The sequence below is a fragment of the Embleya sp. NPDC055664 genome (assembly GCF_053618075.1).
This window is the reverse complement of record NZ_JBSHGZ010000022.1, coordinates 113,623-167,030: the sequence shown is the minus strand read 5'-3', so window position 1 is coordinate 167,030 and position 53,408 is coordinate 113,623. Positions and strand designations below refer to the sequence as shown.

Here is a 53,408-nt window from a genome sequence, read left to right as displayed (position 1 = left end):
CGCCCCTCTCGGTGGTATCCCCACCCCTTTATTAACTCGCGGGCGGGGGGGGGGGGGGCGCCCCCCCCCCCGCCCCGGGGGGGGGGGGGGGGGGGGGGGGGCCCCCCCCCCCCCCACGCCGCCGAGCGCAACGCCCCCGCGGCACCGAGCCGCCCGGCCGACACCGAGCCGGCACCGAACTGTTCGAACAACAGCAACCACAAGCCCTGCTGGGAATACCAGACCTGGTACTGGACCTACGACAACTGCAACAAGGCGGGCACCGCGGCGGTGAACGCCGACCGCGGCAAGTTCGACAACCACGTGTGCGTGTTGACCGGCAATGGCGTGGGCGTCGGCCTCTGGCTGCACAAGTTGCACGACTGATCGTCCGCCGGACCCCACCCACCCCGAGGCCGTCCACCTCGGGTCCGGGTCCGGTACGCGGCCCGGCCGGCGGCAACGCACGGAACGCTCCGGCCGGGCGCCGCCCCACTCCCCCCCACCCGCACGCCCCACCCACCTACCGCACCCACCTCGCGACACGTACGGTAATCGAACGTGTACATACCGTTCGTTCCCGGTTTCGGCCCGTAAGGTCGCGAGGGTGATGCCTCTGGATCGCCGAAGCGTGCTTCGACGTCTCGCCGGAGCGGCCGCGCTCGGCGCGGCCGTGAGCGGCTGCGGCGACGACTCCCACCCTTCGGCGACCCGCTCCCCCGCCGCCGCACCCGGCGGCAACACCCCGACTCCGACCGGGCCTTCCGGCCCCATCGCCCGCACCGGCGCCGCTCCCGAACCGCCGCCGCTGCCCGCCGACCTGCCGTTCCACGTCGCCTCCGGCCCCGCCGATCGGCCCAACGTGGCGCTGACCTTCCACGGTCAGGGCAGTGCGGAGAGCGCCGACTCGCTGCTCGGCCTCCTGGAGGCGGCCGGGGCGCGTGGGACGGTCCTGGCCGTGGGGTCGTGGCTGGACGAACAACCGCGCATGGCCGGGCGGGTGTTGGCCGGTGGGCACGAACTGGGTAACCACACGATGAACCACGGCGACATCTCCGCGATGTCGGCCGAACGCACCTACGCCGAGATCACCGACTGCGCCGACCGGCTCAGGCGGCTCACCGGCTCGATCGGACGCTGGTTCCGGCCCTCCCGGGCCGAGGACTGTACGCCCGTCGTCTCCGCCCAGGCCCGGCGCGCCGGATATGCCCATTGCCTGGGCTACGACCTGGACTCACTGGATTTCACCGACCCCGGCCCCACCGCCGTCACGCGCACCGTGCTCGACGGGGTGCGACCAGGCTCGGTGGTCAGCCTGCACTTCGGACACCCGGGCACCGTAGCCGCGATGCCCGCCATCCTCGACGGCCTACGCACCCGCGGACTGCGGGCGGTCACGATGTCGGAGCTCGTCACCTGATGACCACTCACCTCTCCCCCACCCGCCGCCGCCCCGGCCGCATCGCGCTGTTCCTGGCCGGCTGCTGTCTGGTCGCCTCCGCCGCGTGCGGGTCGTCGACGGACACCCCGGCGAAGCCCGCCCCGATCAAGACCTCCGCCGCGCCGGTGGAGGCCGCCCCGGTCCCCGCGCAGCCGGCCCCCGAACCGGCCAACCTCCTGCCCGGCATGCCGCCACCGCTGGACCCGCACGACCTGTACGCCGCCGACCGCCCCGGCATGCTCGCCGACGCGGTCAAGGGTTTCCCGTCGCGGGTGTACGTACCCAACACCGAGTCGAACACGGTGAGCGTGATCGACCCGGCCACCTACAAGGTGATCGAGACGATCAAGGTCGGGCACCAGCCGCAACACGTGGTGCCCTCCTGGGACTTGAAGACGTTGTGGGTCAACAACGACCTCGGCGACACGCTCACCCCGCTCGATCCGGCCACCGGCAAGGTCGGCGCGCCGGTGCCGGTGGACGACCCGTACAACCTCTACTTCACCCCGGACGGCAAGTACGCGGTCGTGATGGCTTCGATGGACCGCCAGTTGGTCTTCCGCGACGCGCACACGATGGCCGTGGTCAAGGCGGAGCCGAGCCAGTGCGCGGGCGTCAACCACGCGGACTTCTCCCCCGACGGCAAGTACTTCATCGTCTCCTGCGAGTTCTCCGGCGAACTGCTCAAGGTCGACACCGCCGAGATGAAGGTGGTGGCCAAGCAGAAGATCCCGCTGTCGGGCTCGATGCCGCAGGACGTCAAGATCTCCCCCGACGGCAAGACCTGGTACATCGCCGACATGATGGCCGACGGCGTGTGGGTGCTCGACGGCGACACCTTCAACACCCCGACCCGGCTGCGCACCGGCAAGGGCGCGCACGGCCTGTACCCCAGCCGCGATTCGAAGAGCCTGTACATCTCCAACCGGGGCGAGGGCTCGATCTCGGTGCTCGACTTCGCCACCGGCGCGCTGACCGCCAAGTGGGAACTCCCCGGCGGCGGCAGCCCGGACATGGGCGGGGTGTCCGCCGACGGCAAGGTGTTGTGGCTCAGCGGGCGCTACAACAAGGAGGTGTACGCGATCGACACCACCGACGGGAAACTGCTCGCCCGGATCCCGGTCGGCGTGGGCCCGCACGGCCTGTGCGTCTACCCGCAGCCGGGCCGCTACTCGCTCGGCCACACCGGCGTCTTCCGCTGACCGCCGGGGGGCGGCGAGGAGTGCCCGTACCTCGCCGCCCCCGGGTCAGTCCCGACCGCGCACGTCGCCCAGCCCCGGCCACCGCTCGGCGAGATCCGTCTCCCCCGGGGGCAACCCCAGTTGGTCCAGCACCCGCATCACGATGTGGTCGACGATGTCGGCGACGCTGCCCGGGTTGTCGTAGAACGCCGGCATCGGCGGCACGATCCGCGCACCCATCCGGGCCAGGGCGAGCATGTTCTCCAAATGAATCTCGCTCAGCGGCGTCTCCCGGGGCACCAGGACCAGCGGTCGGCGCTCCTTGAGCGTGACGTCGGCCGCGCGGGTGATCAGATTGTCGGCGAAGCCGTGCCGGATCGCCGCGAGCGTCTTCATGCTGCACGGGACCACGACCATGCCCGACACCGGATACGACCCGGACGAGACGGTCGCCCCCAACTCGCCGAACCGGTGCGTGGCATCGGCGAGTTCGACGACCTTGCGAACCGGGTACGGGGTCTCCACCCCGATCGTGGTGCGGCCCCAGGGGCTGAGTACGAGATGGGTCTCCACCTGCGGCAACTCACGCAATACCTCCAGAAGGCGAACGGCGATCGGCGCGCCGGTGGCGCCGGTGATCCCGACGACGAGGCGGGTGGGGGCAACGGTCGACACGGCGGGCTCCCGAGAAGTCGAAGGGCTGGTCACAGGGGCAGGACTCCCTTCCAGCGCCGACGCAGCGCCTCACGGGTCGCCTCGTCGAAGCGGTTCGCCGCCGGGAATCGGTCCTTCCAGGCGAAGGGTTTGCACGCGTCGATCAGCACGACGCCCATCGACAGATCCCCCGCCTCCCGCCGCTCCGGCGCCAGGCGCGGGTCGATCGCGGTGGTCGGGGCGCGCAGCACCTGGATCGACTCCGTCGGGTCGACCCGGGTGAACATCGCCCACAACACGTGATTGATGTCGGTGATGTCGATGTCCTCGTCGACCACCACGAAGTAGCGCTCCATGCCGCCGGTGCGCTTGCGGCCCAGCGCGGCGAACAGCGCGTGCATCGCGTCGCCCGCACCGGTCTGCTCGATCGAGACGACCATCATCAACTGCCGGGCGTACGCCCACACACCCTTGACGTTCTGCACCCCGGACGCCTCCAGGTGCTCCCACGTCACCGAGGCCGAGTAGAGCGGTACAGCCTGGTCGCCGGCAGGCACCGTCGGCAACATCGGCGGCGCACCGAGGATGATCGGATCGTCGCGGTGCAGGATCCGGGTCACCCGCACCACGGTCTCCCGACCCGAGTGCGTGTAGTAGCCGGTCCACTCGCCGAAGGGGCCCTCCAGGACCGACTCCTCCTCGACCGGCGGCAGTTCGCCCTCGATCACGATCTCCGCGTGCGCCGGGACGGGCAGTTCGCTCCCCGGCGGCAGCAGCACCTCCACGCCGCGCCCGCGCAACCCGCCGGCCAGGTCGTACTCGGACATCCCGGCGGGCGCCGCCATCGCCGCCGCGGTGGACAGGATCGGGTCCTGGCCCACCACCACGGCGATCGGACAGGTCTGCCCTCGCGCCCAGTACTTGCGCGCGATGGCCAGGGCATGCCGGTTGCCCAGCATCCACAGGGACAGCCGATCCCGACCCTGGACGCAAGCCCGATAGGTGCCGATGTTGACCCAGCCGGTGTCCGGGTCGCGGGTGATCACCATGCACGCGGTGCCGATGTAGCGACCACCGTCGCCGTCGTGCCATTGCGGCGTGGGGAAGACGCCGAGGTCGACGTCGTCGCCGACCAGTACGTTCTCCAGGACCGCACCGGTCTCCACCCGCACCGGCGGGATCGGCTCCAGCCGCCCGGCCAGGTCCTTCCAGGCCCGGACGATGTCCAGCTTCGGAGTGTCCGGCGCCAGCCCCAGGGCTACCGCGGTCCGCGCCGCCGTGCCCATGAAGTTGGTGAACACCCGGTACCCAGGCGGGAATCCCGGGATGTTGTCGAACAGCAGCGCGGGCCCCTCGCGCTCCGCCATCAGCTCGGTGATCCCGCCGATGTCCGCGTCCCGGTCCGCGCCGTCCACGCGGCGGACCTCGTCGGAGCCGAGGGTTTCGGTCAGATGCTCGATGTAGTGCCGCAGATCCGTGAAAGCGCTCATGGGACGAGGATCCGAAGCGGCCGAGGGCGGCGGCAACGAGCCTGCTCGCGGATGCCGGATTTCGCCGAGGATAGACTTCGGATGTGTGGAATACCTCGATTTGCAGCTGATCCATGCACTGAGAATCGACGGACGGGCACCGCTGCGCCGGATCGCCTCGGTGCTCGACGCCTCCGATCAGATGGTCGCCCGGCACTACGCGCGGCTGCGCGAGACGGCCGGGCTGCGCGTGGTCGGGCGGCTCAATCCCCGCCCGGTGGGACAGACCGTGTGGCTGCTGCGGCTGCGGTGCGTGCCCAGCGCAGCGCTCGGGCTGGCCCGGGCGTTGGCCGAGCGGGAGGACACCCGCTGGGTCCGGCTGGCCTCGGGCGGTACGGAGATCATCTGCCACCTGGTGGCGGCCGGCGCCGACGACGCGGACCGCGACGCGTTGCTCCTGGACCGGATCCCGGCCGCGCGGCGGGTGCTCTCGATCAACGCGCATCGGTTGTTGCGCATGTTCAAAGGCGGCCCCTCCTCCTGGGACGGCCCCGCGTGGGTACTCGGCCGACCGGCCCTGGACCGGGCTCAGCGGGACGCGCTCGCCTCCGGGTTCCCGCCGCCGACCACGTGGACGGCGCCGGTGGAGCTGAGCGAGTTCGACCACGCCCTGGTCGCCGCGCTGGGCCGGGACGGGCGCGCGTCGCACGCCGCGCTCGCCGTCGAGGTCCGCCGGCACGAGTCCACGGTGCGCCGCCGGATCGCGCAGCTGCGTGGGGCCGGCGCGTTGTTCTTCGACCTGGAGGTGGACGAGCGCCCGCTGGGCAATCCGACGGCGACCACGATGTGGATGTCGGTCCGGCCCGCGTATCTGGCGGCCACCGGCGCCGCGCTCGCCGAGCACCCCGAGGTGGCCTACGCGGCGGCGACCACGGGCCGCACCAACCTGTACGCCACCGTGCTGTGCGCCGGCGACGAGGCACTGTACGACTACCTCGCCGACCGGATCGGCGCGCTCCCGGGCATCGACGCGGTGGAGACGGCGCCGGTCATCCGCACGGTCAAGCGGGTGGGGGCGGTGGGGCGGGGCGGGCGGTGAACGCGGGGCCGGAGAGCGCCGAACACGGCTGACGGGGAGCGCCGGGTTCGGCGCTCCCCGTCAGCCGGTGCCGGTTTCCCCGGCTACTGCTTCGCGCCCACCGCGTCGATCGGTTCGACGCGCAGGAGCCGTCGGGTGATCGGGGCGACCGACAGCGGTGCCAGAAGCAGGGCGGCGGCGCTGATTCCCAGCAGCAGCGGGACCGGCACGTAGGGGGTGCTCTCGCCGAACGCGCCCTTGCCGAACGGGACGAGGGTGATCATCGCGATGGTCAGGCCGAGCGCGAGCCCGATCACCCCGACCAGGGCGGCCTCGCCGCGGACGACCGCGCGAACCTGGGTGCGGGTGCTGCCGATCATCCGCATCAGACCGAGTTCGCGGCGCCGGGCGACGGTGGACACGATCATCGTGTTGACCGCGGCGATGGTCGCGAAGCCCGCGAGGATGACCAGCATCACCTGGTTGGTCCACTTGTTGGTCTCGCGGTCCTGGTCGCGTTCCGCGGCGTAGCCGGCCCGGTCGGAGATCCGGGTGTCGGGGTGGGCCCGCGCGACCTTGGCGAGTGCGGCATCCACGGCGGCCGGGTCGGCCCGGTCGGCGAGGCGTACCAGCAGGCGGGTGTCCAGGGCGGCGTCGACGTGGTGTTCCACGGTGGCGCGCGGGAGGGTGACGGCGGCGGTACCGAGGCCGCGGTCGTAGGTGGCGACCAGGGTCGGCTTGATCCGGGTGCCGTCGCCGAGCCGGATCTCGATCGGCTTGCCGAGCCGGGCCTTGACCGTGTCGGCGGTGAGCCGGTCCATCGCCACCGCACCGCCGGGCGGCTGCGCGGCGCCGGGGCGCAGCGCGTCGGTGCTGCCGGCACGTACCCCCAGGTCGAGCACGCGGGCCAGGTCGGTGTCGGTGCCGCCGATGCCCTGGGTCGAATACTTCTGCAGGTCGTCGGAGCCGGCCATGACCACGTTGGTGGCCAGTACGGAGGTCACCGCGGCGACCCCGGGCACGCGGGCGATCTCGGTGGTGGTGCCGGCCGGGAATCCGGGTCCGCCGATCACCCGGTCGGCGGTCAGCGCGGCCTTGGACTGCTTCTCGCTGTAGTGGTCCTGCGCGGCGAACATGAACATCAGCGTGGTCGCGAAGGCGACGGTGAGGGTGATCGGGGTGATCGCCGAGGCGAGTCGGCGCGAGTTGGTGCGGGCGTTGTCGAAGGCGAGCCGGCCGGGGGCGCCGAACAGGCGCAGGAGGAATCCGGTCGCGTACACGAACAGGTGGGCGATCAGCGGGCCGAGCAGTCCGACGCCGAGCATGAACAGCATGATCACGCCGCCCGCCGCGCCGACCGCCTGGTCGCCGGTGGCCTTCATGGCGATGCCGGAGAGTACGCCGCCGCCGGCCAGCGCAACGAGGCCCAGGACCAGCCGGACCCAGCCGACCCGGGCCCGCTCGACTCCCGCCTCGCCCAGCGCCTCGGTCGGCTTGGTCCGCGCACTGGCGCGCGCCGCCATCAGGCCGGCGAGCAGCGCGGAGAGCAGGCCCGCGCCGACCGCGACCAGCATCGGGACCGGGCCGACGGCGAGGGTGACGCCGTCCTCGATCATGCCGCGGCCGACCATGGTGTCGAACCACCAGCGGGCGAGCAGCGTCCCGGGGAGCACGCCGGCCAGGCCGGCGAGCAGGGAGACCATCGCGGTCTCGGTGGCGATCATCCGGCGGATCTGCCAGGGGGTGGCGCCGACCGCGCGCAGCAGCGCGAAGTCGCGGCGCCGCTGGGCCACGGACAGCGAGGTGGAGCCGGCCACGACGAAGACCGCGACCGCGGCGACGATGCCGCCGAAGGACGCGCCGACGCCGATGAGCAGTTCCTTGGTGTCGCCCAGGCCGGGGTGTTCCACCTCGCCGCGCCCGTCGCCGGTGCGGACCTCGGCGCCGGTGCCCTTGAGCACCTTGCGCAACTCGCCGGCGACCTTGCCGGTCGAGGTGTGGTCGGCGAGCAGTACGCCGAACGCGGTCACCTTGCCGGGGTTGCCCGCCAGGCGCGCGGCCTCGGTGTCGGCGACGTAGAGCCGGGCGTCGGTGCCGGGGAGTACGGCCGACACGCGCAGCGGGACCTCGCCGGCGGGCGTGGTCACCCGGACCGTGCCGCCGGTGGTCGCGCCGGCGCCGATCCGGTGCGCGGCCTCGGTGGTCAGTACCGCTTCGCCGGGCCGCGGCGCGGCGCCGTCGTGCGGGGTGCCGGCCAGGCGGGCGGCGGACCAGGGGTGCGCGTCGAGTACGGCGGTGGGGGTCTGCGCGGGGAAGGTCAGGTCGGGCAGGACCGCGGCGACACCGGGTACGGCCGCGATCCGGGCGGCGAGCGCGGCGTCGACGCGGGCCCGCTCGGGCAGCGCGACCTTCACGTTCTCCTTGTCCTCGCCGCTGCCGAAGGTCTTGCTCGTGGTGGTCGGCCCGGCGACCACGATGGGGGTGTCGGCGTAGCGGCCGGCCGGTACGTGGGCGCGGATTCCGCTCTCCAGGAAGATCCCGCACATCGTGACGAGCATGGCGGCGAACAGCAGGGCGACGAAGGAGCCGGCGAACGAGGCGGGCCGAAAGCGTACGGAGGTGCGGGCGAGCCCGTTGGGACGGCCCATCAGGCGGCCCGCCCCTGGGCGCGGGCGGGCTGGGACAGGCCGACCATCCGGGCCGCGACCGCCTCGGGGGTGGGCGCGTGGAGGTGGCCGGCGAGGTTGCCCTCGGCCAGGAAGACGACCCGGTCCGCGTAGGAGGCGGCGACCGGGTCGTGGGTGACCATCACGACGGTGGCGCCGGTGTCGTCGACGGCCCGACGCAGCAGCGCCAGCACCTCGGCGGCGGTCGTGGTGTCGAGCGCGCCGGTCGGCTCGTCGGCGAACAGCACGTCGGGCCGGGTGACCAGCGCGCGGGCGATGGCGACGCGCTGCTGCTGGCCGCCGGACAGCTGCGCGGGTCGGCGGCCCGCGTGCTCGTGCAGTCCGACCATGCCCAACACCTCGGCGGCCCGGCCGCGTTCCGGCCGCTGTCCCGCGAGGCGCAGCGGGAGCAGTACGTTCTTCTCCACCGTCAGCGACGGCAGCAGGTTGAACGCCTGGAACACGAAGCCGAGCCGGGTCCGGCGCAGCCGGGTGAGCTGGTTCTCGTTCATCGCGGTGAGGTCGTCGTCCCCCAGCAGCACCCGCCCCGAGTCGGGCTTGTCGAGCCCGGCGGCGCAGTGCAGGAACGTGCTCTTCCCGGATCCGGAGGGGCCCATGACGGCGGTGAACGTGCCCCGGGGGATGTCGAGGTCGACCCCGCGCAGCGCATGCACCGCCTCGGCACCGCGCCCGTACGCCTTGGCGACGGCTTCGAGCCGGACGGCGGAGGTGTGGGTGCGGGGGGTGTGCAACGGGTGCGGCGGCGCACCGAACGTGTCGTGGTCCGGGCGGGGAGGTACGACGGGTCCCGTCCGCGCCCGCCGGTCGCCTCGCTTGCCTCGCCCGAACATGGTGCCTCCCACAAAGAAACGAACATCGGATTCGATACCCACGACGCTACGGAGACCAGGAGCCCCGGAACATGGGGAAGGCGGGCCGAACGGGGGTGGGCCTGCCCCCACCCCCGAGGGCCCGTGAGCTGTACCAACCCGCCCCAACCCCGGCACCAGGGCCATGGCCCGCTCCACACGGGGCCGGCGCCCCCGGGGGCCGGACCGCAACCGCACCCGGCTCGCTTCGGGGGGTTCGACATCGGCGGCGACGTCAAGGCGGCGCGCGGCGCGTACGACAAGTTGCGGGCCGCCGCCGCGTGACGAACGCTCGACCCGGTTGGGCTCGCCCGCACGAACGGCGAGGGCCCCATCGCCGATTCGGCGATGGGGCCCTCCACTACGTACCGCGGCTCACGTACCGCGCGATCAGTGCACCAGCACCGGCACCGCGATCTCGTCCGCGTCCGCGTCCGTCTCCCCGTCCTTGCCGCCCGACGCGACCGGCTTGCTGTCGCCGTGCCCGACGGTGATGAACGTGAACGCGATCGCCGACGCCAGCGCCAGGATCCCGACCGCCCACCAGATCGCGGTGGCGAAGCCGTGCACCATGGCCTGCATCTTCAGCTGCTCCAGGCCGCCGGAGCCGACCGCGTGCGAGGCCACGTAGGACGTGGTCGCGCTGGCCGCGATGGTGTTCAGCAGCGCCGTACCGATCGCGCCGCCGACCTGCTGCGAGGTGTTGACCATGGCCGAGGCGACGCCCGCGTCCCGAGGCTGCACACCGTAGGTGGCCAGGCTCATCGCCGGCATGAACGCGGTACCCATGCCCAGGCCGAGCAGGATCTGCGCGGGCAGGATCAGCCCGGCGTAGGAGCTGCCGACCTCGATCTGGGTGAGCATCAGCATGCCGATGCCCGCGGTCAGGAAGCCCGGACCCATCAGCAGTCGGGCCGGAACCCGGGTCATCAGGCGCGCGCCGATCTGGGTGGAGCCGGTGATCATGCCCGCGATCATCGGCAGGAACGCCAGGCCGGTCTTGACCGGCGAGAAGCCCTTGACGATCTGGAGGTAGTAGGTGAGGAACAGGAACATGCCGAACATCGCGATGATCGCGAGGCCGAGCGAGAGGTAGATGCCGGCCCGGTTGCGCTCGGCGACCACCCGCAGCGGCAGCAGCGGGGCCTTGACCCGCGCCTCCACCGCGACGAACGCCAGGAGCAGCACCGCGGCGGCGACGAACAGGCCGATCGTGCTGCTCGCGGCCCAGCCGTGGCTCTCGGCGCGGGTGAAGGCGTAGACCAGGGTGCCAAGGCCGAGCGAGGACAGCAGCACGCCGGGGATGTCCAGCGGCGAACGGTTGCGGGCGCCGGCGGGCTCGCGGATGACCATGACCGCACCGGTCGCGGCGACCACGGCGAACGGGATGTTGACGAAGAACGTCCAACGCCAGTTCATGTATTCGGTGAGCACGCCGCCCAGGATCAGGCCGACCGCACCACCACCACCGGCGATCGCGCCGAAGATGCCGAACGCCTTGGCACGTTCCTTGGCGTCGGTGAACATCACCGCGAGCAGGGACAGTGCGGACGGGGCGAGCAGCGCACCGAAGATGCCCTGAAGCGCGCGGGCGCCCAGGAGCAGGCCGGTGTTCTGGGCTATGCCGCCCAGCGCGGAGGCCGCGGCGAAGCCGATCAGGCCGACGATGAAGGTACGGCGCCGACCCCACAGGTCGGCGATCCGGCCGCCGAACAGCAGCAGGCCGCCGAAGGCGAGGGCGTAAGCGGTGATCACCCATTGTTTGTTGCCGTCGGAGATGCCCAGGTCGGTCTGGGCGGACGGCAGCGCGATGTTCACGATCGTGCCGTCGAGGACGACCATCAGCTGGGCGATCGCGATGAAGATGAGCGCTTTCCAGCGCCTGGAATCGGGGGCGGCGGACACGGCCGGAGCGGTTTGAGACATGGAAGTACTCACTCTTGGGGGGTGTGACGCGACGGTGGGCGTCGCGGAATGGACGGTGCGCGCGCCCTCGCTCGCGCGGAGGAGGCGAGCGGCAGGTGCGAGGTTCGTTATCGGTACGCGCTCACGCGACAGGTCGCTGTCGGTACGCGCTCACGAGGAGAGGTCGTCGGTACGCGGCCGCGGGGCGGACACGAGGCGGTCGGGGACACGCGGAAGTCGCTGGGGCACGTCAGGACCGGGTCGGCCGGGCCTCGCCCTCCTTCTTCAGGTGGTCCAGGTCTCGGATCGTCACGACGGCGCCGGAGAGCGGAGTGGGGTCCGATACGCGCAGGCCGTCGAGCAGCACGTCGAGGTGCCGATGCGCGAAGGCGTCGTTCGCCACGCAGCCGCCCATCCCGGGCAGCGGTCGGGTGAGTTGGGTGATCGCGACCAGCAGGTCGCCCGAGCCGATGTCGGCGCGCAGCAGGCCCTCGACGCGAGCTCGTGCCATCAACGACTCGACCAGGTCCTCCAGGCGGTTCCGGGCCGCGATCAGCTCGGGGTGCGCCTTGTCCACGGTGTCGGACATCAGCGTGCACAGCGCCCCGATCCGTTCCTCCGTCGCGGCGTGCGCGAAGCGTCGCAGGGCCGCGAAGGCCCGCGACTCCTCGGCCGCGGCGCGCTCGCCGTGCTCGGTGATGCGCTCCAGGACGGAGAGGATCACCCGGTGGGCGAGTTCGCCGCGGTCGGCGAAGTGGCGGTACAGGGTCGCGTTGCCGACCCCCGCGCGCCGCGCGACCTCGTCGAACGGCACCTCGGCGCCGTGTTCGACGTACATCTCGCGGGCCGCGGCGATGATCCGCTCGCGATTGCGTCGGGCATCGGCACGAAGCTTCGGACCCCGATCCTCGACGACGTCGATGATGGTGACGCGGTCGGTGAGTGTGCTGCCCATGATCCGGCTCCTTCCCTTGTCTGCCGTTACCCGACGGGTAACCGGGGAGTGATTCCCCGATTGTCGATCCGCTCGGTTAAACGGACAGGAAGTCCCCGGATATTTCGAGAGGCTCTGTAACCTGCGTCACACCATCTCGATCGCGCCTACGATCCCTCCCCCATCGGTCTCCTACCAGGCAAAAGACTCCGGGGAAGGCCCCGGGCCGGGAAAGATCCGGTCGAGTTCGGCCAGGGTGTCGGCGTCCAGTTCGACCCGCAGCGCGCGCAGCGCCGACTCCAGCTGGCCGAGCGTACGGGGGCCGACGATCGGCGCGGTCACCTCGGGGCGGGTGAGCAGCCAGGCCAGGGCGACGTCGCCCGGCGGGACGCCGATCTTGGCACACAGGTTCTCGTACGCCTGCACCTGGTCGCGTCGCTCCGCCAGCTGTGCGGTGACCCGGCCGGCGCCGCGGCGGTGTCGGTCGCCGTCGCGCTCCGCGGCCAGGACGCCGCCGAGCAGGCCGCCCTGGAGCGGCGACCACGGCAGAACGCCGATCCCGTACGCCCGCGCGGCCGGCAGCACCTCGGCCTCGGCAGCGCGCTGGGCCAGGTTGTACAGGCACTGCTCGCTGACCAGGCCGAGCGTGGGCCGCCGGGCGGCGGCCTCCTGAGCCTGCGCAAGATGCCAGCCGGCGAAGTTGGACGAGCCGACGTAGAGCACCTTGCCCTGAGCGACCAGCAGGTCCATCGCCTGCCACAATTCCTCCCACGGCACCCGGCGGTCGATGTGGTGCATCTGGTAGAGGTCGATGTGGTCGGTGCCCAGCCGGCGCAGGCTGTCCTCGCAGGCGCGGCGGATGTGCCGGGCGTTCAGGCCGCCGGAGTTGGGCCACTCGCCCCACGAGCCGTAGACCTTCGTGGCCAGCACGACGCGGTCGCGGTGGTCGCCCCGGGCCAGCCAGCGGCCGACGATCTCCTCGGTCGCGCCGCGGGCACCGGTGCCGGCGACCTGGTCGCGGCCGTACACGTCGGCGGTGTCGAAGAGGTTGATACCGGCGTCGAGCGCGGCGTCCATGATCCGGCCGCTCTCGTCCTCGTCGGTGGCCGGACCGAAGTTCATCGTGCCGAGGGCGAGCCGGCCGACGGTCAGCCCGGTACGCCCGAGCTGCGTGTAGGGCATTTCGGGCGTGGCGGCGGAGGTCGTGGTGGAGGTCATGTCCTTGTCGCTGCCCAGGCGCGGACGGGGGCAACCACCCCTTCGGTCAGCGGCCGGCCGCCAGTCGGCGGGTGTGTTCCTCCCAGGCCGCGGTCAGTCGGTCGACGGCGGTTTCCAGGGTGTCGGCCGACTCGGCGAAGGACAGCCGTACGCCGTGGTGATGGCGGCCGTCCACACACGCGGCGGCGCCGGGGGCGACCAGGACGCCGTAGCGTGCGGCCAGGTGTACGAAGGTCGTACTGTCCGCGACCGGCAACTCGGCCCACATCGACAGGCCGGCGCGCGGCGCGGTCACCCGCCAGGCGGGCAACTGCTCGGCCACCAGAGCGAGCAGCAGGTCGCGGCGCTCGGCCAGAGTCCGGCGCAGCCCCTCCTGCCAGCCGGCGTCGGCGGCGCGCAGCAGCCGGGCGGCCACCACCTGCGCGGGCACACTCGGCGCCACGGCGGCGGTCGCGGCGGTCTGCGCGAGGTAACCGCGCAGCGCGTCCGGCACCCGAAGCCACCCGATCCCCAACCCGGCCCAGAACATCTTCGACATCGACCCGACGGCGATCACCGCGTCATCGGCGGCGGCGAGGGGGGCGAGGCGGTCGGCGCGGGGTGCGGGGACGTCGGCGGAAGGCGTGGTGCGGTTGTCGGGAGGTGCGGGGAGGTCCAGGGCGGCTTCGGAGAGGTTTTCGAGGAGGATCGCGTTTCTCGTGTGGGCCGGCGCGAGCAGCGCTCGGCGGCGGGGGGCGGACAGCGGGGCGCCGGTCGGGTCGTGGGCTGGGGAGGCGACCAGGATCAGCGGTGCGTGCAGGCGGGCGGCGGCTCGGTCGACGGCGGATACGTCCAGGCCGCCGGGGTCCACGCCGATGCCGATCGGGCGGCCCCCGGCGGCGGTGACGGAGGCCGCGAAGCCGGGTGTGGTCGGGCAGCCGGTGAGTACGGGGCGGCCGGGCGAGACCAGCGCCGCGATCACCAGGGACCACGCGTGTCGCGCGCCGGCGGTCACGATCACCTGCTCGGCGGTGGTCGGCAGGTCCAGGTGCGCGGTCAGGTGCGCGGCCAGGGCCTCGCGCAACTCGGGCAGGCCGCCGGGATACCGCCCGTGGCCGTCCCGACCGGACAGCGCGATCGTGTCGTCCACCGGCGGCAGGTGGCCGGTGCCGGCCGGTACGGAGCGGGACAGGTCCACCACCTCGTCGTCGGCGACCAGGCGGCGGACGGGCGCGGCGACGGTGGGCCGGCTCCATCCGGGCCGGCGTTCGACAAAGGTGCCGGCGCCCTGGCGACGGGACACCAGGCCGGCCTCGGCCAGCGTCTCGTAGGCGCGCACCACGGTGCCGCGGCCGACCCCGAGGGCGTCCGCGAGCGGGCGTTCGGCGGGCAACCGGGTGCCGGCCCCGGCCACGCCGCGCTCGATCGCCTCGGCCAGCGCCTCGGTGATCCGCCGGTGGCGCGGTCCGGTACGGGAGCGCCAGTCGTCGAGGGCGATCCGCACCCACCATTCGGGATCCTGGTCCATTCGGTCAGATTGGCACTGTCTCGGGCACCCGACAACGGGCACGCTGGTCGGCACAGCGGGCGGCCCGTGGGTGGCCCGGCCTGTGCCGGCCGACCCGTGCCCCTGCCCCGGCCCCCGCTCCCGGCTTCCGACGAAAGGCCCCGCCGTTGTCCCCCACCCCCACCCTCGCCCGGCGATTCTGGGAGGCGATCGAACCCGTGCACGCGGTCGCCTACTTCGCGCCCGAACCGGCCGCGGCAGCCCGTGCGCTCGGCCTGATCGGCTGGTGGATGGGCTACTTCGCGGGCCGCCTGGCCCCGCTCGGCCCGGTCCGCGCGCCCGAGGCGAGCGCGCTGTGCTTCGCCTTCGCGCCCGCCCGCGTGGCCCGGGCACTGCCCGACGCGTGGGCGTACACCACGCCCGAGAAGGTGCTCGACACCCGGCTCGGCGCGGTGGAGACGGCGCTGTCCCGGGTGTTGCCGCCGGTGGGCGCGCGGCACCTGGAACAGCTGACCGAACTCCTGGAGACCGCCGTCGAGGGCTGCGGCCACGAGGGCCGGGCACTGGCCGCCGCGTGGTCGGGCGTACCGCGTCCCGACGGCGTGCTCGGCCGGTTGTGGCTGGCGAGCACCGTGCTGCGCGAACACCGCGGCGACGGCCACGTGATCGCGGTCGCGCACGCCGGCCTCACCGGCCTCGAAGCCGGGCTGACCCACGCCGCCACCGGCAACGTCCCGCGCGAGCTGCTGCAGAGCACCCGGGGCTGGACCGACGCGCAATGGGAGACGGCCCGGCGGCGCCTGGTCGCCAAGGGCCTGCTCGACCGCGACTCCCGACTCACCCGAAGCGGCGGCACGCTGCGTCGCGACCTCGAACACGCCACCGACCGCCTGGCCGCCGACCCGGTCACCCGGCTCGGCGCGGCCGGCGTCGAGGAGGCGATCCGACTGGCCACACCGCTGGCCCGGCACCTGGTGGACCGCGGCGTGATCCCCGTACCCAACCCGATCGGAGCACCCCGTCCATGAGCGCCACTGTCATCGAGCCGACCCTGCGCGTGGCCCGCGACGGCGCGATCACCACGTTGACCATCGACCGCCCGGACAAGCTCAACGCGCTCGACTACGCCACCATCGACGCGCTCACCGCCGCGCTGGACGCGGTGGAGGCCGACGACACGCAGCGAGCCGTCGTCCTGACCGGCGCCGGCGAGCGGGCGTTCAGCGCCGGCGCCGACATCACCGACCTCGCGGGCAGCATCGCCGGCGGCGTGGATCGTGCGCTGCGCGAGATCGTCCGCCGGGGCCAGGGGCTGACCCGGCGCATCGAGGAGTTCCCCAAGCCGATCATCGCGGCGGTCAACGGCCTTGCCTACGGCGGAGGTTGCGAGGTCACCGAGGCCGCGCCGCTGGCCCTGGCCGCGGCGCACGCCACGTTCGCCAAGCCGGAGATCGGCCTCGGTTTTCCGCCGCCGTTCGGCGGTTCGCAGCGGCTGCCCCGACACATCGGCCGCAAACGCGGCCTGGAGCTGATCCTGACCGGCGACCCGATCGACGCGGCCCGCGCCGCCGAACTCGGCCTGGTCAACCGGGTGGTGCCGGCCGCCGACCTGCTCGACGAGGCCAACGCCCTGGCCGAGCGGATCGTCCGCCACTCGGCGAGCGCGGTACACGCGTGCCTGGCGGCGGTCACCCGGGGAATCGGCCTGCCGATCGACGAGGGCCTGGCGGTCGAGGCGTCCTGGTTCGCGGTCACCGTGCCGACGGAGGGCGTCGCGAACGGCCTGGCCCGCTTTCGCGACCGCCGCCGCCGGTGAACCCGCGGCCCGTGAACCCGCCGCCCGTCGCCCGCCGCACGCCGAAACGCGGTGTCCGAATGCCGCCGGCATCGCCCGTGCCGGCGACGCAGGCTTGAGGCATGACCACCACTACGAACCCCGCGCCGACCTTCGTCGTCCAGCCGATTCCCGCCGACCTCCTCGCCGACGTGCGCGCCACCGGGCTGGACGTCTCCGGCAATCCCATCGAGACCCACATCGCGAAGAGCGGCCATCCGCTGCGCTGTTGCCTGCGCGAGGCCGAGCCCGGCGAGGAGTTGATCCTGTTCGGCTACGAACCCCCGCTGCCGACAAGCCCGTACCGCGAGATCGGCCCCGTCTTCGCACACGCCGCGCCCTGCGCCGGCCCGGCCGACACCGGCTACCCGGCCCAGTGGCGCTCGCGTCCCCAGGTCTTCCGCGCCTACGACGAGCACGGCCGGATCCACCCCGCCACGCGCGTGTACGAGGGCGACGCGCCGGAACCGGTCCTGGCCGAGATGCTGGCCGACCCCGAGGTGGTCCTGATCCACAGCCGCAACATCGGCTACGGCTGCTACATGTTCGGCGTGACCCGCACGGACGGCTGACCGGCCGATCGGAGCCGGCGAGTATGGGGGCGCCGCCGCGGTCGCCGAGGACGGGGCGGTGGAACGGGAGTGGTGGCTGCCGGAGCCACGGCGGGGGCAGCCGTCCCGGGCCGGGTGGCAATGGAGTTCCACTTCGTCGACTACGTCGTGCCCGCCTGGGACGTCGCGGTCGGCCCGGACCGGGTCCTGGGCCTGCGCGGGGCCTATGCGCCCGACCGGTCGGGCGCATAGGCCCCGTGCGGCGGATCTCGGCGCGGTGTCGGGCGGCGCGGCGCCGCCGGGATCCGCCGGATCGGCCCGCAGCCGAGGCCGCCCCCGTCGCGCCGGTACCGGCCGGCCGCGGCGCGCGCCGGTACGCTCGCCCGGCGGGGTGGGCAGGGTGCGTATCGGAGGCGATGACGATGGTCGAGCAGGTCGCGGTGGGACTGGTCGGGGCCGGGCCGTGGGCGAGTTCGGTACACGCGCCGGTGTTCGCGGCCGGTCCGGAGACGCGGCTCGCCGCGGTGTGGGCACGCCGGCCCGAGGCGGCCGAGACGCTGGCCCGGGCGCACGGGGCCGCGGTGTGCGCGGACTTCGACGAGTTGTTGGACCGGTGCGAGGCGGTGGTCTTCGCGGTCGCCCCCGAGGCGCAGCCCGCGTTGGCCGAGCGCGCCGCCCGGGCGGGCAAGGCGGTGCTCCTGGAGAAGCCGATCGCGGCCGACCTCGACACCGCGCGCCGGCTGGCCGATGTGATCGGCGAGGCGGGGGTCGGCTCGATGGTCACGCTGAGCGCCCGCTACGCGCCGCGGGTCCGGGAGTTCCTGGCCCATCTGGAGAGCGTCGAGACCCCGTGGCGGGGCAGTCGACTCGCCTGCGTCACGGACGCGTTCCTCGACGGCCCGTTCGCGGCGTCGCCGTGGCGGCAGGCCCGAGGGGCGATTCTCGACGTGGGTCCGCACGCCTTCGACCTGACGAGCGTGGCGCTCGGCGAGATCGTGGACGTACGCGCCGAGTCGCCCGGTGCCGGTTGGACCGCGCTGCAGCTGCGGCACGCCGGCGGCGCGGTGTCCCAGCTGGTGCTGTGTTGCACCGCGCGCGGCGGCCACCGGTACGACCTGGAGGTGTTCGGCTCGGACGAGGCCGTCACGCTCGACCTGAGCGCGGCGATCGAGGCATCCGCCTTCGCGGTACTGCGGGCCGAGTTCGCGGCGCTGGTTCGCGACGGCGGCGAACACGTGTGCGATGTGCGTCGCGGGTTGTACCTCCAGGGGATCATCGCCCGCGCCGAGGAACAACTCGCCGCGGCACGCTGACGTACGCGCGCCGCGACGTGCTCCGTCGGGGCCGCCCCGCCTCGGGCCGGCCTCGGCATGGGCGGGCGGGATCAGGCCGTCGGCTTGCGGGCGATGCCGCCGGCCATCAGGCGCTGACCGACCGTCAGCGGCTCCTGGACCGGCTCCTCGGGTCGCCACTGCGGCAGGAAGACCACGCCCGGATCGATCGACTCGAAGCCGTCGAAGTAGGCGGTGATCTCCTCCAGGGTGCGGAACCGGCCCGAACCCAGGTCGGTGAGCAGCGCCTTCTCCAGCGCCAGCGCGTCCGGGCTGGAGGCGCAGAAGTGAGTGAGGAACAGGAAGCTGCCGGCCGGGAGCGCCGCCTTGTACTCCTCGACGATGCGCTCCGGGCCCTCGTCGTCGTTGAGGTGGTGCACCACACCGACCAGCATCAGGCCGACCGGCTGGTCGAAGTCGATCAGCGCGCGTACGTCCGGGTGGTTCAGGATCTCGGCCGGCTCGCGCAGGTCGGCGGTGACCACCGTGGTGTACTCGTTCTCGGCGAGCAGGGCGCGGCCGTGCGCCAGCACGATCGGGTCCTTGTCCACGTAGACCACGCGGGCCTCGGGCGAGTGCGCCTGGGCCACCTGGTGGGTGTTCTGCACGGTCGGCAGACCGGACCCGAGGTCGAGGAACTGGCGGATGCCCTGTTCGGCCATGAACCGCACCGCGCGCCCGAGTATCGCCCGGTTGTATCGGGCGACGTCGCCAATCTCCGCGACGATCGCCAGCGACGCCTCGGCGATCGCGCGGTCGACCGGATAGTTGTCCTTGCCGCCGAGCACCGCGTCGTAGACCCGGGCGATGCTGGGCGTCGAGATGTCGATGCCGACCGGCCGCCAGCCGTCGTCGGGGCCGTCCGCACCGTCGGCCGAGGGCCTGCCGGTCGCCTGCGCGTCGTCTGTCATGAGGGGCTCCGTCCATCGGGGGAGGAATGAGGGGTTCCCGTTGGCGGTAAGCCTATTGGTGATCTTGCCGTTTCGTTGCCACGAACAAGGACCAACCCCGGGGTCGCGCGGTCCCGACGCGGCCGACCAACTCACCTGCGGCGAGCGGCAGTCGGTACGCGGGACCCGCGAACCCCCCTCGACCGGCGCGGAGTCCCGGCCGGATCTCATCCCTCATCCGCTACGGGTCACCCGGTACCGCTCCCACCGTTGCCGCCGGCGCCGTCGCCGCCGGCGTGCCGATCGCCGTAGCGGCGCTCGAACTTGGCGATCTCGCCCTCGGGGTCCACCGGGCGGGCGTTGCCGGTGTAGAAGGGATGGCTCTTCGAGGAAATCTCCACGTCGATGACCGGATAGGTGTTGCCGTCGTCCCACTCGATGGTCTGCTCGCTGACCGCGGTGGACTTGGTCAGGAACGCGTATCCGGCGGAGCGGTCCCGAAAGACCACCGGGCCGTAGGCGGGGTGCTTGTCCTGCTTCATGGCTGCTCCTCGAAGTGATCGGGGTCGACGGGACGGGTCGGTGAACGAGACCCCGGACCGGGCCGTTTCCCGATCCGCCACCGCGCCAACACACGTCACCCCGAACTTCTTCCGGCAACGCCCGAACGCCCACCACCCACGCCCAGCGCCACCAACAACCCAACCCCCGCGAGACCACACACCCATACAGCCCAACACACGCCCTGACAACGGGGCACACGGGTCGGCACAACCGGTTGGGTGGGCGAGTGCGCCTTGGCGGCGGGGCGCACAGGTCGACGCAACCCCCCGGGGGACGGGGCGGCTCGGGGGGCGAGGCGCACCCTGGCGGCGGCGCGCAGGTCGGCGCCACCGCTCAGGGGGCGGGTGCGCCTTGGCGGGGGGCGCACGGGTCGACGCCACCGCTCGGAAGCGATGCGCTCCATGGCTGCGGGGCGCGCGGGTCGATGCAACCGCTCGGGCACAGGGGCTCGGGCTGCGGGGTGCGTGGGGCGGCGCGACCGGTTGGGGGTGGGTGGGACTTGGCGGCGGGCGCGTGGGTCGGCGCGACGTGCTCGGGGGCTGGGCGCGGTCGATGTGGTGGGCGCTGGGCCGCGCGGCCATCGGACGATAATGGTGCGATGGATCGTCTCGCGTATTTTCGGCACGAGGTGCGGGCCTTCGAGATCGCCGTGCGGCGGGTTGTCGGTGCGGGGGAGGCCCCGTTCGTGCCGTCCTGTCCGGAGTGGACCGTCACCGATCTGGTCGGCCACCTCGGCGCCGTGCATCGCCTCGTGACGGCGGTGGTGGCAGGCCGGCTCACCGCGATCCCGGAGCACTCCGACGCGTCGGTGTACCACCTACCCGACGAGCGCGACGGCTGGCCGACCCCCGGCAAGGCGCCCACCCCCGGGCCGCTGCCGGTCGGCCTGGTCGACTGGTTCGCCGACGGCGCGAGTGCGTTGGCCGCGGCGTTCGCGGACACCCCCGGCGAGACCGCGGTCTGGACCTGGTCCGAGGAGCAGACCGTCGACTTCTGGGTGCGCATGCAGACCATCGAGGCGGCGGTGCACCGCTGGGACGCCGAGAATGCCCTCGGCCCCGCCGCGCCGATCGCGGCCGAATTGGCCGTCGACGCGATCCGGCAGAACTTCGAGGTGATGGCGCCGGCCCGACGAGAGCGGAGGGAGGCCGCGCCGGGAGCCGGGGAACACCTGCGATTCCGGCGTACGGACGGCCCGGAGGCGTGGTCCGTGCGCTTCGACGGCGATGTGGTCCACCTCGACGCCCCGGGCACCGCCGACGTCGAACTGGCCGGCACAGCCTCGAACCTGATGTTGTTCCTGTGGCAGCGCATCCCGGCGGACCGCCTGACCGCGACCGGCGACCGGGCCGTACTCGACCGCTACTTCACCCTCGTGCCCGCCCTGTAGGCGCGCACGCCCCCGATGCCGGCCGCCGGCGCCGGTCCCGGTGGATCGCAACGCAGCACCACGAAGCCCAGTTCCGCGCCCACCTGTTCGCACCCGGCGGCAAGCAACCGGCCCAGATAGGCGTTCTGTTCCGCCACCGACACCGGAAACCCGGCCACCCAGGTGTCCGCGACCACCCATCGGGGACGGATCCGCGGATCCGGGAGCAGCGACACCACGTTCCGCGAAGTCAACTGCGGCACCAGGTGATTGGTCGCCGATACCGGCACGCCCTCGGGCACCAGGTCGACCATGCGCCGCGCCGCCGCATAGCGCGGGTCGCCGCGCCAGAAGGCGGCGTGCGGCAGCTCCCGGAACGGGAAGTCGCGGACCAGCAGCACCGCCACGAGCAGGCAACCCACCGGCAACACCCGGGCATGGCCCCGGACGACCCACCGCCGCGCGGCGCGCAACCGCGGCCAGGCGTCGAGCAACGCGAGGAACAGCACCGGCATCAGCGTCGCGCTGTAGTGGAAGTGTGTGCCCCAGTGCAGCGGTACGTCGGACAGGAACCGCCAACCCAGTGTCGGCAGCGCGACCAGCGCCACCGGCGAGCACAGCGCCGCACCGCCCGTCACAAGCAACAGCAGCCATACCGTGTGCAGTTGCTGCTCGACCCGGGCGCCCGGACCCGGGGTGTCCGCCGGCCCGCCGGTGAACGAATCCCAGTACGGATAACCGCCGTCCGGATTCGCGGCCGGCAACACCACGCCCACCACGAGCGCCGCGACGACCAGTCCGAACCCGGCCAGGGCGAACCCGTACCGCACGGCCGCCCGATCCGGCTCGGGCGAGTGCGCGTGCGCGTGCGCGTGCGCCGCGCGATGGGCGACCAGCAGGCCGACCACCGCGACCGTCACACCGAGGTCCTCCTTGACCAGGACCAGCGGCACCGACCAGGCCACCGCCGCCCGCAGGTGCCCCTCGACCAGCGCCGCGAGCGCGAAGGCAAGCAGCGGCACCGCGAACGCGACCTCGTGGAAGTCGAAGCGAAGCAGGCTCTGCAGGCCCCACGACAGGGCGTACGCCACGCCCAGCGCGGTGCCGCCGGCGACCCCGCAGCGCCGCACCGCGGCCCGGGTCACGGGCAGTACGGACAGCCCGACCAGCAGGGCCTGCGCGACCAGCAGCGTCTCGGCGGCGGGGAAGATCCGGTACACCGGCGCGAGCAGGGCCAGGATCGGGTGGAAGTGGTCGCCGAACACGTTGTATCCGGCCCCCTTGAGGTCGGCCACGGGGGCGCGGCCGTGTGCGTAGGACCGCACCACCTGCTCGAAGATGCCCAGGTCGAATCCGGTGGTCTCCAGCCGGTGCTGGCGCCGCACCCCGTGCGCCGCGTAAAGCGCGCACGCGCACCCTGCGACCAGCCAGGGCAGCGCGCGGGACGCGAACCGGGCCGGTGCCGCCGGAGCACCCCGTTCGGGCCGGCGCGGATCGTGTCGCACCCGGCTCGGGAGCGGGGGGCCGACGGTGGTCGTGTACTCGCTCACCCAGCGAAGGCTGGGCAGCGAACCCGACGCGGCGGCGCGGCGACACGGTTTTCGCGCGATTGATCCCCCGACCGGCGGAGTGGCGCTGAGCCGTCGGGGGCGGACGGGGCTGCGGCGCGGGCGTTCGTGGGCGGCCCGTCGAGGGCCCTACTCCGGGTCGTGGTCGGCCCGGTCGAGGTGGGGGCGCGTACCCGTGGCGCCGCCGGCCGCTCGGGGGAAGGGGCGCGGGTAGTGGGCGCCCAGGTGGAAGCGGTCGGCGAGGGCATCGGCGAAGGCCGCCGCGATGCGGACCTCGCCCGCCGGGTTGGGGTGCAGGCCGTCGGCGGTGTGGTCGCCCGCATCGAACTCGGCGTCGGTGCCGGCCACCACGATCGGCGAGTCTTCGGTGTCCAGGTCGGCGGCGATCGCGTCGATGCGCGCGTTGTAGCCGGCCGCGCGGGCGGCGAACTCCGGGTCGGGGCCCGCATGGTGCGTGGGCAGGACGTGGCCGAGCACGATCCGCAGGTTCGGATTGGCGCGGCGAGCGTCGGCGATGGAGGCCCGCAGGTCGGCCTCGAAGCGGCCCGGATCGATCGCCGGCCGGCGCAGTTCGTCGACGCCGAGCAGGACCAGCAGATAGTCCGGCCGATGCTCGGCGACCTCGGCCCGGATGTCGTCGAGGGGGTCGTCGGAGCCGACCAGGTCGAGCCGCACATCGTGGGCGCGCAGATGCCGCCAGAGCCGATATCGCCAGGTCCGGGCGCCACCGCCGACGTGTCCGATCGCGTCGCCGGCGATCATCACCGGCACCTCGTGCGTCGCGCCCGACATCGTGGCCTCCCGGGTCGATCACCGGCCGTGTCCGGGGACGGTTCCCTCCCACACGCTAGGTTGGCCGCCCACGCACCGCCCGCCCGGCTACCGCGAACGGGTGGCGGGCCGCGGCCACCGTGTGTCACTCCAGGGCGGCCCGCAGCACCCGGGGCAGCGGTTGGGCGTGCACGATGTCCAGTCGCGACACGGCCCGGGTCAGCACCACGTACAGCCGGCCCGCGCCGCGTGCCTCGGCGGCCACGATCGCGGCCGGTTCGACCACCACGACGTGGTCGTACTCCAGGCCCTTGGCCAGCGTGGCGGGCAATACGGTCACCCGGACGACGCCGGTCGGGTCCGGTGCGTCGGCGGTGGTCGTGGCGATGCCGGCGGCGGTCAGGGCCGCGCGCAGCGCCTCGGTCCCGGTGTCGGCGGCGATCACCCCGATCGAGCCCTCGCGGGCGAGCGCGGCACGTACGGCCGCGACCGTGGCGGGCTCCGGGTCGGCGACCTCACGGATGGTCAACTCGCCGTCCCGGCGCAACGATCGGGCCGCCGGTACGTCCACGTCCAGGGCCGCCAGGAGTCGGTTGGCCAGGTCAACGATCACCGCCGGGACGCGGAAGCCGACGGTCAGCGGGGCCACCTCGGCGTCGGGGCGGCCCAGGTGGGCGAGCAGGTCGGGCCAGGTGCGCGCGGCCCAGGGGGTGGTGCCCTGGGCCAGGTCGCCGAGCACGGTCACCGAGCCGGAGCCGATCCGCCGCGCCAGGGCGCGGCACTGCATCGGGGACAGGTCCTGGGCCTCGTCAACGACAACGTGGCCGTAGGTATCCGGCCGCTCGATCAGCCCGGCGACCTCATCGAGCAGCACCAGGTCGGCGGCGGACCAGCGGGCGCTCTTGGCCGCGCGCGGCGGGCCGGTCCAGCGGATGGCGTGCTGCTCGGCGGGGGTGAGCACGCCGTCGGCGGCCCGCGCCAGGGCGTCCGGGTCGGTCAGCAGTTCGGCCAGCACCTGCTCGGGTCCGACCTTCGGCCAAGAGCCGTCGACGAAGGCGGCGAGGCCCCTGGCCCGGCCCATCCGGCGCAGCCATTCCCCCGTCGGCGGCCCGGAGTTGCGCTCGGCCTGCAGTTGCAGCACCCGCACCGCGCGGGCCCGGACCCGCTCCCGGCCGACCTCGTAGGGGGTGTCCTCGGCGCGCACCTGTTCGACGATGCGGGCCAGCTCGTCCAGCGGGATGCGGCGCCGGTAGGAGCCGTCCGGGATCACCACCGGCTCGGTCGGCGCGGTGACCCGGGCGTACAGCGCGCGGCGCAGCACGATCGCCATGCGCGCGTCGTGCTTGACCACCTCGGCGGCCGGTTCGTCCCGGGCCCGGATCGTATGCCGGCCGACCTCGTCGTCGATCGTGGCCTGGCGGATCCCGGTCTCGCCGAGCGCGGGCAGCACCTCGGAGATGTAGTGCAGGAACGCCCGGTTGGGCCCGACGATCAGCAGCCCGCCGCGTTGGATGCGCCGGGGGTGGGTGTACAGAAGAAAGGCCGCACGGTGCAGGCCGACGGCGGTCTTGCCGGTGCCGGGCGCGCCCTGGACGCAGATGGACGCGGTCAGGGCCCGGCGGACCAGGTCGTCCTGTTCGGGCTGGATCGTGGCGACGATGTCGCGCATCGGCCCGACGCGGGGCCGGTTGAGCTCGCCGGCCAGGATTGTGCCGGGCGCGCTCGCGGGATCGCCGTCCCCCGGGTCGGGGCGGGCGTCCAGGTGTTCGTCCTCGAAGCTGGTCAGGTCCTCGGCGGCGCCGGCGCTACGCGGCGCCCAGCCGAAGCGGCGCCGGACCGCAACCCCCTGCGGGTCGCGGGCACTCGCGCGGTAGAAGGCCCGCGAGATCGGCGCGCGCCAGTCGACGACCAGCGGCGGCACGGTCGGATCGATGCCGATCCGACGCCGCCCGATGTGGTATCGACCGCCCCGGTGCTCGCCGGCCGCCCCGGACTCGGCGAAGTCGAGTCGGCCGAAGAACAGCGGCGTCTCCGGGAGTTCGGCCATCTCCCGGGCCCGGCTGCGCAACGTGTAGCCCAACGCCTCGGCGTCGGCGCCGGACGCCGAGACGTCCTCGCCGGTGACGACGTGTTCGGCCGCGCCCTCGACCATCGCGGCCATCACCGCGCGGCAGGTCTCGTGGTGGGAGCGCTCGCTGACGAGTTCGGCATCGAGGGACGTCATGCCCCCAGGATAATGCAACCCAGTTAAATACGTTACTCAGTAACACTTGCCAGTCGGGTCAACCCTCCGGCCAGCCGATCGAACGCCCCCTCGGCCGCCGCACGGGCCTCCGGAAGCAGTGCCGCCGCCCGTTCCCCCTGCGCGATCCGGCGCCAGTTCTCCCGCGCCAGAATGCGCTGGACGGTGACGATCTGCCCGGCCGCCAACAGCGCCTCCAACGGATCCGGCCCGCCCAGCGCATCGGCCAGCGCGTGTTCGGCGCGATCGGTATACGCGAGCAGCCGGGCCACCAGACTCGGCGTCCCGTACAACAGCCGATGAAAGGCCAACACCTCCGGCGCGTCACAAAGCCCGGTCACCGGATCGAACCGCTCCAGCCCGGCCACAAAGTGCAGGCGCAACGCGGTCAGCGGAGAAACACCCGTCGCCCGCCCCGCCACGACCCGCCCGGCCTCGTCCTGATGATCGGCGAACCGATGCAGCACAAGGTCTTCCTTGGTCGGGAAGTACCGAAAAAGCGTCGGCTTGGACACCTCCGCCACGGCCGCAACCTCGGCAACCGACACCGCATCGAACCCCCGAGCCACAAAGAGCCCGATGGCGGCATCCGAAATAGCCCCCACCAACCGAGCCCGCTTCATCTCCCGAAGCCCCACAACACCACCACCCATCCCCGTCACAATACGTGACCACAACCCCCAACCAGAGAGCCACAGCGGACACCGGAAACGCGGCGGGGGCGTCGGCGGAGCACGGCGGGTGGCGGCGGCGCCGGGGCGGAGCAAAGCGGGTGGTCGCGGAGCACGGGGCAGCGGAGCAGACGACGGCCGAGCACGACGGGGGCAGCGGAGGAGCGCAGCGGAGCCGCAACCTCGCTGCGTCACCGGTGGAGCGCAGCGGAGCCGGAACCCGGCGCCGCGCAGCGGCAACGCCCCCCTTCCGCCCCCGACGGAGCGCAGCGGAGGAGAAGCCACTCCGCCTCCGGCCACGAACCCGGCCCCCGCCCAGGCGCGGCCATGGTCGTGAGGGCCGGCAGGTGAGCCGCGTCGGGGTCGGGCCCGCGTCCGGGCAAAGCCCCCATCGGGGAGGAGGCGAAGTGATTCTCCTCCGCTTCGCTCCGTCGGGGGCGGAAGGCGGGGGGGGCGTTGCCGCTGCGCGACACCGAGAGGGTTCCGGCTCCGCTGCGCTCCACCGGTGACGCAGCGAGGTTGCGGCTCCGCTTCGCTCCACCGCCGCCGGGGCGGCCTGAGGGCGGCACGGAGAGGCCAGGTTCGGCAGCGCCCCCCGGACTGGGGCCCGAGGGGCGCTGCCGCCGCGCGGCACCGGGATCCGGTTCCAATGCGCTTCACCAGGCGCAGCGGGTTGCGGCTCCGCTTCGCTCCACCGCTGCCGGGGCGGGCCAGGTTCGTGAGAGCCCCCGAAGTGGGGGCCCGGGGCGTTGCCGCTGCGCGGCACCCGGCTCCGGTTCCGCTCCACCGGCGGCGCAGCGCGTTGCGGCTCCGCTCGAATCAGCGCTCGGACTCGGGCGGCCCGGCCTCGGTCGCGGACCCGGCTGCCGTCCCGGGCTCGGACTCATCCTTGGGCGCGGGCTCGTCCTTGGGCGCGGGCTCGTCCTTGGGCGCGGGGTCGTCCTTGGGCGCGGGCTCGTCCTTGGGCGCGGACTCGGCTTCGCTGTCCGGCCCGGCGTCCGACCCAGGCTTGGGCGTGCCGTTCGACGCAGGCTTGGACGCGGACTCAGGCCCGGCATCGGCTCCAGGCGCGGGCGCAGGCGCGGCCTCGGCCTCGCCGTCGGATTCGTCCCCCGCCCCCGCCGCGGCGCCGGTCGGGGCATCGTCCCCCGACCCCGCCCCGGTCCCGGCCTCCGTCGCAGCCGACTCGTCCCCCGACGCCACCCCCGCACCCGGCTCCGCACCCGAGCCGCCCTCGGGAGCCCCCGGCGCCCCCGGCACCGATGTCGGGTCGATCAGCGCGTCGATCCGCTCGGCGGCCGGCAGCTCGCCTCCGGGGGTCACCGCGTCCACCACACTCGGCAGCGTCGCGGCGAGCGCGGCTGCGGTTTCCTCCTTGGTCAGGCCCGCCCGACCCGCCAAGCGGACCATTTCGTCCTCGCCGAGCGCGTCGGTGAGCTCCTTGCCGCTCACCGGCTGATTGCGCCCGGTGTCCACCCACGACTGGGCCTGCTCGTCGAGTCCGCCGTCCCGCAGCCGCTGCACCAGCGCCCCCAGGCCGCCCGAGCCGCCCTGTCGACTCAGCAGACCGAGCAGTACCCCCGCCAGCGCCCCGTTTCGACCGCCGCCCGGCCCACCGAGCAGGTTGCCCAGGATGCCGCCGAGTCCGCCGGGGAGGCCCATTCCGCCGCTCATCCGTCTTCTCCCTGCGCAGGTAGCCCAATCAGGCTCCCATAGTGGGGTAAATGGGACAGTAGTTCGCGGTGGGCACGTCGGCAGTACGCCCATCGGGCGACGAGTCGATCAGCGGGTCGGGTCGAACAGCACCTTGAGGCAGCCGTCCGTACGATCCGCGAAGGTGCGGTATCCGGCCGCCGCCTCGCTCAGCGGCATCCGATGGGTGAACACGTCGACCGGGACCAACCGACCGTGCCGGATCAGCGGGATCAGCGTCGGCCAGGTGGCCGCCACCGGCGCCGTGGTGAAGCGCAGCGTGACATTGCGGATCAGCAACAGCGGCACGGCGATCGGGAACGCGAAGTTCGCGTCCACCCCCACCACCGAAACGGTGCCCGAACTGCGCACCGAAGCGATCGCCGCGCTCAGCGTCGCGTCCTGCCCGACCGCCTCGATCACCGCATCCGCGCCGAGCCCGCCCGTCGCCGCCCGCACCTGCTCGGCCACGTCCGCCCCGGTCGCGTCGATCGGCTCCGCGCCGAGGCGTTCGGCCATCGCGAGTCGTTCGGGCACCCGGTCGGCCGCCAGGATCCGCCCCGCGCCGAGCACTTGGGCCGCCTGCAGCGCGTACAGCCCCACCGGCCCGAGCCCGATCACCAGCACCGTGGCACCGGGCGTGATGTCGGCCCGGGTCGCCGCCGTCCAGCCGGTCGGCAGCGCGTCGGTGAGCAGCACCGCGTGGTCCACGGAGACGTCCTCGGGCACCGGCAGGAGCCACGCGTCGGCGGCCGGCACCGCCACCGCCTCGGCATGCCCGCCCGGCAGCCCGACGTCGCCGCCCAGCACCCGCACGCCGCCGCCCACACAGTCGATCGGATTGCCGGCCCGACACCCCGGACACCGCCCACAGCCGATCACCGGCGACACCAGCACCCGGTCGCCCACCGCGATCCGGCCCACGTCCGCGCCGATCTCGATCACCGTGCCGACCACCTCGTGCCCCGGGCGCAGCCCGACGGCCGGGAACTCGCCCTCGTAAAAGTGCAGATCGGAGCCACACAGGGCACTCGCGGTCACCTGGACGATCGCCCCGTCCGGACCGGCGAGCACCGGGTCCGCGACCTTTTCCACGCTCACGTCCCGGGTTCCGTTGACGACGACGGCACGCATGTCCACTCCCTGGCTGGTTCGAATACCCGACCTCCGGCGTCACACCCGACGCCCCCGGTAACACTGTTACAGAAGCCGTGTGAAGCCAACCCCCGACGGCCCCGAAACCGCCCGGCGTGACGTTCGTCCCACGGCCCGCCGAGCCGCGCGCGCACGTCGGTACGGTGATCTCCATGTCGCTGTCGCAAGCCCTGCGCGGGCACGCCCGGGGCGCCCTCTCCCGCGCCGCGCACCGAGGCTGGCGGGCACTGCAACGGGCGGGCGCGATCACCTCCGAGCAGCCCGGTCCGTACCGCTTCCGGCGGCTGGGCGCGGACAGCAAACTCGCCTTCCCGGTCGGCTCGGTGTTCGGCGAGGAGTGGATCACCGTGGGCGCCGGCTGCATCATCGGCGAGCACGTCACGCTGTCCGCCGGCCTGGCCCCGGGGCACGACCTGGGCAGCGCTGCGGTGGTCACCATCGGCGACCGGTGCACGATCGGGCGCGGGAGCCACATCGTCGGTCATCGCTCGATCACCATCGCCGACGACGTGTGGACCGGGCCGTACATCTACATCACCGACCAGAACCACAGCTACGCCGACCCGGATCGGCCGATCGGCACCCAGTGGCCGATCAACGAGACCGTGGAGATCGGCCCGGGTAGTTGGCTCGGCGCGGGTGTGATCATCCTGCCCGGCGCCAAACTCGGCCGGAACGTGGTGGTCGCCGCCGGCTCCGTGGTGCGCGGCACGGTGCCCGACCACAGCGTGATCGCGGGCGTGCCCGCGAAGGTGGTCCGCCGACGCACCGAAGCCGGCTGGGACCCGCCGCTGCGGCACACCCCCACACCGCTCCCGGACGGGATCACCCACGACGAACTGGTCGCCCTGCTCACCGAGTACGACGCCTCCGCCGGCCAGTAGGCCGGGTCGGTGGGACCCACCGGGTTCCACGTGAAACCGTCGACCCGGGCCGGACGTACCGCGCCGGCGCGCGAGGTCGCCCCCACCACCCGACCCCGCACGCCCGACCCGACGCGACCCGAGTCACGCCATCACCCGGTCACGAGCTCACACACTCGCTCGTCTCACGCCTTCAGCCCCGACAACCGCAACTGCACACCCACCGCGTCCAGCACCCGCGACTGCTGCCCCCACTGCCATCCCGGCACCGTCCAGTCGGCGTCGAGCATCGAGATCGACACCGACCCCTTGCCGATCGCGGTGGTGTCCGCGTTCCGCACCGGCTCGTCCACGTTCGGCGCCAGGCCCAGGTCCAGCTTGTAGCAGGTGTCGCAGGACGGGTCCTTGACGTAGCTCACCGCCAGGAAGTCGGCCTCGCCCACGTTCGTCATCTCCACCCGACCGGTCGGCTTCGCCGGGTAGTTCACGTTGAGCGTGGTGTGCGCGGGCAGCAGCGGGCCGGTCCGGCGCGCGGTGGCGGCCAGTCGGTTCACCAACTGCGTCGCGAAGGCCGTCGCCTGCGGCATCTGCGGGAACGGGTTGCGCGGATCGGCGGTGCTGTACTCGGCGCTGAACGCCACCGCCGGGATGCCCTTCTCCGCGGCGGTGATCGACGCGCCGACCGTGCCCGAGTGGTTCGCGGTGGCGCCGATGTTCTGCCCGGGGTTGATCCCGGTGACCACCAGGTCCGGCTTGCGGTCGCGGAAGACGTTCGCGAGCCCGAACGAGACCGAGTCGGCGGGCGTGCCCGCGACCGACCAGATGCCGGGCTCCACCTCGGACGCCTTGACGATCGAGCCGGGCGTGGCGTTGATCCCGGTGCCCTTGCCGGACTGGTCGGTGGCGGGCGCGACGATCACCGCGTCGTGCCCGGCCGCGCGCAGCGCCTTCTGCAGGGCCCGGATGAACGGTCCCTGGTGCCCGTCGTCGTTGCTGATCAAAATGCCGAGTTTGCGCGGCGCCTGCGCACCGCGCGCGTCGTCGCTCGCGACCGCCACGGGCGCGCTCGCCGCGAGCAGCGCGGCGGCGGTCGCCCCCACCGCGAGGGTCACCACACGTTTTCCACCGAATATGGCCATCTCGTCCTCCGTAGGCAAGAAGGTCTGCACGCGCCGAACCGCCCCGCGCGACCGACGGGATCGGTGTCGCGGGTTCCCCGTGCGCAACGCGGAACGGCTGGGCGAAACCCGTGTCGACCCGACCTGGAACGGTGGACGAAGTACGGGTCGAACGACGTGTACGGAGGGGTGAATCGGACGGAATGCACCCTGCGATTCGACACGTGTCAGCCGGCGGATAGCGAAACTAGGGTCATCGGTCGGACATTGCAATGGGCACGGGCGGGCGATTCGGCCCACCTTGCACTGCCGGGCCAAACCGACCGGGCTCGGCCGAACTCCTGGTGCACCACCGTGATCTGACGCCGCATCAGTCGACTGGCGGGCCGGCCGGGCCCCGGGCGCACCCGCGCGCGCCGGGTCCGGCCGGACCGTCGGCGTCGACGGTCCGGCCCGTAACGGTCACCGACGCCGACGTCCTCCTCCGTTCGGACCACGCCGAGACCGCACCGACCGGATGCCTCCGGTCGATGCGGGCGGTGGTCCGGTAGCCGCCCCACGCGTGCCACTTCCGGAATTCAACATCATTTCGGTCAAAACGTGCTCAAGCACCACACGTGACACGCCATCTCGTCCCAGGTGTCATCCGAAAAGATCACCGCACGGATAACACCCCGGTATCGGGGGCAGTAAACCCGCCATGTTGGGGCTGCCGAACACCATCCACGCGCTTCTCTTCGACCTCGACGGGGTCCTCACCCAGACCGCCAAGGTGCACGGCGTCGCCTGGAAGGAGACGTTCGACCACTTCCTGCGCGAACGCGACGGCGCCGACTTCACCCCGTTCGACCCCAGACGCGACTACGACACGTTCGTGGACGGCAAGCCGCGCCTGGACGGCACCCGTTCCTTCCTGGAGTCGCGCGGCATCGAACTGCCCCTGGGCGACGAGGGCGACCCGCCGGGCAGCGCCACCGTGTACGGCCTGAGCAACGCCAAGAACGAGCTGGTGTTGCGGCTGATCCACGACGGGGGTGTCGAGGTCTATCCCGGCTCGGTGCGCTACGTACACGCCGCCCGCGCGGCGAAGCTGCCGTGTGCCGTGGTGTCCTCCAGCGCCAACTGCGAGGACGTGCTGCGCGCCGCGAACATCCGCCACCTGTTCGACACGATCGTCGACGGCCTGGTGGCCAAGCGCGACCACCTGAAGGGCAAACCGGCGCCCGACACCTTCCTGGCCGGGGCGAAGGCGCTGGGCGTCGCCCCCGCGCACGCGGCCGTGTTCGAGGACGCGCTGGCCGGCGTCGCGGCGGGCCGGGCCGGTGACTTCGGCCACGTGGTGGGCGTGGACCGGGTCGGACAGGCCGAGGAACTACGCAGGCACGGCGCGGACGTGGTGGTATCGGATCTCGACGAACTCCTCGCCGACCCGAGCAACGACACCGCCGGCGACCGAAGCGGTGACCCGGCGGCCGGGCGGCCCTCGGCGGAAGGCACGGCATGAGCACCGAACACCCCTACACCGTCGAGCCATGGGGCATCACCGAACAGACCCTGGACCCGGACCACCTGCCCCAGTCCGAGTCGGTGTTCGCGCTCTCCAACGGCCACATCGGACTGCGCGCCAACCTCGACGAGGGCGAACCGCACGGCCTGCCCGGCACCTACCTCAACGGCGTCTTCGAACTGCGCCCGCTGCCCTACGCGGAGGCCGGATACGGCTACCCCGAGTCCGGTCAGAGCGTCATCAACGTCACCAACGGCAAGATCATCCGGCTCCTGGTCGACGACGAGCCGTTCGACCTGCGCTACGGACAGACCCAGGACCACGAGCGCTCGATCGACTTCCGCGAGGGTGTGCTGCACCGTCGCGCGTTGTGGACCTCGCCCGCCGGCCGCACCGTTCGGGTCACCTCCAAGCGGCTGGTCTCGCTCACCCAGCGCTCGATCGCCGCGATCGAGTACGAGATCGAACCGATAGACGGCCCCGCCCGGATCGTGCTCCAGTCGGAACTGGTCACCAACGAGGAACTGCCGCTGCCGAACGCCGACCCGCGCGCCGCCGCCGTCCTGGAGGCGCCGCTGCGCCCCGAAGAGCACACGCACAACGGCGGCAAGGCGATCCTGGTACACCGCACCGAGCACAGCGGGCTGCGCGTCGCCGCCGGCATGGACCACGAGATCGACGGTCCCGAGGGCATGTACATGGAGACCGAGAGCGCCGCCGATCTGGCCCGGTTCAGCGTGACCACCGTGCTCGACCGGGGCGCCAAGCTGCGGATCGTCAAGTACATCGCCTACGGCTGGTCCTCCACCCGCTCGCTGCCCGCGCTGCGCGACCAGGTGGCCGCCGCGCTGACCGCCGCCCGCTACACCGGGTGGGCCGGCCTGGTCGCCGAACAGCGCGGCTACCTCAAGGAGTTCTGGGACAACTCCGACATCGAGGTCGAGGGCGACGTCGAACTGCAACAGGCGGTGCGCTTCGCGATGTTCCACGTGCTCCAGGCGGGCGCGCGGGCCGAGGAGCGGGCCATCCCGGCGAAGGGGCTGACCGGGCCGGGCTACGACGGGCACTGCTTCTGGGACACCGAGGTGTTCGTCCTGCCGGTGCTCACGTACGGGCTCCCACACGCGGTCGCCCAGGCGCTGCGCTGGCGGCACTCGACGCTGCCGCTTGCCCGCGAGCGCGCCGCTCAACTGGGCCTGCGCGGCGCGCTGTTCCCGTGGCGGACGATCCGCGGCGAGGAGTGCTCGGGCTACTGGCCCGCGGGCACCGCCGCGTTCCACATCGGCGCGGACATCGCGGTCGCCGTCGCGCGCTACGTCCGGGCCACCGGCGACCGGGACTTCGAGCGCGACTTCGGCCTGGAGATCCTGGTCGAGACCGCGCGGATGTGGCGCTCGCTGGGCCACCACGACGCGGAGGGCCGATTCCGGATCAACGGGGTCACCGGCCCGGACGAGTACAGCGCGCTCGCCGACAACAACGTCTACACCAACCTCATGGCGCAGTCGAACCTGCTCGCCGCGGCCGACTCGGTGGGCCGCCACCCGCACGAGGCCCGTGCCCTGGAGGTGAACACCGAGGAGGCGGCGAGCTGGCGCGACGCGGCGAACGCGATGTACATCCCCTACGACGAGGACCTGGGGGTGCACCCGCAGGCCGACGGCTTCACCAAGCACCGGATCTGGGACTTCGAGAACACCCCGCCGGACCACTACCCGCTGATGCTGCACTACCCGTACTTCGACATCTACCGCAAGCAGGTGGTCAAGCAGGCCGACCTGGTGCTGGCCATGCAGGTGCGCGGCGACGCGTTCACCGACGAGCAAAAGCGCCGCAACTTCGACTACTACGAGGCGCTGACCGTACGCGACTCGTCCCTGTCGGCCTGCACCCAGGCGGTCATGGCGGCCGAGGTCGGCCATCTCGAACTGGCCTTGGACTACACCGCCGAAGCGGCCCTGATGGACCTGCACGACCTGGCCAAGAACACCAAGGACGGCCTGCACATGGCCTCCCTGGCGGGCACCTGCGTAGCACTGGTCGCGGGCTTCGGCGGGCTGCGCGACCACGGCGAGCGCATGTCCTTCAAACCGCGCCTGCCGGTCGGACTGACCGCGCTGCGCTTCTCGTTGTCGGTGCGCGGCGCGCGGCTGCGGGTGGAGACCACCCACGAGCACACCACGTACACGCTGCGCGAGGGCGCCGAGATCCCGTTCCTGCACCACGGCGAGGAGCACACGCTGATCCCCGGCAAGCCGATAACGCTCGACATCCCGGAGCTCACCCGGGACACCCCGCCGGGGCAGCCCGCGGGTCGGGCCCCGGTGCGCCGCCAGGGCGTCCCGGAGACCCACCCCACCGGGTCCAGCCCGGGCTGATCGGGCCGGGGGCCGCGACGCCGGCCGCGCCGGTCTCGACGCGCGCACCTCTGGCCTTGACGTCCACGTCAAGGTCTACCGTTTCGAACATGCGCATCGGAGAACTGGCTGAGCGCGCGGGGACCAGCACGCGGGCCCTGCGCTACTACGAGCAACGCGGCCTGCTGTCGGCCCGCCGGACCAGCAGCGGCTATCGCGACTACGACGAGGACGACGCCCGACAGGTGCGCGAGATCCGCGCGCTCCTGGACATCGGCTTCGATCTGGAGGAGACCCGGCCGTTCGTGGAGTGCCTGCGCGCCGGGCACGACGCGGGCGACGAGTGCCCGGCGTCGCTGGCGGTCTATCGCCGCAAACTGGCCGAACTCGACGCGTGCATCGACCGCATGCAGGCCATCCGGGCGCACCTGGCCGGCCAACTCGAACAGACCGAGCGGGCGCACGCGGGTGGCTCCGCCGAGCGGGCGCCCGGGCCGGCCACGCCGGCGCTCGCCGCCGCCGCGACGCTGCCCGAGGCGCCGGAACCCCGCTGCGCGCTGACCTCGGGATCGGCCGCCGCGCCCGCAGCGCCCACCACGCCTCTCAAGGAGTCCCGATGAGTGCTCACGTCCCCGATGTCCAGGACGCCGATTTCGACACCGCCGTGTTGCGCGCCGACCGGCCGACCCTGGTCGAGTTCACCGCCGACTGGTGCCCGCCGTGCCGCCAGATGGTGCCGGTGCTCGAACAGATCGCGATCGAGCGGCCGAACCTGGGCGTGGTCAAGCTCGACGTCGACCGCAACCCGGCCACCGCGGCCCGCTACGGCGTGTTGTCCATGCCGACGTTCCTGCTCTTTCGCGACGGGGAGCCGGTGAAGCAGTTCGTCGGGGCCCGCCCCAAGCGCTGGATCCTGGCCGAACTCGCCGACGTGATCGACGCCGGGCCCGCCCGCGCCCGGTAGATTCCGAGGATGGCCGGCGCCCCCAGGATCACCTTCACCACCGACTACGGCCTCGCCGACGCTTTCGTGGCCGCGTGCCACGGAGTGATCGCCGGCATCGCGCCTGCCGTACCGGTGGTGGACGTGACCCACCAGGTGCCGCCCGGTGACATCCGGCGCGGCGCGCTGGTGCTGGCCCAGACGGTGCCGTGGTTCCCGGTGGGCAGCGTGCACGTCGCGGTGGTCGACCCCGGTGTGGGCACCGCCCGACGGGCGATCGTGCTGCGGGCGGGCGGGCACCTGCTGGTCGGGCCGGACAACGGGCTGCTGATGTGGGCCGCGCGCGAACTCGGCGGGCCGGCGCAGATCCGCGAGATCGCCAACCCCGCGCTCACCCTGACCCGGATCTCGCGGACCTTCCACGGCCGGGACGTGTTCGCGCCCGTCGCCGCCCACCTCGCGGCGGGCACCCCGTTCGCCGAGGTCGGGCCGGCCGTGACCGACCCGGTCGCACCGGCCGAGCCCGTACCGGGCGAGGTGTTGACCGTGGACCACTTCGGCAACGTGCAACTCGCGCACTCGACGGCCGAGTTCGCCGGCGCCGACACGCTGCGGATCGAGGTCGGCGGGCGCGTGCTCACGGTTCCCCTGCGCGGCACCTTCGGCGAGGTGGCGGCGGGGGAACTCGTCGCGTACGCGGACTCCGCCGGCTTCCTGGCGATCTCGCTCAACCGGGGCGACGCGGCGACCCTGCTCGGAGTCCGCGCCGGCGACCGGATCGAGGTCCGTCCCGGGTGAGGACCGCCTACTTCAGGGTGGGCTGCTGGTTCTCGAACCAGACCTGGTCCAGGGCCGCCTTGCAGCTCTCTCCGGCGGCACAGGTGAGCGCGACGTCGTTCGAGCCCTCGTTGAGCTGCACCATGTTCCAGGTGCCGGTGACGGTGTTGGTGCCGTAGTTCTTGAGCTTGGCCTTGTTCGTCGTGTCCTTGCCGTTGACCAGGATCGACAGGTTCTGCTGCTCGGAGGTCGTGTTGAGGAACTTCACCGCCAGGTAGTAGGTGCCCTTCTTCGGCACCTCCACCTTCCAGGTGATCGTCGACCCGGGGGCGGACATGTCGATCAGGCCCTTGCCCGAGGACGACGCCACGCCGGCCACCGCGACCGCGCCGCCGGAGGGCGAGGCGTCCTCCGCCTCCACCATCGCGAACTTGCCGCCGGGCGCGGTGGTCGGAGCCGTGGACGGCGACGCGGTCTGCGACGGGCCCGCGCTGGTCTGCGTACCGGCGCTCGTGGCCGGCGTCTTCGCCTTGTCGTCCTTGCCGTTGTCACGGGTCAGCAGCAGGCCGGCGACCACGCCGATCACCACCAGGACCGCCACCGCCGCGCCGATCATCACGCCGCGACCACCACCGCCGCCCCCGCCGCCGTGCGATTGCCGGGGCTGTTGCGGAGGTTGCGCGCCGCCCTGCTCGTGCTGGGCCGGGATCGCCGCCTGCGGCTGGGTATGCGCGGGCGGCTGGGCGTAATTCATCTGCCCGACCTGCACATATTGCGGCATCATCCGATTGGCGGAAGAACCGTACGCACCGGTCGTCCCTGTCCCGTCGCCCGCTTCCTCACCCGGCGCCGGCCGATAGAGGTACCCGTACGGGTCTTCAGGTTCACCGTTGGTACCCGCCGTCATCGGGTAGTCCTCCCTACGTGCGCCAGGCCAAGCTTTGTCAATACCAGGCATCACACTAACGGGCGACGGGTGCGACAAGTGGTGTTGTCCGCGTGACGGGACTGTCACGAAAACGCCCTACTGAGGCGTACGGCAGCCGGCCACCCCAGGAACATGCCCGAGCCACCGAACCCACAAAACCCACCCATCAGGTGACCGAATTCACCCGAGACAACCAAAATCGTAAGCAAAAACCGCCCCGGCAGAGCACTCGGCTACGGGGCCGAACCAGCCCCACCCGATGCCTTCAAACCCCAGCGCGTACGCCCAACGCCACAGGCGGAGCGGGCGGAGCGGGCGAGCACACCAAATCAAGCCAACCCAAGACACACCCGCGGCCCGCACGCGACAAGCGCCGCCCCTAACCGGCCCTGCGCTGCGCCCGATCGCGCCGACGCTTGTTCGCGTACATGTGCTCATCAGCGATCCGCAACAAATCCTCGGGCTCGGCCGCCTCCTCCGCCCAGCCGATCCCGAAGCTCGCCCCCTCCAACGGCACCGCCAACCCCTCGGCCGGAATCGGCACGGAGAGCGCACGGCGCAACCGCACCGCCATCTCCTCCGCTTCCTCCCGTCCGATGCCATCGGCCAGCACCACGAACTCGTCGCCGCCGAGCCGGGCCACCGTGTCCCCCTCGCGCACCGCGGCCGTCAACCGCTCGGCGACCGCCTTGAGCACCACGTCGCCGATGTGGTGGCCGAAGTTGTCGTTGATGTGCTTGAACCCGTCCAGGTCGCAGAACAGCAGCGCGACGCCGCGACGTTCGGCGGCGGGCGGCTCGTCGACGACCACCACCGCGCCCTCGGGCATGCTCAGGATCGCGCCCGTGGGCACGGCCCACTCGTCCGCGTACGGCTCGTGCACGTCGCCGCCCGGACCGGCGGCCGGGAGCCCGGCCTTGAGGCCGAACCGGGCGGCGAGCCGGGCCCGCAGCTCGCGCCCGTTCGGCAGCCCGGTGAGCGGATCGTGGCTGGCCTCGTGCACCAGCGCCTGCTCGCGCTGCTTGCGGTCCTCGATGTCCTCCACGTGGGTCAGCCCGAACCGAAGATCGCCGAGCCCGTCGGCGACCTGGGAGGTGCGCAGCGAAACCCACCGGTACGTTCCGTCGCTGCGGGCCAGCCGCAGCTCGGTACAGCCCGCCACCGGCACCGTCCCGCCCAGGTGCCCGCCGAGCAGCGGCCGATCCTCCGGGTGCGCCAACGCGCCCAACCCGAGCCGCTTGAGCACCGGCGCCGGGTAGCCCAGCATCCGGCACAGCGCGTCGTTGGCGCGCAGCAGCTGGCCCTGCTCGTGGCCGCGCACGCCGGTCATCACCATGCCGCTGGGCGCGTACTCGAAGGCCTGCCGGAAACTCTCCTCGCTGGCCCGCAACGCGAGCTGCTCGCGCTCCAGGCGGGCCACCGCGCGCTGCATGTCGCTGCGCAGACGCGCGTTGTCCACCGCGATCGCCGCCTGTGCGGCGAACATGCCCAACACCTCGCGCCGCCACGGGGCGGGCCGCAGGCCGTCCACCGGCAGGTCGACCGACAACACGCCGACCAGGTCGCCCTCGGGCGTATGCAGCGGCGCGAGCAGCGCGTCGCGCGGATGCCACGCCTCGGGGTGGTCGGGGATCGGCAGGTCGGGTATCCAGCTCGGGATGTCGCCCACGTCGGCCTGCCCCGAGCGGTGCCCGAGGAAGCGCAGTGGCCCCCAGGGCTCGGCGGCGGCCAGGATGCGGTCCCAGCCCTCGCGCGAGCCGATCTGGCCGGCCATCGCCTTGCGCAACTCGTCGTTGCCGGCCACCGCGGCGACCTCCAGATCGGCGTCGGCGCGCACGAGATTGACCGCTGCCAAGCCGAACCCCAGGCCCGAGACCACGCCGTCGACGACGGCCTGCAGGGTGTCCTTGAGGTCACGCGTGGCGTTGAGGTCGGCGACGACGCGGTTCAAAAGGCGCAAAGTCGCCAACCGGACGTGGGTCTCCGTCTCGGCTGTCATGGGTCTCCCCCAGGGGTCGACGCCGGTGTCTTCTGAACAGATATCGTCCGTTTACCAGAGAAACTGAATCACAGCGGGCTTCGCGTTGGCGACGTTCCGTCATCGATCAGACTGTCACTGTGAGCCACCTCACGCTTCATACCGTATCGAGTCGGACCGCCGAACCGCCCCGGAATCGCACCCTCCGCCGGCATCCAAGGCGCATCGTACGAGGTCGGCGCCCATTTACGGGAAATAACCCCAGGGTTCGCGGGATACACCTGACGACCAATCAGAAACCAATCGCAAACCGATCGGGCGCTCGGGTGTGCGTCAGCACATTGATGCACAGCACATCCGGGCGCGGTCCGACGCCGCATACCCTTGACCCGTGTCTCCGCCACTTCCCCCTCCCGTCGATCCGGCCGACTTCAAGGCCGCGATGTCCCGATTCGCCGCCGGCGTGGTGCTGATCACCGCGATCGAGGGCGACCCCGACGACGGCGGGCCCGTGGACGACGTGGGGATGACCGCGACCGCGTTCATGTCGGTCTCCCTGGAACCCCCGCTGGTGCTGATCAGCCTGCGCCGCGAGGCGCGGATGCGCGACGTGCTGGACGAACAACCGCTGTGGGCGGTGTCCCTGCTCTCGCAGAGCCAGCGCCACGTCGCCGGCCGCTTCGCCATCCCCGGCCGGATCAGCGACCGGCTGATGTTCGCCGACATCCCGCACCGTCGCGGCCCGGTGTCCGGCGCGGCCCTGGTCGGCGGCGCGCTGGCGACCCTGGAGTGCCGCACCGACCAGGTCGTCGAGGCGGGCGATCACATCCTGTACGTCGGCGAGGTGCTGCGCGTGGACCTGCCCAGCCCCGAGGGCCTGCCCCTGACGCACTACCGGGGCCGCTACCGAAGCCTGGGCTGACGCTACGCGCCCGGCCGCGGTCCCGGGCGCATCAGCCCGTCGGCCGTCACCGAGGCGACCGGTCGGCCGGCCCGGGTGAACACCCGGATCCGCCCGTGCATGCGCCCGTCGCCCGCGTACTCGCTCGCGCAGCGCAGCAGCAGCCACTCGTGCGCCGAGAACGGCTCGTGGAAGGTGATGTTCTGGGACAGCGCCACCGACATCGACCGCCCGCCGCGCCGCTCCAGTTCGGCGCGCGAGTACGGCCGCAGCGCGACCGGGCCCAGGAAGCCCTCGGTGGACCAGGCCAGGATCGCCCGGGCCGTGGTCGCGGTGTCCGGGACCGACGTACAGCGCGTCCACAGGTCCAGGCGCGGCGGTCCCACCGCGTCCGGCGCCAACGCCGCCGCGCCGCCGGCCGTACGCACCTCCCACGGCAACATCGGCACCGACACCTCGGCACACTCCTCCGGCCCGGCCACCCCGGCCGGCAACGCGTCGGCGTGCCGCACCAGTTCGGGGCCGGCCACGCCCAGCGTCACGAACGCCCGGTAATGCTCGGCGGCGCCCTGCCGAAAACCCACCTGGAGGATCGCCGCCGACCGCCCCTCGTGCAGCCGCTCGACCCGTACGTCCACGGGCGCGGTCGGATCCCCGGCCCGGGGAAAGACCCCCTGGAGGGTCTGCACCGCCATGTGGGGGACCACTCGCTCGGCGGCCACCACCGTCTGCGCGAGCACCTGCGCGCCGAGCGTGCGCGGGATCGGGGTCACCAGGTTGCGCGCCCTGAACCGGGTGAGCGCCGTGTCCGGGACGGCGGCATCCGCCGGATCCGCCGCCGCGGGCCGGTCCAGGTCCAGCACGTCCACCAGGTCGGCCGCCGCGATCGTCGGCCATGTCGCCACTCCACCGGTCATCCGCGCATGATCGCAGTCCGCGGCCGGATCTGATAGACCGTCAGGTAAGTCGAACGATCACCGCGTCGCGCCTCTCCCGGTGAACTTGACCACCAGCGAGACCAGGAACGCCGCGACCGCGATGCTGATGATCCAGCGAAGCCAGTCGATCCCCTTGGTGTCCTCGACACCCAGCCCGGCGGCGATGCCGTAGCCGATCAGGGTGCCCACGATGCCGACCGCCATCGTGGCCAGGAAGCCGATCTTCTGTTTGCCCGGCAAAAACAGTCGGCCCAACGCGCCGATGATGATGCCCGCGATGATCAGACCTACGAACGTCATGGGATTCCTCCAGCCGGCCGGCAGTCGTACAAAATACGACGACCCGGACTTTTCCGGGCAGGTGTCTCCTGTTCCCCACGTTCCCCGCGCGTTAACGCGAACGCACCCACGTCACAAAGCTCTAAGGTGGTTGCGTCCGCCGGGTGACCACGGTGCAAAATGGTCCGGTACACGCCCCGATAGCTCAGTTGGCCAGAGCACGCGCCTTGTAAGCGCGGGGTCGTCGGTTCGAACCCGACTCGGGGCTCCCAGGGGCCGTCATCCGCGCGATCGCCGGATGGCGGCCCGCTTTCGTCGGCCCGCAGGGCGCGGCGGGGTGGGGTGGGGAGGCAGGGCCTGCTCGCCGGTCGGCGGCGGGGCTCGGCGGCGACGAGGCTCAGCGGCGGCGGTCCGGCGCCGGACCGGTCGAGCCGCGGACCACCAGTTCGGGGCGGTAGATCAACTCGGTACGCGGAGCGCGCCCCCCGCCGATCTCGTCGAGCAGCGCACGCACCGCCGCCGCACCCATCGCCTGCACCGCCTGGCGCACCGTGGTCAGCGGCGGGTCGGTGAAGGCCACCAGCGGCGAGTCGTCGTAGCCCACCACCGAGACGTCCTGCGGCACCCGCAACCCCCGCTCGCGCGCGGCCCGTACCGCGCCGAGCGCCATCAGGTCGCTGCCGCACACGACCGCGGTCGCCCCCCGGTCCAGCAGCGCGCCCGCCGCCGCCTGGCCGCCCTCCACGGAGAACAACGACCGCTCGATCCAACCGTCGGCCTCCGTCACCCCGAACCGCTCGGCGAGCCCGTGCCGAAAACCCGCGATCTTGCGCGCGGTGGGCACATACCGCTCGGGCCCGACCGCGAGCCCGATCGCGGTATGTCGCAGCGAGGCCAGGTGTCCTATCGCCAACTCCACCGCGACCGCCTCGTCGCTGGAGATGAACGGCGCGTCCACACCCGGGGCGAAACCGTTGACGAACACCATCGGCAGGCCGCGCTCGACCAGCCGCAGGTAGCGCGACATGTCCGCGCCCGAGTCCGAGTGCAGGCTGGAGACGAAGACGATCCCCGACACCCCGCGCTCCAGGAGCAGTTCGGTGTAGTCGTCCTCGGTGACCCCGCCCGGGGTCTGTGTGCACAACACCGGGGTGTAGCCGTGATGGGCCAGCGCCCGCTCGATGACCTGCGCGAACGCCGGGAAGATCGGGTTGTCCAACTCCGGGAGCAGCAGCCCCACCAGGCCCGCGCTGCGCCGGCGCAGCCGGGCGGGCCGCTCGTATCCGAGCACGTCGAGAGCGGTCAGGACGGCCCGCCGAGTGTCGTCCGCAACCCCGGGTTTGCTGTTCAGAACCCGACTCACGGTCGCCTCGCTGACCCCTGCCTGCGTTGCGATGTCCGCCAGCCGAGCCTTCATACGCAGAGCCTAGTGACACTTTCAGCAGGATTTCGCAGGGCTTTGCGGGTCCCGCAAAACATTTCGGGCGAAGCCGACTGCTGACAGATCACGTGCGCCCGGGTACGGTGAAGCGCAGTCCGTCCTCGAATGGACTAGACCACTGTCCGCCGTCACGGGCAGGCACCGCACGGGTACTTCACCCTCCACTCGGATCGTCCGGCACGTTCCTGCCGGTGGAAGGACACATCACCATGGCCACGGTCAGCTACAAGCAGGCGACCTGTACCTACAAGGGCGCCGAGCGCCCGTCCGTCAACGCGCTCGACCTGGAGATCGCGGACGGCGAGTTCCTGGTCCTGGTCGGCCCCTCCGGTTGCGGCAAGTCCACCTCCCTGCGCATGCTCGCGGGTCTCGAGGAGGTCACCGGGGGCTCGATACACATCGGCGACCGCGAGGTCACCAACCTGGAACCCAAGGACCGCGACATCGCGATGGTGTTCCAGAACTACGCGCTCTACCCGCACATGACGGTCGCCGAGAACATGGGCTTCGCGCTGAAGATCGCGGGCGTCGACAAGAAGCAGATCCGGGCCAAGGTCGAAGAGGCCGCGAAGATCCTAGACCTCACCGAATACCTGGACCGCAAGCCGAAGGCCCTCTCGGGCGGTCAGCGCCAGCGTGTCGCGATGGGCCGCGCGATCGTCCGCGAGCCCCAGGTCTTCCTGATGGACGAGCCGCTGTCCAACCTCGACGCCAAGCTCCGCGTCCAGACCCGCACCCAGATCGCCGGCCTCCAGCGCCGCCTGGGCATCACCACCGTCTACGTCACGCACGACCAGGTCGAGGCGATGACCATGGGCGACCGCGTCGCGGTGCTCAAGGACGGCCTGCTCCAGCAGGTGGACACCCCGCGCAACATGTACGACCGCCCGGCCAACGTGTTCGTGGCCGGCTTCATCGGCTCGCCCGCGATGAACCTGATCGAGGTCGACCTGGCCGAGGACGGCATCCGCTTCGGCGACGCGGTCGTCCCGGTCTCGCGCGAGGCCCGCGAGGCGGCGGTGGCCGAGGGCACGGGCAAGGTGACGCTGGGCGTGCGCCCCGAGCACCTGAAGATCAACTCGGCGGAGGGCCTGAGCAAGGAGGGCAAGGGCCTCGCGGTCTCCGTCGACGTGGTCGAGGAACTCGGCTCCGACGCCTTCGTCTACGGCTCGGTCACCCTCGACGGGGTGGACAAGCCCCTGGTGGTCCGCGTCCCGGGCCGCAGCGTTCCGGAAAAGGGCTCGGTCCTGCACGTGGTCCCGACGGTCGGCGAGACCCACCTGTTCTCCACGAAGAGCGGCGAGCGCCTGCACGACTGACCGGCCCGACACGCTCGCCGGCGGCGCCCGACGGCGCCGCCGGCGAGTGTCGTCCCGGACCGGGAGGCCGTCAGGGGTGAGACTCGGTCCATGGAGCGTATGACCGAGACCGAGTGGCGGGGCTTTTTGTTGGCGGGGCCGCCGCGCACCGGAAAACTTGCCACCGTACGTCCCGACGGTCGGCCGCACGTGGCGCCGGTCTGGTTCGACCTGGACGATCGCGGCGACACGGTGGAGCTGGTGTTCACCACGTTCGCGTCATCGGTCAAGGGGCGCAACCTCGCCAACGATCCGCGCGTGAGCCTGTGCGTGGACGACGAACGGCCGCCGTACGCCTATGTGGTGGTCGAGGGCGAGGCCCGACTCTCGGTCGACCCGGTCGACCTGCGCGTGTGGCCGAGCCGGATCGCGGCCCGCTACATGGGCGCCGACAAGGTGGTCGAGCGCGAGCCCGTGGAGGGCGAGCAGGTGGTGCACGTGCACATCCACCACGTGGTGGCGGACCGGAACATCACGGGCTGAGCAGGCCTTTCGCACATTCGTTCCGCGGGACCGGTACACCTCGCACACTTCGCACACCCCGCACGCCACAGGACCCGCACATGTCGTGCGGGTCCTGTGGGTGGGGCGGGGCTTCGATGCCCGGGGATCAGCCCAGCAGGCCGCCCAGGGGCTTGGTGCCGCTGCCGCCGGATTTCGGGGTGCTGCCGGAGCCGCCGGAGCCGCCGGGGTTCGCACCGGCCGAGCGGGGGGAGCCGGACGCGGTCGGGGCCGGGGCCGAGGTCGGCTTCCGGTCGGTGGCATCGGCCGGGGCCGACTTGGCCGCGCCGGTGGAGGCACTCGGCTGCGGGGTGGTCGCCGCACGCGGGGTGGCCTGCGCGGCGGTGCCCTCCTTGGCCGGGCCGGCCGCCGCCGAGGGTTCGACCACCGGCGGACGGGGTTGACCGGCGACCGCGCCGGCCGGCTGCCCGGCGGCGGGGACGACCGGGGCCGAGGACTCGGCGGGCCGACCCGGCTCGCCGACCCGCCCGGTGTCCGACTCGTCGGGGTGCCGGTGGCCGCCGCCGAGCAGCGAGCCCGCGAGCAGCGTCGCGCCGACGCCCGCGAACGCCAGCATCGAGCCGTAGCCGAGCTTGCGCCGCCGGGCCCGGACGGGGGTGACGATCGGACCACGCCAGGTCCGCAACGACAACCACGCGTCCGCCGAGTACATCGGCGCGCCCGCGAGCGCCAACGGGCTGAACGCGGCCAGGAAGACCAGGTAGGGCGCGTGGTACGGCGAGGACCCGGTACCCACCGCGATCAGCACGCCCAGCGAGAGCAACATCCCGAGCAGCCCGGCGAGCCGGGTCCACAACCCGAGCACCACCGCGAAGCCGACCACCACCTGGCCGAAGGCGAACAACAGCCCCGCCCCGATCGCGTGATCGGCGGCCAGGTCCATCACCGACGGCGACAGACTCCCGTCCCGCAGCACGCCGATGCGATGCCCGAACGAATCGCTCGACCCCGGATCCAGGAAGCCCGGCGCATAGAGCTTGCGCAGCCCCTCGACCAGGAACGCCCCGCCGAGGAACAGCCGCAACGGCAACAACACGGTGCCGGCCTGCACACTCCCCCGGCGCGCGTGCGTGGGCGCCGCGGCGGTCCCGTCCCGCTCCCGCACACCCGCCCCCGGACCACGCCGGGCAGGCGGCACCCGCCGCCGGGGCCCGTCGTCACGAATCACCGGGAGCCGCGTGGTCGCGTCGTCATCCGCCCGGTCACGCGGCCCGGGCACAGGTTTGGGGGCGGTGCCGATCCGGGGGCCGGCGATCACCACCCGCAGGGTCTTCGTGGGGGTGGCGACCGCCGCCGGATCGCCGGGATCACGCACCGCCGCGGGCGAGGGCAACAGCCCGACAGCACCGCCGAAGCTGCCTTCCGATCTGGTGTCCACGCACCACTAACCGCCCAAGGTCCCCCAAGGATGCGGCCCACCACGTATTACCCCATGCAACCCACAAACCCCCAAACCTCCCGCTACACTCCGCCCCGCGGCGCGGCGCGGCGCGCGGCGCGGCTACACAAACGCAGGACTCCCACCGAGACCGCCACATTCAGCGACGGGGCGAAAGGCCGCTGGGTTGTCCCGAGTGAGCCGGGCGCTCCCGGCGCAGGTTGCACCTGTGGTGACGGCCGGCCGATGCGGGGTTCATCCGAGCCGGTGATGGCCCGCCACCGGCGTGCGGGGCTGCGAGACCCCGGCTTTTGGCGCGCGACGGGCACGTTGCTCGGCGAAAACCGGCCTGCAGCGGCGGGATGGGTGGGCGCTCGGGTCGAGTCCGCCAGGGTGCCTTCCCGAGTGGGCCGGGCGTCCTCGGCGCACGTTGCGCTGTTGGTGGCGGGTGGCGGGTGGCCGGTCCGGGGCCGGTCCCGAGTCGGTGGTGGGCCGCCGCCGGCGACTCGGACCAGCCCCGCACCGGCCACCCGCAACCACAAGCGCAACGCCCGCCGGAAACACCCAGCCCACCCGGGCCCCGGCGAACCCGCCCCGACAGCCCCCGAGCGCCCGACCCGGTCCGGCCCCGCCCGTGTCGCCCGTCTACCCCCCGCCTACTTCGCTCCCCGTCGCCTGGCCACCTCGTACAGCACGATGCTTGCCGCGACCCCCGCGTTCAGGGACTCGTTGCCGCCGGCCATCGGGATTCGGACCGTGATGTCGCACGTTTCCTGCACCAAGCGGCCCAGGCCCTTGCCCTCGGAGCCGACGACCACCACCAGGGGCTCCGTGGCCGCGGCCAGTTCGTCGAGGGTGATGTCGCCGTCGGCGGCCAGGCCGACCACCGTCAGGCCGGCCTTCTTGTAGGCCTCGAGGGCTCGGGTGAGGTTGGCTGCTCGGGCCACCGGCATGCGGGAGGCCGCGCCTGCCGAGGACTTCCAGGCGCCGGCGGTCATTCCGGCGGCGCGGCGCTCGGGGACGACCACGCCGTGGCCGCCGAAGGCCGCCGCGGAGCGGATCACCGCGCCGAGGTTGCGCGGGTCGGTGACGCTGTCGAGCGCGACGACGAGGGGTGTTTCGGCGCGGTCGTGCGCCTCCACCACGAGGTCGTCCGGGTGGGCGTACTCGTACGGCGGCATCTGGAGCACCAGGCCCTGGTGGATCGCGCCGTCGGTCATCCGGTCCAGCTCGGGGCGCGGGATCTCCATCAGCGGGATGCCCCGCGTGTTGGCGATCTTCATCGCCTCGCGCACCCGGTCGTCGCTGTCGATGTACTGCGCGATGAACAGCGACGTGGCCGGCGCATCGGCGCGCAGCACCTCGAGCACCGAGTTGCGGCCCGCGACCAGCTCGGACGCGCTCTTCCCGCCCCGACCGGGACGCCCGCCCGCGGGACGCCGGGCCGCAGGCGCGGCGGCTTTGCGCTTGGCCGCGGCGTTGGCCGCGCGCTGCTTCGCGTGCCCCTTGCGCATCTCCGCGGGCGGCGTCGGCCCCTTGCCCTTCAGCGCCCGGCGGCTGTGCCCACCAGTACCGACCGAGGGCCCCTTCTTGCTTCCCTCGTTGCGCTTGTTACGGCGCTCCGTGTTGCCGGCCATGACGGGTACATCCCTTCGATTGCTTCATCAGCAGCTGTGTTGCGATCCGTACGATCCTGCGGTCGCCCACAGAACATCCGCGGGACAACCACAGGACAACCGTTACAACCGTACGGCCGGTCCGCCACCTCGTGGCGTTCCGGCCGTACGGCGCGTTCTCGTCGAGCCTTCCCGGGCCCGAGGGCGACTCAGTCCCGGTGCAGCGTCCACCGGGGGCCGTGCGGCGTGTCCTCCACCACGATCCCGGCCGCCGTGAGGCTGTCCCGGACCGCGTCGGCGGCGGCGTAGTCCTTGCGTGCCCGGGCCGCCTCGCGCTGCCCGAGGGCGAGCTTGACGAGGTGGTCGACCACCCCGCGCAACTCGTCGGAGCGACCGGCGGAGGCGCCCGCCGTCCACTGCTCCGACAGCGGGTCCATGCCGAGCACGCCCAGCATCGCCCGCACATCGGCCGCGTGCCGTACGACCGCGTCCTTGTCGCCCGCCGCCAGCGCGGTGTTGCCGTCGCGCACGGTGTTGTGCACGACCGCCATCGCCTGCGGCACACCCAGGTCGTCGTCCATCGCGTCGGCGAACACCGCCGGCACGTCGGCCGTCGGTTCGATCGCCCCGGTCTGTTCGCCGGCCCGCTCCAGGAAGCCCTCGATCCGCCCGAAGGAGACCTCGGCCTCGCGCAGTGCCTCCTCGCTGTACTCGATCATCGACCGGTAGTGCGGGGTGGCCAGGTAGTAGCGCAGGACCAGCGGCGACCAGCGCTTGAGCATCTCGGAGACGAGCACCGAGTTGCCGAGCGACTTGCTCATCTTCTCACCGCTGAGGGTGACCCAGGCGTTGTGCATCCAGTAGGCGGCGAACGCGTCGCCCGCCGCCTTGGACTGGGCGATCTCGTTCTCGTGGTGCGGGAACACCAGATCCAGCCCGCCGCCGTGGATGTCGAACGCCGCGCCCAGGTACTTGTGCGCCATCGCGGAGCACTCCAGGTGCCACCCCGGACGACCGTGTCCCCAGGGCGTCTCCCACGACGGCTCGCCGGGCTTGGCCGCCTTCCACAGCGCGAAGTCGCGCCGGTCCCGCTTGCCCGCCGCGCCCGTGCCCGCGTCCTCCGCCTCGCGCATCGCGTCGGGCTTTTGACCGGACAGCGCACCGTAGGCCGGGAACGAGGAGACGTCGAAGTACACGTCGCCGCCGGACGGATAGGCGTGCCCCGTGGCGATCAGCCGGTCCATCATCGCGACCATCTCGGGGATGTGCCCGGTCGCCCGGGGCTCCACGGTCGACGGCAGGCAGCCGAGCGCGGTGTACGCGTCGGCGAAGGCCCGCTCGTTGGTCTGCGCGACCTGCCAGTAGGGCACACCCTCCGTGCAGGACTTGGCGATGATCTTGTCGTCGATGTCGGTGACGTTGCGGCAGAACACGACGTCGTTGCCGCGGTGGGCGAACCACCGGCGCAGCACGTCGAAGTTCAGCCCCGATCGGATGTGCCCGATGTGCGGAGGTGCCTGCACGGTGGCACCACACAAGTAGATCGAGACCTGTCCCTCGACAAGCGGCACGAAGTCCCGGACCGTGCGGGTGCTGGTGTCGTACAGGCGCATGCTCACACGCGCAAGCTTAGAGCGTCGGGACGGCGCGGCGTGCGCCGTTATCCCTCGGTTCCCGGCCCGACCGGCACCACGAGCGCGGTGGCGATCGCGGCCACTCCCTCGGCCCGCCCGGTCAGCCCCAGACCGTCGGTGGTGGTCCCGGACACCGACACCGGCGCGCCGGCCGCGGCCGACAACACGGCCTCCGCCTCGGCCCGCCGCCGCCCGACCTTCGGCCGCACCCCGATCACCTGCACCGCGATGTTGCCGATCTCGAATCCGGCCGCGCGCACCAGTCGCGCCGCCTCGGTCAGCAGGGTCGCTCCCGACGCCCCGGACCACTGCGGCCGCGAGGTGCCGAAGTGCGCGCCCAGATCGCCGATGCCCGCCGCCGAGAACAACGCGTCGCACGCGGCGTGCGCGACCACGTCGGCGTCGGAGTGCCCGGCCAACCCGGTCTCCCCGGGCCAGAACAGCCCGGCCACCCACAACTCGCGCCCCGCCTCGAAGGCGTGGACGTCCACCCCGATCCCGGTACGGGGCAGCACCACCCGAGCCGCGTGCTCACCGGACAACGTCGATCTCCGTACTCTCCGCGGCACCGTCCGCCTCGTCGGCGCGCGCCTGCGCCGCCCGCTCCGCTCGGCGCTCCAAAAGGGCGCGGGCGAGCAGCAGGTCGAACGGTCGGGTCACCTTGAACGCCTCTTCGGAACCGGGCACCACCACGACCGTGCCGCCGGTGCGCTCGACCATCCCGGCGTCGTCGGTCGCACCCTCCGCGCCGAACCCGTCGGCCTCGGCGTGGGCGCGCGCCAATACCGCCCGCCGAAAACCCTGGGGGGTCTGTACGGCGCGCAACAACGATCGATCGACCGTGCGCACCACGGTCTCCGCGCCGTTCGCCGCGGCGACCTCCTTGACCGTGTCGACCACGGGCAACGCGGGCACCACCGCGTCGGCCCCGTCGGCGACGGCGGCGATCACCGCCTCGACCACGTGGGCCGGCACGAACGGACGCGCGGCATCGTGTACGAGCACGATGTCGTGATCGGCCGGCACCGCCGCGAGGGCGAACCGCACCGATTCCTGGCGTGTCGCACCGCCCGCGACCACCCGCACGGGTGATTCCGCGGGCAGTTGCGCACGCAAAAGATCCCGGACACCGGCGACACCGTCCGGCGGTGCGGCGACCACGACCGCGGTTACCCCGCGGGCGGCCAACAGCGACCGGACGGCGTGCACCAGCATCGGGATGTCCCCAAGCTCACGCAACGCCTTGGGCGCACCGGGACCGAGCCGTTCACCACGCCCTGCAGCGGGCACAAGGACCGCAGTGTTCAACGAAGTCCCCTCAAACCACCCGGGCGCCGACGCCACATGGCGCCGACACCGCACCGGCGGATCCGTCCGTCATCGACGGGCGGATCCTACGGCTCAGGAAGCCAGGACCTCGTCGAGGATGGCCTCGGCCTTGTCCTCGTTCGTGTTCTCGGCGAGCGCCAACTCGCTCACCAAGATCTGCCGAGCCTTCGCCAGCATGCGCTTTTCGCCTGCCGACAGGCCGCGGTCACGCTCGCGGCGCCATAGATCGCGCACGACCTCCGCGACCTTGATAACGTCACCGGAGGCGAGCTTTTCCAGGTTCGCCTTGTAACGTCGTGACCAGTTCGTCGGTTCCTCGGTGTGCGGAGCACGCAGTACCTCGAAGACGCGGTCGAGCCCTTCCTGGCCCACCACGTCTCGAACACCGACGAATTCCGCGTTGTCCGCGGGCACGCGGACGGTCAAATCACCCTGGGCGACCTTCAACACCAAATAGGTCTTGTCCACACCCTTGATCGTGCGCTGCTCGATCGCCTCGATCAGCGCGGCCCCGTGATGGGGGTAGACCACGGTGTCGCCAACCTTGAACGTCATGTGACAGGTACCCCTTCCGTGGCTTTCTAGGGTAACACGGGACACGCCCCTACTGAATGACGTTTCCGCAGGTCAGGGCCTTAGTCGGGGCTTGACAAGCAGCCTGTGGGCGTGCTGGGACAGGGAACCCCACACCCGTAGGTCTCAAACAAATAGGACAAAAAGCTCGTCTTGAGGGTGCGTCGGCCGCTCTCGCGCGACCCAAATGCCCCACCCGCATCACCGGAGTCGGACCGAACCCGGCGGCCTTGCGCCGACTCCGTCCCGGCGAAGGCGCCGCTCGGCGCGGTGAGCCGCGTACAAGTGGTCCTCCCGGCCTGAGTACGCTGTCCCCGGTCATCGTGACCGGTCCAGGATCCGAGATCTTCAAGGAGATGCCGCCGCCGTGAGCCGCAGCCTTCGACGCGGCGCCCTCGCCGCCACCGTCGCCGTCGTCCTTCCCCTGGCCGCGGGCTGCGCCAGTGGCAAGGAAGCCGAGACCAACAAGATCAAACCCGACACGGCCAGTACGGCGTTCGGTTCGCTCAAGATCCAGAACGTCCAGCTGGTGACGAGCGAGCCGGGCAAGAACCTGGTCGCGCTCGGTGGCGCGCTGTTCAACGAGGGCACCGCGCCCGAGACGATCACCAAGGTGACGGTGGACGGCGCGGGACAGGCCCTCGGCGGCCCGCTGACCATCCCGGCGGGCGGCGCCGCGTACCTGGTCGACCGTCCCCAGGGAATGGCCGCCGACGACCCGCAGGGGCGCGTCTACCTCGGTCCGCTGGTCTTCCCGAACGCCGCCAAGGTCGAGGCCGGTTCGTTCCGCCGGGTGACCTTCGCGTTCGGCACCGCCGGCGAGACCTCGCTGGACGTCTCGGTGCACTCCCCGTCGAGCTACTACGCGCAGCTGAAGCCGACCCCGGCCTTCACCCCGCCGCCGCCCGCGCCGCCGGCCGCCTCGGCGCCGGCCACCGCGCCGCCGAACACCGCGCCGGCCACCGCCAACACGGGCGGCGCCACGGCCCCGGCGAGCGGCAACGGCGCCTCCGGTACCCCGCGCAACAGCGCGTCGGCCCCGGCCGGCGGCTGACGCCGTACCCGCGCCGTCGTCACGTTGGGGGCCGGGCGACCCCGGCCCGATCAGGGCTCGAACTTGTACCCGAGACCGCGCACGGTGACCAGGTAGCGCGGGGCGCCCGGGTCCGGCTCGATCTTGGCCCGCAGTCGCTTCACGTGCACGTCCAGCGTCTTGGTGTCGCCCACGTAGCCGACGCCCCAGACCCGGTCGATCAATTGCATCCGGGTGAGCACCCGGCCCGCGTTGCGCAGCAGCACCTCGAGCAGGTCGAACTCCTTGAGCGGGAGATCGATCCGCCGACCCTCCACGGTGACCCGGTGGGCCTCGACGTCGAGCCGGACCGGACCCGCCTCGATCGCGCGCGGCTCGTCCGTCTCCACCCCGCCCTGGCGGCGCAGCACGGCGCGG

General features: G+C 72.5%; 48 protein-coding genes and 1 tRNA gene (1 of these 49 running past the window's edge). 20 read left to right on the top strand and 29 right to left on the bottom strand.

The window, feature by feature from the left end:
- Nucleotides 1–589 precede the first annotated feature (589 nt).
- Together ACWGR4_RS30150 and ACWGR4_RS30145 are read left to right on the top strand one after the other, a co-directional pair.
- Nucleotides 590–1,399: a polysaccharide deacetylase family protein gene (locus ACWGR4_RS30150; protein ID WP_452133839.1), complete on the top strand. Its 810-nt coding sequence runs from the start codon at nucleotides 590–592 to the stop codon at nucleotides 1,397–1,399.
- A complete protein-coding gene (locus tag ACWGR4_RS30145) occupies nucleotides 1,399–2,622 on the top strand; it encodes a YVTN family beta-propeller repeat protein (protein ID WP_380003656.1) in 1,224 nt (407 codons plus the stop codon). Before ACWGR4_RS30150 ends, ACWGR4_RS30145 begins: the two co-directional genes overlap by 1 nt.
- Nucleotides 2,623–2,667: 45 nt before the next feature.
- On the opposite strand, the gene ACWGR4_RS30140 is transcribed toward ACWGR4_RS30145, so the two are convergent.
- Both ACWGR4_RS30140 and ACWGR4_RS30135 read right to left on the bottom strand, forming a co-directional pair.
- Nucleotides 2,668–3,276, bottom strand: a complete 609-nt coding sequence (locus tag ACWGR4_RS30140) for a UbiX family flavin prenyltransferase (protein ID WP_452133835.1) — start codon at nucleotides 3,274–3,276, stop codon at nucleotides 2,668–2,670.
- A gap of 29 nt (nucleotides 3,277–3,305) precedes the next feature.
- Nucleotides 3,306–4,745, bottom strand: a complete 1,440-nt coding sequence (locus ACWGR4_RS30135) for a UbiD family decarboxylase (protein ID WP_452133834.1) — start codon at nucleotides 4,743–4,745, stop codon at nucleotides 3,306–3,308.
- Between the two features lie 85 nt (nucleotides 4,746–4,830).
- Between ACWGR4_RS30135 and ACWGR4_RS30130 the strand changes: the two genes are divergently transcribed.
- The gene (locus ACWGR4_RS30130) at nucleotides 4,831–5,823 is read left to right on the top strand and encodes an AsnC family transcriptional regulator (RefSeq protein ID WP_452133833.1); all 993 of its coding nucleotides are present in this window, start codon (nucleotides 4,831–4,833) and stop codon (nucleotides 5,821–5,823) included.
- 83 nt (nucleotides 5,824–5,906) lie between these two features.
- Here the strand turns inward: ACWGR4_RS30130 and ACWGR4_RS30125 are convergent, their stop codons facing one another.
- The 6 genes from ACWGR4_RS30125 to ACWGR4_RS30100 form a co-directional block, all read right to left on the bottom strand.
- Complete coding sequence (locus tag ACWGR4_RS30125; protein ID WP_452134273.1) at nucleotides 5,907–8,450, bottom strand: FtsX-like permease family protein; 2,544 nt, start codon at nucleotides 8,448–8,450, stop codon at nucleotides 5,907–5,909.
- The gene (locus tag ACWGR4_RS30120) at nucleotides 8,450–9,319 is read right to left on the bottom strand and encodes an ABC transporter ATP-binding protein (protein ID WP_380003651.1); all 870 of its coding nucleotides are present in this window, start codon (nucleotides 9,317–9,319) and stop codon (nucleotides 8,450–8,452) included. The genes ACWGR4_RS30125 and ACWGR4_RS30120 overlap by 1 nt, the downstream gene beginning before the upstream one ends.
- A 408-nt stretch (nucleotides 9,320–9,727) precedes the next feature.
- Nucleotides 9,728–11,263 (bottom strand): MFS transporter, encoded by a 1,536-nt coding sequence (locus ACWGR4_RS30115; RefSeq protein WP_452133770.1) that lies wholly within the window; start codon nucleotides 11,261–11,263, stop codon nucleotides 9,728–9,730.
- Between the two features lie 229 nt (nucleotides 11,264–11,492).
- Entirely contained in the window at nucleotides 11,493–12,197 is a 705-nt protein-coding gene (locus tag ACWGR4_RS30110) for a TetR/AcrR family transcriptional regulator (protein ID WP_380003649.1), read from the bottom strand.
- Between the two features lie 171 nt (nucleotides 12,198–12,368).
- The gene (locus ACWGR4_RS30105) at nucleotides 12,369–13,358 is read right to left on the bottom strand and encodes an aldo/keto reductase (RefSeq protein WP_452133774.1); all 990 of its coding nucleotides are present in this window, start codon (nucleotides 13,356–13,358) and stop codon (nucleotides 12,369–12,371) included.
- Nucleotides 13,359–13,440: 82 nt separating this feature from the next.
- Nucleotides 13,441–14,901 (bottom strand): aminotransferase-like domain-containing protein, encoded by a 1,461-nt coding sequence (locus ACWGR4_RS30100; protein ID WP_452133771.1) that lies wholly within the window; start codon nucleotides 14,899–14,901, stop codon nucleotides 13,441–13,443.
- Nucleotides 14,902–15,047: 146 nt separating this feature from the next.
- Between ACWGR4_RS30100 and ACWGR4_RS30095 the strand changes: the two genes are divergently transcribed.
- The 5 genes from ACWGR4_RS30095 (at nucleotide 15,048) to ACWGR4_RS30075 (ending at nucleotide 18,578) form a co-directional block, all read left to right on the top strand.
- Nucleotides 15,048–15,908: an SCO6745 family protein gene (locus tag ACWGR4_RS30095; RefSeq protein WP_380003647.1), complete on the top strand. Its 861-nt coding sequence runs from the start codon at nucleotides 15,048–15,050 to the stop codon at nucleotides 15,906–15,908.
- The gene (locus tag ACWGR4_RS30090; protein ID WP_452133772.1) at nucleotides 15,905–16,696 is read left to right on the top strand and encodes an enoyl-CoA hydratase-related protein; all 792 of its coding nucleotides are present in this window, start codon (nucleotides 15,905–15,907) and stop codon (nucleotides 16,694–16,696) included. The genes ACWGR4_RS30095 and ACWGR4_RS30090 overlap by 4 nt, the downstream gene beginning before the upstream one ends.
- A 101-nt stretch (nucleotides 16,697–16,797) precedes the next feature.
- Complete coding sequence (locus ACWGR4_RS30085) at nucleotides 16,798–17,286, top strand: DUF1203 domain-containing protein (RefSeq protein WP_452133773.1); 489 nt, start codon at nucleotides 16,798–16,800, stop codon at nucleotides 17,284–17,286.
- Between the two features lie 72 nt (nucleotides 17,287–17,358).
- Complete coding sequence (locus tag ACWGR4_RS30080) at nucleotides 17,359–17,517, top strand: hypothetical protein (RefSeq protein ID WP_452134272.1); 159 nt, start codon at nucleotides 17,359–17,361, stop codon at nucleotides 17,515–17,517.
- Nucleotides 17,518–17,687: 170 nt separating this feature from the next.
- On the top strand, nucleotides 17,688–18,578 hold the full coding sequence (locus ACWGR4_RS30075; protein WP_452134271.1) for a Gfo/Idh/MocA family protein: 891 nt from the start codon (nucleotides 17,688–17,690) through the stop codon (nucleotides 18,576–18,578).
- Between the two features lie 71 nt (nucleotides 18,579–18,649).
- Here ACWGR4_RS30075 and ACWGR4_RS30070 read toward each other — a convergent pair whose 3' ends face one another.
- Both ACWGR4_RS30070 and ACWGR4_RS30065 read right to left on the bottom strand, forming a co-directional pair.
- Nucleotides 18,650–19,507 carry an SAM-dependent methyltransferase gene (locus ACWGR4_RS30070; protein ID WP_452132476.1) on the bottom strand — a complete coding sequence of 286 codons (858 nt, stop codon included), beginning with the start codon at nucleotides 19,505–19,507 and terminating at the stop codon, nucleotides 18,650–18,652.
- Between the two features lie 227 nt (nucleotides 19,508–19,734).
- The gene (locus ACWGR4_RS30065; protein WP_452132477.1) at nucleotides 19,735–20,028 is read right to left on the bottom strand and encodes a type B 50S ribosomal protein L31; all 294 of its coding nucleotides are present in this window, start codon (nucleotides 20,026–20,028) and stop codon (nucleotides 19,735–19,737) included.
- 620 nt (nucleotides 20,029–20,648) lie between these two features.
- Here ACWGR4_RS30065 and ACWGR4_RS30060 point away from each other — a divergent pair.
- Nucleotides 20,649–21,440, top strand: coding sequence for a maleylpyruvate isomerase family mycothiol-dependent enzyme (locus tag ACWGR4_RS30060; RefSeq protein WP_452132478.1), 792 nt, complete (start codon nucleotides 20,649–20,651; stop codon nucleotides 21,438–21,440).
- On the opposite strand, the gene ACWGR4_RS30055 is transcribed toward ACWGR4_RS30060, so the two are convergent.
- The 6 genes from ACWGR4_RS30055 to ACWGR4_RS30030 all read right to left on the bottom strand — a co-directional run bounded on the left by ACWGR4_RS30055 (nucleotide 21,413) and on the right by ACWGR4_RS30030 (nucleotide 29,497).
- Nucleotides 21,413–22,969 carry a DUF2079 domain-containing protein gene (locus tag ACWGR4_RS30055; RefSeq protein ID WP_452132479.1) on the bottom strand — a complete coding sequence of 519 codons (1,557 nt, stop codon included), beginning with the start codon at nucleotides 22,967–22,969 and terminating at the stop codon, nucleotides 21,413–21,415. The two genes, ACWGR4_RS30060 and ACWGR4_RS30055, sit on opposite strands and share 28 nt — an antisense overlap.
- 147 nt (nucleotides 22,970–23,116) lie before the next feature.
- On the bottom strand, nucleotides 23,117–23,779 hold the full coding sequence (locus ACWGR4_RS30050; RefSeq protein ID WP_452132480.1) for an SGNH/GDSL hydrolase family protein: 663 nt from the start codon (nucleotides 23,777–23,779) through the stop codon (nucleotides 23,117–23,119).
- A gap of 124 nt (nucleotides 23,780–23,903) precedes the next feature.
- Entirely contained in the window at nucleotides 23,904–25,982 is a 2,079-nt protein-coding gene (locus tag ACWGR4_RS30045) for a HelD family protein (RefSeq protein WP_452132481.1), read from the bottom strand.
- A gap of 32 nt (nucleotides 25,983–26,014) precedes the next feature.
- On the bottom strand, nucleotides 26,015–26,653 hold the full coding sequence (locus ACWGR4_RS30040; protein ID WP_452132482.1) for a TetR family transcriptional regulator: 639 nt from the start codon (nucleotides 26,651–26,653) through the stop codon (nucleotides 26,015–26,017).
- Nucleotides 26,654–27,490: 837 nt separating this feature from the next.
- Complete coding sequence (locus ACWGR4_RS30035; RefSeq protein ID WP_452132483.1) at nucleotides 27,491–28,345, bottom strand: YidB family protein; 855 nt, start codon at nucleotides 28,343–28,345, stop codon at nucleotides 27,491–27,493.
- Between the two features lie 108 nt (nucleotides 28,346–28,453).
- Complete coding sequence (locus ACWGR4_RS30030; RefSeq protein WP_452132484.1) at nucleotides 28,454–29,497, bottom strand: zinc-binding dehydrogenase; 1,044 nt, start codon at nucleotides 29,495–29,497, stop codon at nucleotides 28,454–28,456.
- A 173-nt stretch (nucleotides 29,498–29,670) separates the two neighbouring features.
- Between ACWGR4_RS30030 and ACWGR4_RS30025 the strand changes: the two genes are divergently transcribed.
- A complete protein-coding gene (locus ACWGR4_RS30025) occupies nucleotides 29,671–30,402 on the top strand; it encodes an acyltransferase (RefSeq protein WP_452132485.1) in 732 nt (243 codons plus the stop codon).
- 164 nt (nucleotides 30,403–30,566) lie between these two features.
- Here the strand turns inward: ACWGR4_RS30025 and surE are convergent, their stop codons facing one another.
- Complete coding sequence (surE, locus tag ACWGR4_RS30020) at nucleotides 30,567–31,520, bottom strand: 5'/3'-nucleotidase SurE (RefSeq protein ID WP_452132486.1); 954 nt, start codon at nucleotides 31,518–31,520, stop codon at nucleotides 30,567–30,569.
- Nucleotides 31,521–32,199: 679 nt separating this feature from the next.
- Here surE and ACWGR4_RS30015 point away from each other — a divergent pair.
- The 5 genes from ACWGR4_RS30015 (at nucleotide 32,200) to ACWGR4_RS29995 (ending at nucleotide 37,104) form a co-directional block, all read left to right on the top strand.
- Nucleotides 32,200–33,003: an HAD family hydrolase gene (locus tag ACWGR4_RS30015; protein WP_380008924.1), complete on the top strand. Its 804-nt coding sequence runs from the start codon at nucleotides 32,200–32,202 to the stop codon at nucleotides 33,001–33,003.
- On the top strand, nucleotides 33,000–35,384 hold the full coding sequence (locus ACWGR4_RS30010) for a glycoside hydrolase family 65 protein (RefSeq protein ID WP_452132487.1): 2,385 nt from the start codon (nucleotides 33,000–33,002) through the stop codon (nucleotides 35,382–35,384). The genes ACWGR4_RS30015 and ACWGR4_RS30010 overlap by 4 nt, the downstream gene beginning before the upstream one ends.
- Nucleotides 35,385–35,473: 89 nt before the next feature.
- Nucleotides 35,474–35,983, top strand: coding sequence for a MerR family transcriptional regulator (locus ACWGR4_RS30005; RefSeq protein WP_452132488.1), 510 nt, complete (start codon nucleotides 35,474–35,476; stop codon nucleotides 35,981–35,983).
- Nucleotides 35,980–36,327, top strand: coding sequence for a thioredoxin family protein (locus ACWGR4_RS30000; RefSeq protein ID WP_380008915.1), 348 nt, complete (start codon nucleotides 35,980–35,982; stop codon nucleotides 36,325–36,327). Before ACWGR4_RS30005 ends, ACWGR4_RS30000 begins: the two co-directional genes overlap by 4 nt.
- Before the next feature lie 9 nt (nucleotides 36,328–36,336).
- Nucleotides 36,337–37,104 (top strand): SAM hydrolase/SAM-dependent halogenase family protein, encoded by a 768-nt coding sequence (locus tag ACWGR4_RS29995; RefSeq protein WP_452132489.1) that lies wholly within the window; start codon nucleotides 36,337–36,339, stop codon nucleotides 37,102–37,104.
- A 7-nt stretch (nucleotides 37,105–37,111) separates the two neighbouring features.
- Here the strand turns inward: ACWGR4_RS29995 and ACWGR4_RS29990 are convergent, their stop codons facing one another.
- Both ACWGR4_RS29990 and ACWGR4_RS29985 read right to left on the bottom strand, forming a co-directional pair.
- A complete protein-coding gene (locus ACWGR4_RS29990) occupies nucleotides 37,112–37,837 on the bottom strand; it encodes a hypothetical protein (RefSeq protein ID WP_452132490.1) in 726 nt (241 codons plus the stop codon).
- Nucleotides 37,838–38,390: 553 nt separating this feature from the next.
- A complete protein-coding gene (locus tag ACWGR4_RS29985) occupies nucleotides 38,391–40,010 on the bottom strand; it encodes a diguanylate cyclase domain-containing protein (protein ID WP_452132491.1) in 1,620 nt (539 codons plus the stop codon).
- A gap of 421 nt (nucleotides 40,011–40,431) precedes the next feature.
- On the opposite strand from ACWGR4_RS29985, the gene ACWGR4_RS29980 reads away from it, so the two are divergent.
- The gene (locus tag ACWGR4_RS29980) at nucleotides 40,432–40,911 is read left to right on the top strand and encodes a flavin reductase family protein (RefSeq protein ID WP_380009220.1); all 480 of its coding nucleotides are present in this window, start codon (nucleotides 40,432–40,434) and stop codon (nucleotides 40,909–40,911) included.
- A gap of 2 nt (nucleotides 40,912–40,913) precedes the next feature.
- Here the strand turns inward: ACWGR4_RS29980 and ACWGR4_RS29975 are convergent, their stop codons facing one another.
- Nucleotides 40,914–41,807: an acyl-CoA thioesterase gene (locus tag ACWGR4_RS29975; RefSeq protein ID WP_452132492.1), complete on the bottom strand. Its 894-nt coding sequence runs from the start codon at nucleotides 41,805–41,807 to the stop codon at nucleotides 40,914–40,916.
- A gap of 57 nt (nucleotides 41,808–41,864) precedes the next feature.
- Nucleotides 41,865–42,128: a GlsB/YeaQ/YmgE family stress response membrane protein gene (locus ACWGR4_RS29970; protein ID WP_380008898.1), complete on the bottom strand. Its 264-nt coding sequence runs from the start codon at nucleotides 42,126–42,128 to the stop codon at nucleotides 41,865–41,867.
- A gap of 173 nt (nucleotides 42,129–42,301) precedes the next feature.
- Between ACWGR4_RS29970 and ACWGR4_RS29965 the strand changes: the two genes are divergently transcribed.
- Nucleotides 42,302–42,375: transfer RNA gene (locus ACWGR4_RS29965), tRNA-Thr, on the top strand.
- 129 nt (nucleotides 42,376–42,504) lie between these two features.
- Here the strand turns inward: ACWGR4_RS29965 and ACWGR4_RS29960 are convergent.
- The gene (locus tag ACWGR4_RS29960; RefSeq protein ID WP_380008895.1) at nucleotides 42,505–43,524 is read right to left on the bottom strand and encodes a LacI family DNA-binding transcriptional regulator; all 1,020 of its coding nucleotides are present in this window, start codon (nucleotides 43,522–43,524) and stop codon (nucleotides 42,505–42,507) included.
- A 233-nt stretch (nucleotides 43,525–43,757) separates the two neighbouring features.
- On the opposite strand from ACWGR4_RS29960, the gene ACWGR4_RS29955 reads away from it, so the two are divergent.
- Together ACWGR4_RS29955 and ACWGR4_RS29950 are read left to right on the top strand one after the other, a co-directional pair.
- A complete protein-coding gene (locus ACWGR4_RS29955; RefSeq protein WP_380009217.1) occupies nucleotides 43,758–44,867 on the top strand; it encodes an ABC transporter ATP-binding protein in 1,110 nt (369 codons plus the stop codon).
- 90 nt (nucleotides 44,868–44,957) lie between these two features.
- Nucleotides 44,958–45,389 carry a PPOX class F420-dependent oxidoreductase gene (locus ACWGR4_RS29950; RefSeq protein WP_380008892.1) on the top strand — a complete coding sequence of 144 codons (432 nt, stop codon included), beginning with the start codon at nucleotides 44,958–44,960 and terminating at the stop codon, nucleotides 45,387–45,389.
- A 127-nt stretch (nucleotides 45,390–45,516) separates the two neighbouring features.
- Here ACWGR4_RS29950 and ACWGR4_RS29945 read toward each other — a convergent pair whose 3' ends face one another.
- The 6 genes from ACWGR4_RS29945 to ACWGR4_RS29920 all read right to left on the bottom strand — a co-directional run bounded on the left by ACWGR4_RS29945 (nucleotide 45,517) and on the right by ACWGR4_RS29920 (nucleotide 51,940).
- Nucleotides 45,517–46,806 (bottom strand): TQO small subunit DoxD, encoded by a 1,290-nt coding sequence (locus ACWGR4_RS29945; RefSeq protein ID WP_452134127.1) that lies wholly within the window; start codon nucleotides 46,804–46,806, stop codon nucleotides 45,517–45,519.
- A 656-nt stretch (nucleotides 46,807–47,462) separates the two neighbouring features.
- The gene (gene rlmB, locus ACWGR4_RS29940) at nucleotides 47,463–48,443 is read right to left on the bottom strand and encodes a 23S rRNA (guanosine(2251)-2'-O)-methyltransferase RlmB (protein ID WP_380008886.1); all 981 of its coding nucleotides are present in this window, start codon (nucleotides 48,441–48,443) and stop codon (nucleotides 47,463–47,465) included.
- A gap of 188 nt (nucleotides 48,444–48,631) precedes the next feature.
- Complete coding sequence (cysS, locus tag ACWGR4_RS29935) at nucleotides 48,632–50,041, bottom strand: cysteine--tRNA ligase (protein ID WP_380008883.1); 1,410 nt, start codon at nucleotides 50,039–50,041, stop codon at nucleotides 48,632–48,634.
- Nucleotides 50,042–50,082: 41 nt separating this feature from the next.
- Nucleotides 50,083–50,598: a 2-C-methyl-D-erythritol 2,4-cyclodiphosphate synthase gene (gene ispF, locus ACWGR4_RS29930; RefSeq protein WP_439676155.1), complete on the bottom strand. Its 516-nt coding sequence runs from the start codon at nucleotides 50,596–50,598 to the stop codon at nucleotides 50,083–50,085.
- Nucleotides 50,588–51,400, bottom strand: coding sequence for a 2-C-methyl-D-erythritol 4-phosphate cytidylyltransferase (ispD, locus tag ACWGR4_RS29925; RefSeq protein WP_452133997.1), 813 nt, complete (start codon nucleotides 51,398–51,400; stop codon nucleotides 50,588–50,590). Before ispD ends, ispF begins: the two co-directional genes overlap by 11 nt.
- Before the next feature lie 57 nt (nucleotides 51,401–51,457).
- A complete protein-coding gene (locus ACWGR4_RS29920) occupies nucleotides 51,458–51,940 on the bottom strand; it encodes a CarD family transcriptional regulator (RefSeq protein WP_020552233.1) in 483 nt (160 codons plus the stop codon).
- A 385-nt stretch (nucleotides 51,941–52,325) separates the two neighbouring features.
- On the opposite strand from ACWGR4_RS29920, the gene ACWGR4_RS29915 reads away from it, so the two are divergent.
- Nucleotides 52,326–53,012, top strand: coding sequence for a hypothetical protein (locus ACWGR4_RS29915; protein WP_452133998.1), 687 nt, complete (start codon nucleotides 52,326–52,328; stop codon nucleotides 53,010–53,012).
- Nucleotides 53,013–53,062: 50 nt separating this feature from the next.
- Here ACWGR4_RS29915 and ACWGR4_RS29910 read toward each other — a convergent pair whose 3' ends face one another.
- A protein-coding gene (locus ACWGR4_RS29910) for a response regulator transcription factor (protein ID WP_078975976.1) crosses the window boundary here: on the bottom strand, nucleotides 53,063–53,408 show its 3' portion. The gene runs 335 nt beyond the window's last position; the window shows 346 of its 681 coding nt (coding positions 336–681); its start codon lies beyond the right edge, outside the window; it ends in the stop codon at nucleotides 53,063–53,065.

Bases quoted from the DNA above. Each gene is read 5' to 3' on its own strand.
- ACWGR4_RS30150 (WP_452133839.1), top strand. From the start codon at position 590: ATGCCTCTGGATCGCCGAAGCGTGCTTCGACGTCTCGCCGGAGCGGCC.
- ACWGR4_RS30145 (WP_380003656.1), top strand. From the start codon at position 1,399: ATGACCACTCACCTCTCCCCCACCCGCCGCCGCCCCGGCCGCATCGCG.
- ACWGR4_RS30135 (WP_452133834.1), bottom strand. From the start codon at position 4,745: ATGAGCGCTTTCACGGATCTGCGGCACTACATCGAGCATCTGACCGAA.
- ACWGR4_RS30125 (WP_452134273.1), bottom strand. From the start codon at position 8,450: ATGGGCCGTCCCAACGGGCTCGCCCGCACCTCCGTACGCTTTCGGCCC.
- ACWGR4_RS30120 (WP_380003651.1), bottom strand. From the start codon at position 9,319: ATGTTCGGGCGAGGCAAGCGAGGCGACCGGCGGGCGCGGACGGGACCC.
- ACWGR4_RS30115 (WP_452133770.1), bottom strand. From the start codon at position 11,263: ATGTCTCAAACCGCTCCGGCCGTGTCCGCCGCCCCCGATTCCAGGCGC.
- ACWGR4_RS30110 (WP_380003649.1), bottom strand. From the start codon at position 12,197: ATGGGCAGCACACTCACCGACCGCGTCACCATCATCGACGTCGTCGAG.
- ACWGR4_RS30105 (WP_452133774.1), bottom strand. From the start codon at position 13,358: ATGCCCTACACGCAGCTCGGGCGTACCGGGCTGACCGTCGGCCGGCTC.
- ACWGR4_RS30100 (WP_452133771.1), bottom strand. From the start codon at position 14,901: ATGGACCAGGATCCCGAATGGTGGGTGCGGATCGCCCTCGACGACTGG.
- ACWGR4_RS30090 (WP_452133772.1), top strand. From the start codon at position 15,905: ATGAGCGCCACTGTCATCGAGCCGACCCTGCGCGTGGCCCGCGACGGC.
- ACWGR4_RS30085 (WP_452133773.1), top strand. From the start codon at position 16,798: ATGACCACCACTACGAACCCCGCGCCGACCTTCGTCGTCCAGCCGATT.
- ACWGR4_RS30075 (WP_452134271.1), top strand. From the start codon at position 17,688: ATGGTCGAGCAGGTCGCGGTGGGACTGGTCGGGGCCGGGCCGTGGGCG.
- ACWGR4_RS30070 (WP_452132476.1), bottom strand. From the start codon at position 19,507: ATGACAGACGACGCGCAGGCGACCGGCAGGCCCTCGGCCGACGGTGCG.
- ACWGR4_RS30065 (WP_452132477.1), bottom strand. From the start codon at position 20,028: ATGAAGCAGGACAAGCACCCCGCCTACGGCCCGGTGGTCTTTCGGGAC.
- ACWGR4_RS30060 (WP_452132478.1), top strand. From the start codon at position 20,649: ATGGATCGTCTCGCGTATTTTCGGCACGAGGTGCGGGCCTTCGAGATC.
- ACWGR4_RS30050 (WP_452132480.1), bottom strand. From the start codon at position 23,779: ATGTCGGGCGCGACGCACGAGGTGCCGGTGATGATCGCCGGCGACGCG.
- ACWGR4_RS30045 (WP_452132481.1), bottom strand. From the start codon at position 25,982: ATGACGTCCCTCGATGCCGAACTCGTCAGCGAGCGCTCCCACCACGAG.
- ACWGR4_RS30040 (WP_452132482.1), bottom strand. From the start codon at position 26,653: ATGGGTGGTGGTGTTGTGGGGCTTCGGGAGATGAAGCGGGCTCGGTTG.
- ACWGR4_RS30035 (WP_452132483.1), bottom strand. From the start codon at position 28,345: ATGAGCGGCGGAATGGGCCTCCCCGGCGGACTCGGCGGCATCCTGGGC.
- ACWGR4_RS30030 (WP_452132484.1), bottom strand. From the start codon at position 29,497: ATGCGTGCCGTCGTCGTCAACGGAACCCGGGACGTGAGCGTGGAAAAG.
- ACWGR4_RS30025 (WP_452132485.1), top strand. From the start codon at position 29,671: ATGTCGCTGTCGCAAGCCCTGCGCGGGCACGCCCGGGGCGCCCTCTCC.
- surE (WP_452132486.1), bottom strand. From the start codon at position 31,520: ATGGCCATATTCGGTGGAAAACGTGTGGTGACCCTCGCGGTGGGGGCG.
- ACWGR4_RS30015 (WP_380008924.1), top strand. From the start codon at position 32,200: ATGTTGGGGCTGCCGAACACCATCCACGCGCTTCTCTTCGACCTCGAC.
- ACWGR4_RS30010 (WP_452132487.1), top strand. From the start codon at position 33,000: ATGAGCACCGAACACCCCTACACCGTCGAGCCATGGGGCATCACCGAA.
- ACWGR4_RS30005 (WP_452132488.1), top strand. From the start codon at position 35,474: ATGCGCATCGGAGAACTGGCTGAGCGCGCGGGGACCAGCACGCGGGCC.
- ACWGR4_RS30000 (WP_380008915.1), top strand. From the start codon at position 35,980: ATGAGTGCTCACGTCCCCGATGTCCAGGACGCCGATTTCGACACCGCC.
- ACWGR4_RS29995 (WP_452132489.1), top strand. From the start codon at position 36,337: ATGGCCGGCGCCCCCAGGATCACCTTCACCACCGACTACGGCCTCGCC.
- ACWGR4_RS29990 (WP_452132490.1), bottom strand. From the start codon at position 37,837: ATGAATTACGCCCAGCCGCCCGCGCATACCCAGCCGCAGGCGGCGATC.
- ACWGR4_RS29985 (WP_452132491.1), bottom strand. From the start codon at position 40,010: ATGACAGCCGAGACGGAGACCCACGTCCGGTTGGCGACTTTGCGCCTT.
- ACWGR4_RS29980 (WP_380009220.1), top strand. From the start codon at position 40,432: ATGTCCCGATTCGCCGCCGGCGTGGTGCTGATCACCGCGATCGAGGGC.
- ACWGR4_RS29975 (WP_452132492.1), bottom strand. From the start codon at position 41,807: ATGACCGGTGGAGTGGCGACATGGCCGACGATCGCGGCGGCCGACCTG.
- ACWGR4_RS29970 (WP_380008898.1), bottom strand. From the start codon at position 42,128: ATGACGTTCGTAGGTCTGATCATCGCGGGCATCATCATCGGCGCGTTG.
- ACWGR4_RS29960 (WP_380008895.1), bottom strand. From the start codon at position 43,524: ATGAAGGCTCGGCTGGCGGACATCGCAACGCAGGCAGGGGTCAGCGAG.
- ACWGR4_RS29955 (WP_380009217.1), top strand. From the start codon at position 43,758: ATGGCCACGGTCAGCTACAAGCAGGCGACCTGTACCTACAAGGGCGCC.
- ACWGR4_RS29950 (WP_380008892.1), top strand. From the start codon at position 44,958: ATGGAGCGTATGACCGAGACCGAGTGGCGGGGCTTTTTGTTGGCGGGG.
- rlmB (WP_380008886.1), bottom strand. From the start codon at position 48,443: ATGGCCGGCAACACGGAGCGCCGTAACAAGCGCAACGAGGGAAGCAAG.
- ACWGR4_RS29920 (WP_020552233.1), bottom strand. From the start codon at position 51,940: ATGACGTTCAAGGTTGGCGACACCGTGGTCTACCCCCATCACGGGGCC.